Source organism: Rahnella sp. RFA10(1/100) (assembly GCF_004195115.1).
GTDB classification, from domain to species: domain Bacteria; phylum Pseudomonadota; class Gammaproteobacteria; order Enterobacterales; family Enterobacteriaceae; genus Rahnella; species Rahnella perminowiae.
This window is the reverse complement of the sequence record NZ_SEWR01000003.1, coordinates 1-57,671: the sequence shown is the minus strand read 5'-3', so window position 1 is coordinate 57,671 and position 57,671 is coordinate 1. Positions and strand designations below refer to the sequence as shown.

The 57,671-nt window shown below is 50.4% G+C and carries 49 protein-coding genes, 1 other RNA gene and 1 other annotated feature (1 of these 51 running past the window's edge); of the genes, 32 read left to right on the top strand and 18 right to left on the bottom strand.

From position 1 onward, the window contains the following. From bolA to ETV65_RS10605, 9 genes are all read left to right on the top strand, one after another. On the top strand, positions 1–187 hold the 3' portion of the coding sequence (gene bolA / locus ETV65_RS10650) for a transcriptional regulator BolA (protein WP_112151718.1). The gene continues 128 nt to the left of window position 1, outside the view; only the last 187 of its 315 coding nucleotides appear in the window; the start codon falls outside the window, past its left edge; its stop codon occupies positions 185–187. Positions 188–620: 433 nt separating this feature from the next. Next, the gene (gene tig / locus ETV65_RS10640) at positions 621–1,925 is read left to right on the top strand and encodes a trigger factor (RefSeq protein WP_129952838.1); all 1,305 of its coding nucleotides are present in this window, start codon (positions 621–623) and stop codon (positions 1,923–1,925) included. 414 nt (positions 1,926–2,339) lie between these two features. Then, on the top strand, positions 2,340–2,963 hold the full coding sequence (gene clpP, locus ETV65_RS10635) for an ATP-dependent Clp endopeptidase proteolytic subunit ClpP (RefSeq protein WP_013576640.1): 624 nt from the start codon (positions 2,340–2,342) through the stop codon (positions 2,961–2,963). A 208-nt stretch (positions 2,964–3,171) separates the two neighbouring features. Beyond that, positions 3,172–4,446: an ATP-dependent protease ATP-binding subunit ClpX gene (clpX, locus tag ETV65_RS10630; protein ID WP_095924953.1), complete on the top strand. Its 1,275-nt coding sequence runs from the start codon at positions 3,172–3,174 to the stop codon at positions 4,444–4,446. Positions 4,447–4,637: 191 nt separating this feature from the next. After that, a complete protein-coding gene (gene lon, locus ETV65_RS10625) occupies positions 4,638–6,992 on the top strand; it encodes an endopeptidase La (protein ID WP_129952837.1) in 2,355 nt (784 codons plus the stop codon). Positions 6,993–7,208: 216 nt separating this feature from the next. Beyond that, the gene (gene hupB, locus ETV65_RS10620) at positions 7,209–7,484 is read left to right on the top strand and encodes a nucleoid-associated protein HU-beta (protein WP_013576637.1); all 276 of its coding nucleotides are present in this window, start codon (positions 7,209–7,211) and stop codon (positions 7,482–7,484) included. A gap of 165 nt (positions 7,485–7,649) precedes the next feature. Beyond that, a complete protein-coding gene (gene ppiD / locus ETV65_RS10615; RefSeq protein ID WP_129952836.1) occupies positions 7,650–9,530 on the top strand; it encodes a peptidylprolyl isomerase in 1,881 nt (626 codons plus the stop codon). A gap of 139 nt (positions 9,531–9,669) precedes the next feature. Then, positions 9,670–10,053 carry a helix-hairpin-helix domain-containing protein gene (locus ETV65_RS10610; RefSeq protein WP_129952835.1) on the top strand — a complete coding sequence of 128 codons (384 nt, stop codon included), beginning with the start codon at positions 9,670–9,672 and terminating at the stop codon, positions 10,051–10,053. A gap of 118 nt (positions 10,054–10,171) precedes the next feature. Then, the gene (locus tag ETV65_RS10605) at positions 10,172–10,573 is read left to right on the top strand and encodes a YbgC/FadM family acyl-CoA thioesterase (RefSeq protein WP_129952834.1); all 402 of its coding nucleotides are present in this window, start codon (positions 10,172–10,174) and stop codon (positions 10,571–10,573) included. A 109-nt stretch (positions 10,574–10,682) separates the two neighbouring features. Here ETV65_RS10605 and queC read toward each other — a convergent pair whose 3' ends face one another. Next, positions 10,683–11,381 (bottom strand): 7-cyano-7-deazaguanine synthase QueC, encoded by a 699-nt coding sequence (gene queC, locus ETV65_RS10600; RefSeq protein ID WP_129952833.1) that lies wholly within the window; start codon positions 11,379–11,381, stop codon positions 10,683–10,685. Between the two features lie 109 nt (positions 11,382–11,490). Further along, positions 11,491–13,203, bottom strand: coding sequence for an SgrR family transcriptional regulator (locus tag ETV65_RS10595; protein WP_129952832.1), 1,713 nt, complete (start codon positions 13,201–13,203; stop codon positions 11,491–11,493). 193 nt (positions 13,204–13,396) lie between these two features. Between ETV65_RS10595 and cof the strand changes: the two genes are divergently transcribed. Further along, positions 13,397–14,215, top strand: coding sequence for an HMP-PP phosphatase (gene cof / locus ETV65_RS10590; protein WP_129952831.1), 819 nt, complete (start codon positions 13,397–13,399; stop codon positions 14,213–14,215). A 172-nt stretch (positions 14,216–14,387) separates the two neighbouring features. Here the strand turns inward: cof and ETV65_RS10585 are convergent, their stop codons facing one another. Then, entirely contained in the window at positions 14,388–15,431 is a 1,044-nt protein-coding gene (locus ETV65_RS10585; protein WP_129952830.1) for a PLP-dependent cysteine synthase family protein, read from the bottom strand. A gap of 120 nt (positions 15,432–15,551) precedes the next feature. On the opposite strand from ETV65_RS10585, the gene ETV65_RS10580 reads away from it, so the two are divergent. The 5 genes from ETV65_RS10580 (at position 15,552) to amtB (ending at position 21,764) form a co-directional block, all read left to right on the top strand. Continuing rightward, entirely contained in the window at positions 15,552–16,007 is a 456-nt protein-coding gene (locus ETV65_RS10580) for an Lrp/AsnC family transcriptional regulator (RefSeq protein ID WP_129952829.1), read from the top strand. A 136-nt stretch (positions 16,008–16,143) separates the two neighbouring features. Continuing rightward, a complete protein-coding gene (locus ETV65_RS10575) occupies positions 16,144–17,916 on the top strand; it encodes a SmdA family multidrug ABC transporter permease/ATP-binding protein (protein WP_129952828.1) in 1,773 nt (590 codons plus the stop codon). A 7-nt stretch (positions 17,917–17,923) separates the two neighbouring features. Further along, complete coding sequence (locus tag ETV65_RS10570) at positions 17,924–19,708, top strand: SmdB family multidrug efflux ABC transporter permease/ATP-binding protein (protein WP_129953311.1); 1,785 nt, start codon at positions 17,924–17,926, stop codon at positions 19,706–19,708. Between the two features lie 342 nt (positions 19,709–20,050). Continuing rightward, a complete protein-coding gene (gene glnK, locus ETV65_RS10565) occupies positions 20,051–20,389 on the top strand; it encodes a P-II family nitrogen regulator (protein ID WP_009639071.1) in 339 nt (112 codons plus the stop codon). An 85-nt stretch (positions 20,390–20,474) separates the two neighbouring features. Continuing rightward, on the top strand, positions 20,475–21,764 hold the full coding sequence (gene amtB / locus ETV65_RS10560) for an ammonium transporter AmtB (RefSeq protein ID WP_129952827.1): 1,290 nt from the start codon (positions 20,475–20,477) through the stop codon (positions 21,762–21,764). A 151-nt stretch (positions 21,765–21,915) separates the two neighbouring features. Here the strand turns inward: amtB and tesB are convergent, their stop codons facing one another. Further along, entirely contained in the window at positions 21,916–22,782 is an 867-nt protein-coding gene (gene tesB, locus ETV65_RS10555; RefSeq protein ID WP_129952826.1) for an acyl-CoA thioesterase II, read from the bottom strand. A 269-nt stretch (positions 22,783–23,051) separates the two neighbouring features. Between tesB and ETV65_RS10550 the strand changes: the two genes are divergently transcribed. Beyond that, positions 23,052–23,633, top strand: coding sequence for a YbaY family lipoprotein (locus ETV65_RS10550; RefSeq protein ID WP_129952825.1), 582 nt, complete (start codon positions 23,052–23,054; stop codon positions 23,631–23,633). A 70-nt stretch (positions 23,634–23,703) separates the two neighbouring features. Here the strand turns inward: ETV65_RS10550 and ETV65_RS10545 are convergent, their stop codons facing one another. Next, entirely contained in the window at positions 23,704–24,012 is a 309-nt protein-coding gene (locus ETV65_RS10545) for an MGMT family protein (RefSeq protein WP_129952824.1), read from the bottom strand. Between the two features lie 192 nt (positions 24,013–24,204). Here ETV65_RS10545 and ffs point away from each other — a divergent pair. Continuing rightward, positions 24,205–24,301, top strand: an RNA gene (gene ffs, locus ETV65_RS10540) — signal recognition particle sRNA small type. 127 nt (positions 24,302–24,428) lie between these two features. Here the strand turns inward: ffs and ETV65_RS10535 are convergent. Further along, positions 24,429–25,778, bottom strand: a complete 1,350-nt coding sequence (locus tag ETV65_RS10535; protein WP_129952823.1) for an NCS2 family permease — start codon at positions 25,776–25,778, stop codon at positions 24,429–24,431. Between the two features lie 74 nt (positions 25,779–25,852). Further along, on the bottom strand, positions 25,853–27,640 hold the full coding sequence (locus tag ETV65_RS10530; RefSeq protein WP_129952822.1) for an adenine deaminase C-terminal domain-containing protein: 1,788 nt from the start codon (positions 27,638–27,640) through the stop codon (positions 25,853–25,855). Positions 27,641–27,776: 136 nt separating this feature from the next. On the opposite strand from ETV65_RS10530, the gene ETV65_RS10525 reads away from it, so the two are divergent. Next, on the top strand, positions 27,777–28,736 hold the full coding sequence (locus ETV65_RS10525; RefSeq protein WP_240782839.1) for a LysR family transcriptional regulator: 960 nt from the start codon (positions 27,777–27,779) through the stop codon (positions 28,734–28,736). A 75-nt stretch (positions 28,737–28,811) separates the two neighbouring features. Here the strand turns inward: ETV65_RS10525 and ETV65_RS10520 are convergent, their stop codons facing one another. From ETV65_RS10520 to ETV65_RS10510, 3 genes are all read right to left on the bottom strand, one after another. After that, the gene (locus tag ETV65_RS10520) at positions 28,812–29,015 is read right to left on the bottom strand and encodes an HHA domain-containing protein (protein ID WP_013576617.1); all 204 of its coding nucleotides are present in this window, start codon (positions 29,013–29,015) and stop codon (positions 28,812–28,814) included. Between the two features lie 45 nt (positions 29,016–29,060). Beyond that, the gene (tomB, locus tag ETV65_RS10515) at positions 29,061–29,429 is read right to left on the bottom strand and encodes an Hha toxicity modulator TomB (protein ID WP_129952820.1); all 369 of its coding nucleotides are present in this window, start codon (positions 29,427–29,429) and stop codon (positions 29,061–29,063) included. A gap of 232 nt (positions 29,430–29,661) precedes the next feature. Further along, positions 29,662–30,015: a hypothetical protein gene (locus tag ETV65_RS10510; RefSeq protein ID WP_129952819.1), complete on the bottom strand. Its 354-nt coding sequence runs from the start codon at positions 30,013–30,015 to the stop codon at positions 29,662–29,664. A gap of 380 nt (positions 30,016–30,395) precedes the next feature. Here ETV65_RS10510 and ETV65_RS10505 point away from each other — a divergent pair, with 380 nt between their 5' ends. Genes ETV65_RS10505 through ETV65_RS10495 form a run of 3 tightly spaced genes read left to right on the top strand, consistent with a single transcriptional unit; the run spans position 30,396 to position 32,885 of the window. Beyond that, complete coding sequence (locus tag ETV65_RS10505) at positions 30,396–31,124, top strand: ABC transporter ATP-binding protein (protein ID WP_205951586.1); 729 nt, start codon at positions 30,396–30,398, stop codon at positions 31,122–31,124. After that, positions 31,121–31,978: a metal ABC transporter permease gene (locus ETV65_RS10500; RefSeq protein WP_129952817.1), complete on the top strand. Its 858-nt coding sequence runs from the start codon at positions 31,121–31,123 to the stop codon at positions 31,976–31,978. The genes ETV65_RS10505 and ETV65_RS10500 overlap by 4 nt, the downstream gene beginning before the upstream one ends. A 28-nt stretch (positions 31,979–32,006) precedes the next feature. After that, positions 32,007–32,885 carry a metal ABC transporter substrate-binding protein gene (locus tag ETV65_RS10495; protein ID WP_129952816.1) on the top strand — a complete coding sequence of 293 codons (879 nt, stop codon included), beginning with the start codon at positions 32,007–32,009 and terminating at the stop codon, positions 32,883–32,885. Positions 32,886–33,007: 122 nt separating this feature from the next. On the opposite strand, the gene ykgO is transcribed toward ETV65_RS10495, so the two are convergent. The 4 genes from ykgO to ETV65_RS10475 form a co-directional block, all read right to left on the bottom strand. After that, positions 33,008–33,148, bottom strand: coding sequence for a type B 50S ribosomal protein L36 (gene ykgO, locus ETV65_RS10490; protein WP_013576611.1), 141 nt, complete (start codon positions 33,146–33,148; stop codon positions 33,008–33,010). A 21-nt stretch (positions 33,149–33,169) separates the two neighbouring features. Further along, positions 33,170–33,424 (bottom strand): type B 50S ribosomal protein L31, encoded by a 255-nt coding sequence (locus tag ETV65_RS10485; RefSeq protein WP_120506405.1) that lies wholly within the window; start codon positions 33,422–33,424, stop codon positions 33,170–33,172. Between the two features lie 119 nt (positions 33,425–33,543). Then, entirely contained in the window at positions 33,544–36,696 is a 3,153-nt protein-coding gene (gene acrB / locus ETV65_RS10480; protein WP_129952815.1) for a multidrug efflux RND transporter permease subunit AcrB, read from the bottom strand. Positions 36,697–36,712: 16 nt separating this feature from the next. Then, positions 36,713–37,888, bottom strand: coding sequence for an efflux RND transporter periplasmic adaptor subunit (locus tag ETV65_RS10475; RefSeq protein WP_129952814.1), 1,176 nt, complete (start codon positions 37,886–37,888; stop codon positions 36,713–36,715). Positions 37,889–38,029: 141 nt separating this feature from the next. Here ETV65_RS10475 and acrR point away from each other — a divergent pair, with 141 nt between their 5' ends. Both acrR and mscK read left to right on the top strand, forming a co-directional pair. After that, on the top strand, positions 38,030–38,668 hold the full coding sequence (gene acrR / locus ETV65_RS10470; protein ID WP_129952813.1) for a multidrug efflux transporter transcriptional repressor AcrR: 639 nt from the start codon (positions 38,030–38,032) through the stop codon (positions 38,666–38,668). 252 nt (positions 38,669–38,920) lie between these two features. Beyond that, positions 38,921–42,235 (top strand): mechanosensitive channel MscK, encoded by a 3,315-nt coding sequence (gene mscK / locus ETV65_RS10465; RefSeq protein ID WP_240782838.1) that lies wholly within the window; start codon positions 38,921–38,923, stop codon positions 42,233–42,235. A gap of 60 nt (positions 42,236–42,295) precedes the next feature. Here mscK and rsmS read toward each other — a convergent pair whose 3' ends face one another. Further along, the gene (gene rsmS / locus ETV65_RS10460) at positions 42,296–42,469 is read right to left on the bottom strand and encodes a pleiotropic regulatory protein RsmS (RefSeq protein ID WP_129952811.1); all 174 of its coding nucleotides are present in this window, start codon (positions 42,467–42,469) and stop codon (positions 42,296–42,298) included. Between the two features lie 95 nt (positions 42,470–42,564). Beyond that, complete coding sequence (locus tag ETV65_RS10455) at positions 42,565–43,101, bottom strand: primosomal replication protein (RefSeq protein ID WP_129952810.1); 537 nt, start codon at positions 43,099–43,101, stop codon at positions 42,565–42,567. A gap of 114 nt (positions 43,102–43,215) precedes the next feature. Here ETV65_RS10455 and ETV65_RS10450 point away from each other — a divergent pair, with 114 nt between their 5' ends. Both ETV65_RS10450 and apt read left to right on the top strand, forming a co-directional pair. Then, positions 43,216–43,584: a DUF454 family protein gene (locus ETV65_RS10450; protein ID WP_129952809.1), complete on the top strand. Its 369-nt coding sequence runs from the start codon at positions 43,216–43,218 to the stop codon at positions 43,582–43,584. Positions 43,585–43,768: 184 nt separating this feature from the next. Further along, entirely contained in the window at positions 43,769–44,320 is a 552-nt protein-coding gene (gene apt, locus ETV65_RS10445) for an adenine phosphoribosyltransferase (protein ID WP_013576602.1), read from the top strand. Positions 44,321–44,383: 63 nt separating this feature from the next. On the opposite strand, the gene ETV65_RS10440 is transcribed toward apt, so the two are convergent. Continuing rightward, complete coding sequence (locus tag ETV65_RS10440) at positions 44,384–46,447, bottom strand: alpha-amylase (RefSeq protein ID WP_129952808.1); 2,064 nt, start codon at positions 46,445–46,447, stop codon at positions 44,384–44,386. A 320-nt stretch (positions 46,448–46,767) separates the two neighbouring features. On the opposite strand from ETV65_RS10440, the gene dnaX reads away from it, so the two are divergent. The 7 genes from dnaX (at position 46,768) to ETV65_RS10405 (ending at position 55,331) form a co-directional block, all read left to right on the top strand. After that, a complete protein-coding gene (gene dnaX / locus ETV65_RS10435; protein WP_129952807.1) occupies positions 46,768–48,717 on the top strand; it encodes a DNA polymerase III subunit gamma/tau in 1,950 nt (649 codons plus the stop codon). After that, positions 48,053–48,117: a sequence feature (DnaX frameshifting element), on the top strand. (Overlaps the previous gene by 65 nt.) 41 nt (positions 48,718–48,758) lie before the next feature. Next, on the top strand, positions 48,759–49,088 hold the full coding sequence (locus ETV65_RS10430) for a YbaB/EbfC family nucleoid-associated protein (protein ID WP_013576599.1): 330 nt from the start codon (positions 48,759–48,761) through the stop codon (positions 49,086–49,088). Further along, positions 49,088–49,693 (top strand): recombination mediator RecR, encoded by a 606-nt coding sequence (gene recR, locus ETV65_RS10425; protein WP_015698289.1) that lies wholly within the window; start codon positions 49,088–49,090, stop codon positions 49,691–49,693. Before ETV65_RS10430 ends, recR begins: the two co-directional genes overlap by 1 nt. Before the next feature lie 174 nt (positions 49,694–49,867). Then, entirely contained in the window at positions 49,868–51,736 is a 1,869-nt protein-coding gene (gene htpG / locus ETV65_RS10420; RefSeq protein WP_165383732.1) for a molecular chaperone HtpG, read from the top strand. Between the two features lie 278 nt (positions 51,737–52,014). Then, positions 52,015–52,659, top strand: a complete 645-nt coding sequence (gene adk / locus ETV65_RS10415) for an adenylate kinase (RefSeq protein ID WP_129952805.1) — start codon at positions 52,015–52,017, stop codon at positions 52,657–52,659. 351 nt (positions 52,660–53,010) lie between these two features. Beyond that, the gene (hemH, locus tag ETV65_RS10410) at positions 53,011–53,973 is read left to right on the top strand and encodes a ferrochelatase (RefSeq protein ID WP_129952804.1); all 963 of its coding nucleotides are present in this window, start codon (positions 53,011–53,013) and stop codon (positions 53,971–53,973) included. Between the two features lie 38 nt (positions 53,974–54,011). Further along, on the top strand, positions 54,012–55,331 hold the full coding sequence (locus ETV65_RS10405; protein WP_129952803.1) for an inosine/guanosine kinase: 1,320 nt from the start codon (positions 54,012–54,014) through the stop codon (positions 55,329–55,331). Positions 55,332–55,369: 38 nt separating this feature from the next. Here the strand turns inward: ETV65_RS10405 and ETV65_RS10400 are convergent. After that, on the bottom strand, positions 55,370–57,671 hold a 2,302-nt coding region (locus ETV65_RS10400; RefSeq protein ID WP_205951582.1), incomplete at its 5' end, for a metallophosphoesterase.

Sequence of the window (57,671 nt, the reverse complement as noted above, 5' to 3'; positions counted from 1 at the left end):
GTCCGATAAGTTTATCGGGGAGCGTTTCCTGGCGCGCCATCGAGCCATCTACGGGAAATTAACCGAGGAGCTGGCAGGCAGTGTACATGCGCTGGCTTTGCACACGTATACCTTGAAAGAATGGGAAGGCTTACAGGATACGGTACCGGCTTCACCGCCATGTCGTGGTGCGGGCACAATGGCCTGACAGTGGCGATCTGATTCACAAAAGGCATAAATATCGGCATTTGACACGGTAAAACTGGAACTTTCCTTGTCAGATGCGGTATTAGTAGGTGCGAATTTCAAGAAACGGCCTGCGGGCCGTTTTTGTTTTTCTTCTGACGGACTGACGGCAAGAGGTTTGTGCCTCTGAAATGACCGCATTTTTCGAAGGATCGAGTCCCGTGTGAGTTTCCCTCCCGCGCATCAGAGACCGTCCTCGACTCAATGCGTATGCGCCGCTATAATGTCGCGTCTAATTTTTCCGGAATGGTTTCGGACGCTCTCGAATACAGGGCTACGTTCTGATACAGAACTGTCCCGGTTCTTAGAAGTCGTTTTCAAGGTAAGTTTGCGCTCATCTTGAGAACGACTTCTGGAGTTGACCGAGCACTGTGATTTTTTTTTGAGGTAACAAGATGCAAGTTTCTGTTGAAACCACTCAAGGCCTTGGGCGCCGCGTAACGATTACTGTTCCTGCTGAAAGCATTGAAAAAGCAGTGAGCAGTGAACTGATCAACGTCTCTAAAAAAGTACGTATTGACGGCTTCCGTAAAGGCAAAGTACCCAGCCATATCATCGAACAGCGTTACGGCGCATCAGTACGTCAGGACGTACTGGGTGATCTGATGCAACGCAATTTCGTTGATGCGATCATCAAAGAAAAAATCAATCCAGCTGGCGCACCTAACTATATCCCGGGTGAGTACAAGCAGGGTGAAGACTTCAACTTCTCCGTAGAATTTGAAGTGTACCCGGAAGTTGAGCTGAAAGATCTGGAAAACATCGAAGTTGAAAAACCGGTTGTTGAAGTTAACGACGCTGATGTTGACACCATGCTGGAAACTCTGCGTAAGCAACAAGCGGACTGGAAAGAAACTGATGCTGCTGCCACTGCTGAAGACCGCGTAACTGTTGATTTCTCCGGTTCTATTGACGGTGAAGAATTCGAAGGCGGTAAAGCTTCTGATTTCGTACTGGCTATGGGCCAGGGCCGCATGATCCCAGGCTTCGAAGACGGTCTGGTTGGTCACAAAGCCGGTGAAGAATTCACTATTGACGTGAACTTCCCGGAAGATTACCACGCTGAAAACCTGAAAGGTAAAGCGGCTAAGTTTGCTATTACCCTGAAGAAAGTTGAACAACGTGAGCTGCCAGAGCTGACGCCAGAATTCATCAAACGTTTCGGCGTGGCTGATGGTTCTGTAGAAGGTCTGCGCGCTGAAGTGCGTAAAAACATGGAACGCGAGCTGAAAGGTGCTGTTCGTAACCGCATCAAAACTCAGGCAATTGACGGTCTGGTCAGCGCTAACGAAATCGACGTGCCATCTGCATTGATCGACGGTGAAGTGGATGTTCTGCGTCGTCAGGCTGCACAACGTTTTGGCGGCAACGAAAAACAAGCGCTGGAACTGCCACGCGAATTGTTCGAAGAGCAAGCTAAGCGTCGTGTCGTTGTCGGTTTGCTGCTGGGCGAAGTCATCAGCCAGCACGAACTGAAAGCTGATGAAGATCGCGTTAAAGCGCTGATCGAAGAAATGGCATCAGCGTACGAAGATCCACAAGAAGTGGTTGAGTTCTACAGCAAAAATAAAGAGCTGATGAACAACATGCGTAACGTCGCGCTGGAAGAACAAGCGGTCGAAACTCTGTTGTCTAAAGCGAAAGTGACCGAAAAGGCCACGACTTTTACTGAGCTGATGAACCAGACTCAACCTGCATAATTTTAATGCACATTGCTGAACCTGTTTACAGGTTTGCTTCCAAAGCCCGCAGTTTTTACTGCGGGCTTTTTATTTCCTGAAAATCAGGTATTTTTGTTTTTGACTGTTGTTTTTGCACTATATTTATCAATATAAGGCACAGCCGACGTAGAAACCGTTGACCGCCCCCCTCAGGATGGTTTTTTACGGAGCCTGGGGCGCGTCAAAAAAAGAAATGTCCCTGCAGGCTTGAAAAAGGGGGCAATTTCCCCCATTGATAAGAACTAACCCAGGTAAATTTGTACTTAAAATCTGACTGATAAACACCGTCAGGCGTGTAAATGGCGACTTGGCCGCTTGAGCATAGTCATGTGTGCCTATCTCAAGTAGAATTGATGTTAAATAGCGCCAAACAGAATCTATTAGGAGACGGTTATGTCATACAGTGGTGAAAGAGAGCAATTTGCACCAAACATGGCGTTGGTACCCATGGTGGTTGAGCAAACTTCACGGGGCGAGCGTTCATACGACATCTTCTCCCGTCTGCTTAAGGAACGTATTATCTTCCTGACCGGTCAGGTCGAAGACCATATGGCTAACCTGATTGTTGCCCAGATGCTATTCCTGGAAGCAGAAAGCCCGGAAAAAGACATTTATCTGTATATCAACTCACCGGGTGGCGTGATCACTGCCGGTATGTCGATTTATGACACCATGCAGTTTATCAAACCAGATGTCAGCACGATTTGTATGGGACAAGCATGTTCAATGGGTGCATTCCTGCTGACCGCCGGGGCTGAAGGCAAACGTTTTTGCCTGCCAAACTCACGGGTAATGATCCACCAGCCACTGGGTGGTTTCCAGGGTCAGGCAACAGATATCGAAATCCACGCTAAAGAAATCCTGAAAGTGAAATCTCGTATGAATGAACTGATGGCGAAACATACGGGAAAATCTCTTGAAGAAATAGAGCGTGACACTGAGCGTGATCGTTTCCTGTCCGCTGATGAGGCTGTACAGTACGGGTTAGTAGACTCCGTATTTACCCATCGCGCCTGACGGCTTATTTCTGCCGGGCTGATGGTCTATAGTTATACTCATACGGTCGTCTCAACGGCAGAGCTTGAGCCACTAAAGCTCTGCTGAAATGAGTCATAACAGGAATGAACAGACATCAGCCAAACAAACATGCGGCTGTTGTGTAATATAGTGGTGTCGTGGTGTTATTGTTACGCTGCGGGACTGATACCAGAGAAGAGGTTTACTGATGACAGATAAGCGCAAAGACGGTTCAGGAAAGCTGCTGTACTGCTCTTTTTGCGGCAAAAGCCAGCATGAAGTTCGTAAGCTGATTGCCGGGCCGTCAGTGTATATCTGCGATGAATGTGTCGATTTATGTAATGACATTATTCGCGAAGAGATCAAAGAAGTCGCGCCACACCGTGAACGCAGTGCACTACCGACGCCGCATGAAATCCGTCAGCACCTTGACGATTATGTTATCGGCCAGGAACCTGCGAAAAAAGTGCTGGCAGTGGCGGTCTATAATCACTACAAGCGCCTGCGTAATGGCGATACCAGCAACGGTATCGAATTAGGTAAGAGCAACATTCTGCTGATCGGGCCGACCGGTAGTGGTAAAACGCTGCTGGCTGAAACCCTGGCACGTTTCCTGGATGTGCCATTTACGATGGCCGATGCGACCACCCTGACCGAAGCCGGTTATGTGGGGGAAGACGTCGAAAATATCATTCAGAAACTGCTACAGAAATGCGATTACGATGTTCAGAAAGCGCAACGCGGTATTGTTTATATCGATGAAATCGACAAGATTTCCCGCAAATCGGACAACCCATCGATCACGCGTGACGTGTCCGGTGAAGGTGTTCAGCAGGCGCTGTTGAAACTGATTGAAGGCACGGTGGCTGCCGTTCCACCGCAAGGCGGACGCAAGCATCCACAGCAGGAATTCCTGCAGGTTGATACCTCGAAAATTCTGTTTATCTGTGGCGGTGCTTTTGCCGGCCTGGATAAAGTCATCGGACAGCGTATCAATACCAATACCGGTATCGGTTTCGGTGCCGAAGTGAAAGGCAAAGAGCAGAAAGCGACGGAAGGTCAGTTACTGGCTCAGGCAGAACCTGAAGATTTGATCAAATTTGGCCTGATCCCAGAGTTCATTGGCCGTCTGCCCGTGGTGGCGACCCTGAGTGAGCTGAATGAAGAAGCTCTGATTCAGATTCTGAAAGAGCCGAAAAATGCGCTGACTAAGCAATATCAGGCATTGTTCAATCTGGAAGGCGTTGAACTGGAATTCCGGGACGAAGCACTGACGGCGATCGCGAAAAAAGCCATGGTCCGTAAAACCGGGGCCCGCGGTCTGCGTTCCATTGTGGAAGCTGCATTGCTGGATACTATGTATGATCTGCCATCTCTCGAAGATGTCGAGAAAGTGGTTATTGATGAATCCGTGATTGCGGGTCAGTCAGAACCTCTGATGATTTATGGCAAACCAGAAGCGCAACAAGCATCTGGCGAATAATTAGCCAATCTATCCAGAGAGTTAGCCACGAAATGGGGGATTTTGTCCCCCATTTTTTTTTCGCACATTCTTATCGTTGAATGTCGGACATTCATCCCCATATACTCAGTTAACGACTTGCTGAAACCCGTCTGACTCGTGTTTCACGAGATTTCCTTAACCTGGCGGAAGCTAAACTAAGAGAGAGCTCTATGAACCCTGAGCGTTCTGAACGCATAGAAATCCCCGTATTGCCTCTGCGCGATGTGGTGGTTTATCCGCACATGGTGATCCCGTTGTTTGTTGGCAGGGAAAAATCGATACGATGCCTCGAAGCCGCAATGGATCACGACAAAAAAATCATGCTGGTGGCCCAGAAAGAAGCCTCAACAGATGAGCCGGGCGTTAACGATCTCTTCTCCGTGGGTACGGTTGCCTCAATATTACAAATGCTGAAGCTCCCGGACGGCACGGTCAAAGTGCTGGTGGAAGGGTTACAACGCGCGCGTATTACGACACTTTCTGACAGTGGCGAGCATTTTGCTGCCCAGGCGGAATACCTGGAATCTCCGGCTGTGGATGAACGCGAGCAGGAAGTTCTGGTGCGTACTGCGATTAATCAGTTTGAAGGTTACATCAAGCTGAACAAAAAGATCCCGCCGGAAGTGCTGACTTCGCTCAACAGCATTGAAGACGCTGCACGTCTGGCTGATACCATCGCTGCACATATGCCACTGAAACTCGCTGACAAACAATCTGTCTTGGAAATGTTTGATATCACCGAGCGTCTGGAATATCTGATGGCGATGATGGAATCGGAAATTGACCTGTTGCAGGTTGAGAAACGCATTCGCAATCGTGTCAAAAAACAGATGGAAAAAAGTCAGCGTGAGTACTATCTGAACGAGCAAATGAAAGCGATTCAGAAAGAACTCGGTGAAATGGATGACACACCTGACGAACACGAAGCGCTGAAACGCAAAATCGAAGCGGCCAAAATGCCGAAAGATGCGCGTGAAAAAACCGAAGCTGAGCTGCAAAAACTGAAAATGATGTCGCCGATGTCCGCCGAGGCCACGGTTGTCCGTGGTTATATCGACTGGATGCTTCAGGTGCCATGGAATGCCCGCAGCAAAGTTAAAAAGGACTTGCGCAAAGCACAGGAAGTTCTGGATACCGACCATTATGGTCTGGAGCGTGTCAAAGACCGCATTCTGGAATATCTCGCTGTGCAGAGTCGTGTCAGCAAAATTAAAGGGCCTATCCTCTGTCTGGTGGGGCCTCCGGGCGTGGGTAAAACCTCACTGGGTCAGTCAATCGCACGCGCGACTGGCCGTCAGTATGTGCGAATGGCGCTGGGTGGCGTACGTGATGAAGCGGAAATCCGCGGTCACCGTCGTACCTATATCGGTTCCATGCCGGGCAAACTGATCCAAAAAATGGCTAAAGTAGGGGTTAAAAACCCGCTGTTCCTGCTTGATGAGATCGACAAGATGTCATCGGATATGCGTGGCGATCCGGCCTCTGCCTTGCTGGAAGTCTTGGATCCGGAACAAAACGTGGCGTTCAACGATCACTATCTGGAAGTCGATTATGACCTGTCAGATGTGATGTTTGTGGCGACCTCTAACTCCATGAATATCCCGGCTCCGCTGCTGGACCGTATGGAAGTGATTCGTCTTTCCGGTTATACCGAAGACGAAAAATTGAACATCGCCAAACAGCATCTGTTACCGAAGCAGCTTGAACGCAATGCGCTTAAGCAGAACGAACTGACTGTGGATGACAGCGCAATCATCGGTATTATCCGTTTCTATACCCGTGAAGCGGGTGTACGTAGTCTGGAACGTGAGTTGTCGAAACTGTGCCGTAAAGCGGTTAAGCAATTGCTGATGGATAAAGACACCAAGCATATTGAAATCAACGGCGACAACCTGAAAGATTTCCTGGGTGTGCAGAAGGTCGATTATGGCCGTGCTGATACCGAAAACCGTGTAGGTCAGGTTACAGGTCTGGCGTGGACCGAAGTGGGTGGCGAACTGCTGACCATCGAAACGGCCTGCGTACCGGGCAAGGGTAAGCTGACTTATACCGGTTCTCTGGGGGAAGTCATGCAGGAATCTATTCAGGCCGCGCTGACGGTTGTCCGTTCACGTGCAGACAAACTGGGTATTAATCCTGACTTCTACGAAAAACGTGATATTCACGTTCACGTACCAGAAGGGGCAACGCCAAAAGACGGTCCGAGTGCGGGTATTGCTATGTGTACCGCGCTGGTGTCTTGTCTGACAGGCAACCCCGTTCGTGCAGATGTTGCGATGACCGGTGAAATCACGCTGCGTGGTCTGGTTCTGCCAATTGGTGGTCTGAAAGAAAAACTGCTGGCAGCCCATCGTGGCGGCATTAAAGTGGTTCTGATCCCGGACGACAATAAACGTGATCTGGAAGAAATTCCGGCAAACGTGCTGGCAGATCTTGAGATCCACCCGGTAAAACGCATTGATGATGTTCTGAACATTGCACTGCAAAATCCGGCCTACGGCGCATTGCCGGTGGCAGCAAAATAGTGACTTCAGCTTACACAGTTGAATAAAACTGAGGCTGGCAGGTGAAATCTCACTTGCCAGCTTTTTTTTGTGCCGTTAACTTAGTCAACGGTCATAGAGTTTCAGGCTGCTTTCAGTCGCTTGCATCGCTCTGACAAGATTGATATAACAGCAGCGCGGTCACGTCCGTAGGGAAAATGCGCCGTGATGAACGAATTTTAAGAGGGGATGATAAGAGTGAATAAGTCACAATTGATCGACAAAATTGCTGCAGGCGCTGATATTTCTAAAGCCGCAGCGGGACGTGTTTTAGATGCTGTTCTTGCATCTGTCACTGACACCCTGAAAGCTGGGGATGAAGTAGCTCTGGTTGGTTTTGGGACTTTCTCTGTGCGCGAACGTTCAGCACGTACTGGTCGTAACCCACAGACCGGTAAAGAAATCAGCATTGCAGCGGCTAAAGTGCCTGGCTTCCGTGCAGGTAAAGCGCTGAAAGATGCCGTTAACGGTTAATTACCCGCAGACTGACGTCGAAACTGTGTGAAGCGCATCACTGATGCTTTTTCATTCAGGTCTGGTTGTTAAACAATAACCTGACGTCATCGGGCTGGTAAGGTAAGATATAAGGCGCATCGAAAACGGTGCGCTTTTTTTATTACAGCGGAGTGTTGCCACACTATGATGGACAATTTACGCGCGGCCGCCAATCACGTCGTGCTCAAAATCATTCTGGCCCTGATTATTCTGTCCTTTATTTTGACAGGGGTGGGCAACTACCTGATCGGCGGTTCAGGCGACTATGCAGCGAAAGTGAATGGTCAGGAAATAGGACGTGCTCAGCTGGAACAGGCAGTTCAAAACCAGCGTAGCCGTTTGCAACAGCAGCTTGGAGATCAATTCTCTGCGCTTGCGGGCAGCGACGGTTATATGCAGCAATTACGCCAGGAATCCCTGAGCAATCTGATTGATGTCACTTTGCTGGATCAGTATTCCAAAAAATTAGGCATTACCGTCAGCGATCAGCAGATCAAAGACGCGATTATTGCCACCCCGCAATTCCAGACTGACGGGCGTTTCGACAACGCTAAATATCTGCAAAGCATCCAGGGTATGGGATACACCGCCGATAATTTTGCGCAGCTGATGAAACAACAACTCATCAGTCAGCAGCTGGAACAGGCCTATGGCCGGTCCGATTTCGTTCTGCCTGTGGAAAGCAAATCATTGGGTGAGCTGATTCTTCAGAGCCGTGATGTGCAGACTGCCACAGTGGATACCGATGCACTGGCAGCTAAACAGCAGGTCACTGATGCTGAATTGCAGGCATTCTACGATCAGAACAAGAACAACTTCCTCTCGCCTGAACAGGTGAAAGTCAGCTACATCGAAATGGATGCAGCGGCCATGCAGGGGAAAACAGATGTGTCGGATGCGGATATCAGCGCTTATTACGACCAGCATAAAAGCGAATTTGGTCAGCCTGAACGACGTCGCTACAGCGTTATTGTCCTGAAATCTCAGGCTGATGCTGATGCTGTGGCCGCCGAGCTGAAAAAAGGCACCGATTTCGCGGCGCTGGCTAAGTCTAAATCGACCGACACCCTGAGTGCCAAACAGGGGGGAGATCTGGGCTGGATGGAACCTGAAACCACGTTACCCGAATTTAAAAATGCCAATCTGACTACGAAAGGTCAGGTTTCCGGTGTGATTAAATCTGACAGCGGCTTCTTCATTCTGCGCCTTGATGATGTGACGCCTGAGCAGGTCAAACCGTTAGCTGACGTTCGCAACACGATTGCAGACAAGCTTAAACAAGAGAAATCACTGGATGCTTACTACGCGCTGCAACAGAAAGTCAGCGAAGCGGCAACCAATGACAACGAATCTCTGGCCTCAGCTGAAGAAGTTGCCGGTACGAAAGCGGTTCATACTGACTGGTTCACCCAAAATCAAATCCCGGCAGGTATTAATTTTAAACCTGTGGTACAGGCGATTTTCGACGGTGGCCTGATTGGTCAGGACGGTTCTCCGGGCAGTAACTCAGACATTATTACCGTTGATGGTGACCGGGCCTTTGTGGTTCGCGTGGATGCGCATAAAGCTGAAGGGGTCAAACCTTTCGCTGACGTGAAAGATCAGGTGACGACGCTGGTGAAGCGGCAGAAAGCACAGGATCAGGCGCGGATGGAAGGCGAGAAATTACTGACCGCGTTGAAAGATGGCAAAGGCGATGATGCCATGAAAGCTGCTGGCCTGACATTTGGCGCAGTCCAGAAAGTACAACGCAGCCAGCAACCTTCCGCATTCGAAGAAAACGTCTACGCGCTGCCTCATCCTCAGAAAGACAAGCCGGTTTATGGCCTGACTCAGGACGATAAAGGCAACAGCGTACTGGTCAAACTGAATGCGGTGACGCCAGGCACCCTTCCTGACGCCGATGCAGTACGTTTTAATCAGGAAATGCAACAGACCTCCTCGAATGTGACTTTTGATGCGCTACTGACCAACCTGCGCCAGGAAGCGAAAATTAAATACGGTTCTGCTGCACAAAACCAGTAAACGCCGCAAAGTTTTGCAACGCGTTGCAACAAACAAAAGGCCGCTTCCGCGGCCTTTTCCACATTTGAAAGTTGCCCATTGTCCGCTTTCTTTGCCTGATGCACTCTCTCCATGCTGTCAAACACATGGAGGATACAGCATGAAAAAATTAGGCATTACCTCACTTTCGTTAGCGCTGGCGCTGGGGCTTTCTACACTGCCTGTAATGTTGCAAGCCGCTCCCAATGCGACCAGTAGCGTGGCGACCACGGCACCGGCACCGGCGACGGCAGCCAGCAAAAACACTGGCCCGCAAGTGAAAAAGGAGCAAGTAGCCGTCACCGATGAAGGTACCGTAAGCATCAACACAGCGACGGCGGAAGAATTTGCCAGCGTGATGAACGGAGTCGGTATGAAAAAGGCGCAAGCCATTGTCAGTTATCGCGAAGAGCTGGGGAAATTTACGGATATTGAACAACTGCGTGAGGTGCCGGGGATCGGCGCCGCATTGTTTGAGCGTAACAGGGACCGTCTGAAATTGTGACGGATGTCGCGGCGGTGATCCCTTAACGGTTGCCGCCGTTTTCTTCTGCTAATCTCTAAAGACATCTGACCAGTTTGGTCGTATACCTCAGACGACTATCAGGAGTTTTTTAACGATTATGCATACGTTCATTAAAGTTCGCGGTTTTCACATTGATGTTTATCAACACGTAAATAATGCGCGTTATCTGGAGTTTCTTGAAACGGCGCGCTGGGAGTGGCTCGACAATCAGTCGGGTTTCCAGTGGATGAGCCAAAACAAGATTGCTTTCATTGTGGTGAATATCAACATCAACTACCGAAAACCGGCCGTACTGGGCGACGTTCTGCGTATAGACAGCAGCTTGCAGCAACTGAACGGACGCAGCGGTGTTCTCGAGCAGGTTGTTACCTGTGAAGGTGAAGTGGTTGCGGATGCGACGCTGACGTTCGTATGTATCGATTTGCGCACGCAAAAAGCGCTGCCGCTGGAAGGGGAATTGCTCGAACGGTTACGTGAACTGGAACTGGAAAACGATTAACCTTTTCGCTTTATACAAAATAACTGCCGTGTGGAAAGAACAAACAGACGGGCGGTTTGTAAGCCGCCCGTTACCGAAAGTCAGTCACTGCAACACCACAACCCTAATACTAGCGCAGCCCGGTTTTATTCTTCATGTTACTCATCACGCCCGCTTGATCCTGCATGTACTGTTGCAAGCCATTGGCGCGCAAATGGCATGCTGCACACTCACCGCAGCCATCACCGGCAATGCCGTTGTAGCAGGTTAACGTTTTATGGCGAACCAGATCCAGTTGCTGATAATAATCAGCCAGTGCCCAGGTTTCGGCTTTATTAAGCCACATTAACGGAGTCTCGAAGCGAACATCGCGTGCCAGACCCAGTGAGACGGCGGCATTCAGCGCCTTAACAAATTCATCGCGACAATCAGGATAACCGGAGAAGTCAGTTTCACACACACCGGTGATCACCGCTTCTGCCTGGATCTGATAGGCATAAATGGCTGCCAGTGTCAGAAATAGGATGTTCCGGCCGGGAACGAATGTACTCGGCAGGCCGCCGTTACTTTCATCATTAAAGTTTGGCACCGGAATATTATCGCGGGTCAGGCTGCTGACAGCCAGTTCGTTTAACAAACCGACATCCAGCAGTTTGTGGGCACGAGCACCCAGTTCCACAGACAGTTTTTGTGCGATCTCGATTTCTGCACGATGACGCTGACCATAATCGAAAGTAACGCAGTGGACTTCGTCATATTGCTGCAGAGCCTGAATCAGGCAGGTTGTTGAATCTTGTCCGCCGCTAAAAACCACCACTGCTCTTTTCATTAAGATTACCTGTTGTTAAAACCATTATCTAAAACCTACTGCGCACCGGGCAGTAAAATTGCCCTAATGTTACTTTCCTTTCCCTTCAGAGTGTAGTGAAACAGCTCCTTCAGGTACTTTCCGTTGGCAGTGGCGGCGGAACCCATGCCTGACAAAAATCGAACCAGCCCCATGCGGTGAGTTGCACTCCGCTGATGCGCGGTGGTGCGCTGACCTGATACTGATAGTTAAACAATGGCGTGACGATGGCTGATTGCATCCACTGAAAAAAATGATCGCGCAGTTCGTCCGAGCGATGATTTTCCAGCGGAATTTGCTGGATAGCGCTAAGGCGTTGTTGCTGGCGGCCATAATCTTCTTCACGCAGAATTCCTGGCCAGAGCGGATCTTGCTGTAACCAGTTTTCCAGTGATGCATCAGGGGATTCGCCAATCAGGCGATCACCGAGAAGCAGGTCAGCCGAGTCCAGCCGTGCATCATCTTCCCATAGTCGCCCGGCATGATACTTAATCTCCAGTGCACAACCTTCTTCCGCCAGCTTTTTCCGGAGCGCCTTCGCCACCAGCTCGAATTCAACCGGCGGGTGAAACAGTAATGTCAGTTTTGCAGGCAGCGGAACATCCGCATCATCGTGCAAAGGTATTGGCCAGCCAGGCAACATTTCCTTGCTGGCTTTCACCAGATCATGATCGATAGGTAAATTATCCAGCATGCCGCTGCGCTGAATAATACGGACGATTTTACGTGCCTGAGCCTCATTTAACACACCACGTTTAAGATTGGCAGCGATGTAGCAAAATCCCAGGCTGGTACTGCGTCTGACGGGTTTCACACGCGATAATTCATCCTGTTCCCCCAAAATGATCCGCACAGGATGCTGGCAACTGACGTTGCTCTTCTGCGCAAACAGTTGCGGCGTGATCCAAAATTCGATAGCTGCCAGATAAGGGTGCTGCAAGGCGTACAACGTATGTTGTTCCAGCCTGAGAAGTTCGGGCGAAAAGGTAGTCAGGCGAAAAGGGCCTGCACCGATATGCGGGTTATCAGGATGCGATAACAAGCAGTTCAGGTCGGCAAACCGGTGCGCCAGCCAGTAATCAGGTTTATCGAGTTCAAACTGCAGGCACAGTGCGTGCGGCTGTGACAATTTGCTCACGGATGCCAGATTATGTTTACCGCGCGGCGAATTTCTCAGTTGTTCAAAACGCGCCATCAATTGCGCCGTTTTAAGGGGTTCACCGTTATGCCAGAACAACTGGCTGCGCAGGAAAAACTGCCAGGTTTTGCCGTTATTACTGATTTGCCAGTGATGAGCAAGATCGGGCTGAGGGGTTGAATTTCCCGGAATAAAACGTGTCAGCCCTGCATGAATAGTATGGGCAAGATGCTGCTCAGCGCGACCGGTCAGTGTCAATGGATCCAGCGGCTGGAGAGGGCGATAGTAAGGAATGCGCAGTGTGGGCGCATCCTCCTGCCATTGTCCGCCCAAATGCGGTGCGAGCAATGCATTGAGATGGCTCGGATCCAACTGACTAAGTTGCAATGCGGCCGAATGTTCGCCATTTTTCAGCAGTGCCTGCAGATAGGCTCCCCGCAGATCTTCAGGTGTTCTCAGGCAACAGAGCGAGGCGCGTTTCCCGCGGCCGGCTTGCGATTGCCAGTCAATCCAGCCCGCATCCTGAAAATGTGCCAACAGTGTACGGGTATGCCGTTCACTGCAGCAGAATACCTCTGCCAGTTCTGCCACGGTAAACTGAACCGGATGTTGTCCGGTCTTCAGGTATAAACGCTGGAACTGATTTAGCCGGTTTTGCAGGCGCACGATAAACAGGAAGCCTTATTTTTTCAGATTAAATAATCTGCTCAGCCTATCGCACCTATGATGCCCTGGCTTGCAGTGAAGAGCCAAAGTGTGAACTAAAACCGGAACAGTATTCACAAACTGTTCACTATTAGTTCCGCAAATCGCAGTCCATACTTTGACGGTGAAAATCATTCCCTTTCTGAGAGAAAATATGTTCCGTTTAGCTGCATTTGATATGGATGGCACACTGCTTTTACCTGATCACACGCTGGGCGAAAAAACGCTGGCGACGCTACGACAGCTGGCCGAAAAGCCAATAAAACTGACGTTTGCGACTGGCCGTCATTATCTCGAAATGAAAGATATTCTGGCGAATATCGGGCTTGAAGGTTTTCTGATCACCGGAAACGGCACGCGCATTCATGACTTATCCGGGCACCGGCTGCATGCCAGTGACTTGTCCGAAGATTGTGCGCATGAGCTTTTACATACGCAATGGGACACGCCTGCCAGCTTGCATGTATTCCGTGATGACGGTTGGTTTACTGCTCTGGATGATCCGGATTTACTGATCCCGCATCAGTTCAGCGGCTTTCGCTACCAGTTACAGGATCTGCGTTTATTACCTGACTCCGGCAACAGCAAAGTTTGTTTCTGCGCACCGCACGAAACCCTGCTGGCGCTGGTACCGCAACTTGAAGCGCATTTCGGCCCGCGCCTTGACCTGTGTTTTTCAGCGGCAGACTGTCTGGATGTGCAGCCAGCCGGGAGCAATAAAGGCAGCGCTCTGGCGCTTCTTACTGCTGGTCTGGGTATCGATATGTCAGAATGCATGGCATTCGGCGATGCCATGAACGACAAGGAAATGCTGGAAAGTGTCGGGATGGGGCTGATCATGGGTAACGCCTTGCCTGTGCTGAAGGAACGAGCCTCTCATTTACAAATTATCGGACATTGCCGTAATCAGGCTGTGTCTCACTTTTTGCAACACTGGCTGCAGACTCCACACCTCACCTATTCCCCCGAATAATAAGGTATTGCAGCAAGCCGGGTTCACTTTAACTGTCCCGGCTTTTTTCCGTCATACTTCAAGCTGCAAAGGCGTTGGCTGCGTTTGCTCACCCGAATCATTTACTGATGTATGTTCATTGGGATTCACACATTTGCCGCCTGCCTGCAACGCGAATTATTTTTGATAAATATTAGTTAAGTCCTTCCAGTTGTGCCGCATAAACCGAAATATCACCGATATTATTCTCTACCCAGTGATTATCAAAATAGGTATTAAGATAACGTTCGCCGCTGTCGCAAAGCAGGGTAACGATCGAACCGGTTTCGCCTTTCTCTCGCATGTGTTTTGCCAGTTGCAATACTCCCCACATATTGGTGCCAGTCGAGCCGCCGACTTTTCTCCCCAGTACCTGCTCAAGCCAGCGGACGGCAGCAATGCTTGCGGCATCAGGCACTCGCATCATGCTGTCAATGACGTCAGGAATAAATGAGGGTTCGGCACGCGGGCGCCCAATACCTTCAATGCGACTGCTGCATTGTGCATTAACGCTGGCGTCACGTTGCTGAAAATAATCGTAAAAGACAGAGTTTTCCGGATCCACCACCACCAGTTCGGTATCGTGCCCCCGATAACGGATGTAGCGGCCAAGTGTTGCGGACGTTCCGCCGGTGCCGGCGCTCATTACCAGATAACGCGGCACCGGATGTGGTTCGCAGGACATCTGACGAAAAATACTGTCTGCAATATTATTGTTGCCGCGCCAGTCAGTGGCCCGCTCCGCGTAGGTAAACTGATCCATGTAATGGCCGTTCAGTTCTTTCGCGAGCTGCTCCGAGGCAGCATAAATCTGACCGGAGTTTTCGACAAAATGACAGCGGCCGCCATAAAACTCAATTTGTTGAATTTTGCGCGGGGCGGTACAGGCGGGCATCACGGCAATAAAGGGCAGGCCCAGAAGACGCGCGAAATAGGCTTCGGAGATGGCGGTACTGCCCGAAGATGCTTCAATAATCGGTGTATTCTCGCGGATCCAGCCATTACACAGGCCATATAAAAATAATGAGCGAGCCAGACGGTGCTTCAGGCTGCCGGAAGGGTGCGTGCTTTCATCCTTCAGATACAACGAAATTCCGGGAAAATCATTCAGTGCGAGACGGATTAAATGTGTGTCGGCTGAACGCTGATAATCGGCGTCGATTTCTCTGATGGCGTGATTGACCCAGGAATTACGCATGTTGCAGGCTCGTAAGTAAGTTTTGATAAGATAAAGAATAACGTAATCATTAGAGAAATAAGTTACTCTTTTTGCCATGAATACCCTTATTGAGAGAAAATATTTCTCCGGGAGAGCGAGATGATAGATAAAACTGACCGCGCACTTTTATCGTTGCTACAGAAGGATTGCACCCTTTCTCTCAACACACTGGCGGAGGCCGTCAATCTCACGACCACCCCTTGCTGGAAAAGAATAAAGCGTCTTGAAGATGAAGGGATTATTTGCGGGAAAGTGGCGTTGCTCGATGGTGAGAAACTGGGGCTGAGCCTGACGGCATTTGTGCTGATTAAGACGCAGCATCACAACAGCGAGTGGTATCAGCGATTTGTTCAGCAAGTCGAAGCGTTTCCGGAGGTGCTGGGTTTTTACCGGATGGCGGGCGAATACGATTACCTGCTGCAGGTTCAGGTCTCCGATATGAAAAGCTACGATAACTTTTACAAGCGACTTGTGAATGGCATTCCAGGACTGAACGATGTGACCTCAAGTTTTGCGATGGAGCGCATAAAATCGACCACTGCATTGCCGATTTAATGCAAAAGTTGCAGTAAAAAGTTTCATCAGAAACACTTGTTAACTCTGGTATCCTTGTCGGCCTGAAGAGGAAACGGGGAGTTCGGCTGCCGGTTTAACTCAATAAAATCATTATTATTTGTATGGAAAATGCTGCGTGAGATTGTTTGCACAACTGGGCTGGTACTTCCGGCGTGAATGGCGCCGGTATCTGGGAGCCGTCGCCTTACTGGTCATTATCGCCGTTCTGCAATTACTGCCGCCAAAACTGGTGGGGGTCATTATCGATGGTGTTACGTCAAAACAAATGTCTTACAGCATGCTTTTTGCGTGGCTTGGCCTGATGCTGGGTACGGCTGTTGTGGTCTACCTGCTGCGTTATGTCTGGCGTGTGCTGCTCTTTGGCGCGTCTTATCAGCTTGCAGTTGAACTGCGGCAGGACTTTTTTCGTCAGCTGAGTCGCCAGCATCCTGCTTTTTATCTGCGCCATCGCACGGGCGATTTAATTGCACGTGCTACGAATGACGTCGACCGTGTGGTGTTCGCTGCGGGGGAGGGCGTACTGACGCTGGTGGATTCTCTGGTCATGGGGTTGGCGGTACTTATCGTTATGGCAACCCAGATCAGCTGGGAACTGACATTACTCTCGCTGGTGCCGATGCCGGTGATGGCCATCATCATCAAGCGCTATGGCGACCAACTTCATTCCCGCTTCAAGACTGCACAAGCTGCGTTTTCCTCGCTTAACGATCAGGCGCAGGAAAGCCTGACCAGTATCCGCATGATCAAAGCTTTTGGCCTGGAGAATCATCAGTCATCGCAGTTTGCTGAAGTGGCTGCGGATACCGGTGCAAAAAATATGCGTGTCGCGCGCGTTGATGCCCGCTTTGATCCGACCATTTATGTTTCTATCGGCATGGCGAATCTGCTGGCCATCGGCGGCGGTAGCTGGATGGTCGTTAATGGTCACCTGACGCTGGGTGAACTCACCAGCTTTGTCATGTACCTTGGCCTGATGATCTGGCCGATGCTTGCGCTCGCCTGGATGTTTAACATCGTCGAACGTGGCAGTGCGGCCTACAGTCGTATTCGTAGCCTGTTGCAGGAAGCCCCCTCTGTTGTGGATGGCATCATCCCCCTACCGGCAGAGCGTGCGGTGCTGGAAGCCCGCATCACTGATTTCCATTATCCGGAAAATAGCCACGCTGCGTTAACGTCGGTCAATTTTTCCCTGCAACCTGGGCAAATGCTGGGGCTATGCGGTCCGACAGGTTCCGGTAAAAGCACGCTGTTGGCACTCCTTCAGCGCCAGTTCGATGTCACTGACGGGGATGTGCGTTATCACGGATTATCCCTTAAAGAAATTCAGCTTGATGACTGGCGTGCCCGTCTGGCTGTTGTCAGCCAAACGCCTTTCCTGTTTTCAGACACTGTCGCGCAGAATATCGCGCTCGGAAGACCTGATGCCACGCAGGAAGAGATTGAAGAAGCCGCGCGTCTCGCCAGCGTTCATGACGATATTCTGCGATTGCCTCAGGGATATGACACTGAAGTCGGCGAGCGTGGCGTCATGCTTTCCGGTGGTCAGAAGCAGCGTATTTCGATTGCACGTGCACTGCTCCTCAAAGCTGAAATTCTGATCCTTGATGATGCTTTATCCGCCGTTGATGGCCGGACAGAGCACCAGATCCTGCACAATCTTCGCCAGTGGGGCAGTGACCGTACGGTGATCATCAGTGCTCATCGTCTTTCAGCACTGACCGAAGCCAGTGAAATTTTGGTGTTCAGTCAGGGGAGTATTTCACAGCGTGGCAATCATGATCAGCTTGCTGCAGAACCCGGCTGGTACCGCGATATGTTCCGTTATCAGCAATTAGAAGCCGCGCTGGATGATGTGCCGCAGGAAAAGGAGCCGGAACACCGTGGCTGAACAAAAAATAATTAAAATTCAGAAGCTTTGGCCAACGCTAAAGCGCCTGTTAAAATACGGAAAACCCTACACTACACCGCTGTCTTATGCGGTGCTGATGCTATGGATTGCCGCTGCAGCGGAAGTGACCGGCCCTATCTTAATCAGCTTCTTTATTGATCATTACGTGGCTAAAGGTGAGATGCCGTGGGGGAAGGTTAGTTTGCTCGCGTTAAGCTTTCTTTTCCTGCAATTCCTGGCGGCAAGCCTGCATTATTTTCAGGCACTGTTGTTCAACCGTGCTGCGGTGGGTGTCGTTCAGCGCCTGCGCACCGAAGTTATGGATGCTGCACTACGGCAGCCGCTGAGTGCATTCGATACTCAACCTGTAGGTCAGCTGATTTCCCGCGTGACAAACGACACGGAAGTTATCCGTGATTTGTATGTGACTGTGGTATCGACAGTCTTGCGCAGTATTGCCCTGATTGGGGCAATGCTGGTGGCGATGTTCAGTCTCGACTGGCGTCTGGCATCGGTGGCGATTTGTATCTTCCCGGCCGTGTTTGTTGTTATGGGGTTGTACCAGATTTACAGTACGCCGGTGGTGCGCAAAGTACGTGCTTACCTGGCGGATATTAATGATGGTTTCAATGAAGTCATCAACGGTATGAATGTCATTCAGCAGTTCCGCCAGCAGAAAAGATTCGGGGAACGGCTTGCCCGCGCCAGTCAGTCGCACTATATGGCCCGTATGCAAACGCTGCGGTTGGAAGGATTCCTGTTGCGTCCTTTGCTCAGTTTATTCTCCTCGTTAATTTTATGTGGTCTGCTCATTCTCTTTGGATTCAGCGCAGAGGGCTCTGTAGGCGTTGGTGTTTTATACGCCTTCATTAATTATCTCGGACGGCTCAACGAGCCTCTGATTGAACTGACCTCACAGCAATCGATTATGCAGCAGGCAGTGGTTGCCGGTGAGCGTATCTTTGATTTGATGGACAGGACGCAGCAGCAGTATGGACCCGATGATAAATTGCTGACCAGCGGTGAGATTGATATCAAAGACGTCAGCTTTGCTTATCTGCCGGATAAATGGGTGCTGGAAAACATTTCTTTGCACGTCCCATCACGCGGATTTGTCGCGTTGGTCGGGCATACCGGCAGCGGTAAAAGCACGCTGGCAAATCTGCTGATGGGCTATTATCCGCTAAACAAAGGTGAGATCCGGGTTGACGGGCGTAACCTCGCCGATTTATCGCACACCAGCCTGCGTAAAGGTATTGCGATGGTGCAACAGGATCCGGTCGTTCTGGCAGAGTCCGTATTTGCCAATGTCACGTTAGGCCGTGATATTGATGAAGCACAGGTTTGGCATGCGCTGGACATTGTCCAGCTCTCACCGCTGGTGCGCGAAATGCCCGAAGGTATCAATACGCGTCTGGGAGAACAGGGCAATAATCTTTCTGTCGGGCAGAAGCAATTACTGGCGATGGCGCGCGTTTTGGTGCAGGCACCGGAAATTCTGATCCTTGACGAGGCAACGGCCAATATTGACTCCGGCACAGAGCAGGCAATTCAGCGCGCATTACGGGCTATCCGTCAGCAGACTACACTTGTGGTTATTGCACACCGGCTTTCAACGATCGTAGATGCCGATAATATTTTGGTATTGCACCGCGGACAAGCCGTTGAGCAGGGTAATCACTTGCAGCTGCTGGCAGAAAAAGGCCGGTATTATCAGATGTATCAGTTGCAACTTGCCGGGCAGCAATTGGCTTCTGCCGGACAGATTACACCTGCAACAGAAAACGCATAATCTTATGCCGGTGCCGTCTCTCCGCGGTACCGGCTATCTTTTTCCCCCGGTTTTCTTTTCCCGTTTTTAGCTTTCCCCGCACTGTATTCATGCAGGCAAAACCTTTTTATCAATCCGGATGCACTAAAAAGCAGCGATGAGCACTTAAATGGTGCGAGCGCTGCTGTGCTGAATAGGATTTGGCAACTGTGCGCAGGGTCACGATTATTCTGAAAATGCCGTATTACGTGGGAATTGCATGAATCTGTGACCAATTTCAACTCTGGCACATCCTTTGCTTTATTCAATCCGTATCGGGCGTGAGTCCTCTCACGGCAGGCCCTTAATTCGAGGAGTGGCACAATGAAGCTGGTTACTGTGGTGATCAAACCTTTTAAGCTGGAAGACGTGCGTGAAGCGCTGTCTGCTGTTGGAATTCAGGGGCTGACCGTAACGGAAGTTAAAGGTTTTGGCCGTCAGAAAGGTCATGCAGAACTTTACCGTGGCGCGGAATACAGCGTGAACTTCCTACCAAAAGTAAAAATCGACATTGCTATCGCTGACGATCAGCTTGATGAAGTGATCGACGTGATCAGCAAAGCGGCCTACACCGGCAAGATCGGTGATGGCAAAATTTTCGTTGCTGAGTTGCAACGTGTTATCCGTATTCGTACCGGTGAAACCGACGAAGCAGCACTGTGATTTCAGGTTCTTTTCTCTCACACCAATCGGTTTGAGATAAATCAGATTAGAAAAAACAGTTTTGAGAAACAGGGGTGGGTTAATAATGAAAAAACTTTTATCCATGATGGGGCTTGGTGCAGTGGCTTTGCTGCCTTCGCTGGCCATGGCGGCAGCACCAGCAGCGGCAAACGGCGCTGATAATGCCTTTATGATGATTTGTACTGCGCTGGTATTGTTCATGACCGTACCTGGCGTAGCGTTGTTCTACGGCGGCTTACTGCGTTCGAAAAACGTTTTGTCCATGCTGACTCAGGTTATTGTCACCTTTGCTCTGGTCTGCGTTCTGTGGATCCTCTACGGCTACAGCCTTGCTTTCAGCGAAGGTAATGCGTTCTTCGGGGGGTTCAGCAACGTCATGATGAAAGGCATTGGACTGGATTCTGTGACGGGCACCTTCTCGCAGATGATTCATGTTGCATTCCAGTGCTCATTTGCCTGTATCACGGTGGCGCTGATCGTGGGCGGTATCGCTGAGCGTGTACGTTTTTCAGCGGTTCTGATTTTCACGGTGATCTGGCTGACTTTCTCTTACATCCCGATGGCTCATATGGTGTGGGCAGGCGGTTTCCTGGCTGCTGATGGTGCGCTGGACTTTGCCGGTGGTACTGTTGTCCACATTAACGCCGCAATTGCAGGCCTGGTGGGAGCGTATCTGCTCGGTAAACGTGCCGGTTTTGGTAAGGAAGCTTTCAAACCACACAACCTGCCAATGGTCTTCACGGGTGCCTCAATCCTCTACGTGGGCTGGTTCGGCTTCAACGCGGGTTCAGCAAGTGCCGCAAGCTCTGTTGCCGCACTGGCTTTCCTGAACACGGTAATTGCTACCGCTGGCGCAATCCTGTCCTGGACGCTGGTTGAGTGGATGGTACGTGGTAAGCCTTCACTGCTGGGCGCAAGCTCTGGTGCTATCGCGGGTCTGGTCGCTATCACGCCGGCATGTGGTACGGTGGGCGTTGGCGGTGCTTTGATCATCGGTCTGGTCGGTGGTATCACTGGCCTGTGGGGTGTGGTTACCCTGAAAAAATGGCTGCGTGTTGATGACACCTGTGACGTATTCGGTGTTCACGGCGTGTGCGGTATCGTAGGTTGCCTGCTGACTGGCGTGTTCACTTCCAGTTCCCTGGGCGGCGTAGGTTATGCAGAAGGTGTGACCATGAGCCATCAGGTGTGGGTGCAGTTCTTCAGCGTATGCGTGACCTTGGTGTGGTCCGGTGTTGTGGCCTTCATCGGTTACAAAGTGGCTGACATGATTGTAGGTCTGCGTGTTCCTGAAGAGCAGGAACGTGAAGGTCTGGATGTTAACAGCCACGGTGAAAATGCTTACAACCAATAAGCCAGTAGTAATCTGATTTCAAAGAAAGTAGTGCGCTAACTCTCTCATTAAGCAGTACAGAACAATAAAATAATGATGATATGCAAAAGGGGCGATAGTGATATCGCCCCTTTTTAATGCGCCATTTTCACAGGACGTTTTTTAATAAAGATTATTCAGGCTTTCTCTGACGAATAACGCCTTCCTGGACCGTAGAGGCGACCAGAACGCCATCGCGGGTATAAAACTGCCCACGCACAAAACCGCGCGCACCGGAAGCAGAAGTACTTTCAACGGCATACAGCAACCAGTCATCCATGCGGAACGGACGGTGGAACCACATCGAATGGTCGATGGTCGCGACCTGCATTCCCGGTTCAAGGAAGCCAATGCCATGAGGTTGCAGCGCCGTAGGCAGGAAATTGAAGTCAGATGCATAGCCCAGCAAATACTGATGAATTCGCAAATCATCTGGCATCTCACCGTTGGCCCGGAACCACACGGCACGGTTAGGTTCTTCGACGCTTCCTTTCAGCGGGTTATGAAACTTCACCGGACGCATTTCAATAGGCTTATGGCCGATAAATTTTTCGCGGAATTTTTCCGGTATCAGATGCGCCAGGTTTTTAGCAATATCGGATTCTGATACCAGCGTTTCCGGTGGTGGTACATCCGGCATGGTGTTCTGATGCTCAAAGCCACTTTCCTGGCTCTGAAACGACGCTGTCATATAGAAAATCGGTTTTCCATGCTGTACGGCTTTTACACGGCGTGCACTGAAGCTGTTGCCATCGCGCAGGATTTCCACGTCATAGATGATGGGCTTACTACTGTCGCCTGGGCGCAAAAAATAGCTGTGGAAAGAATGGATACCCCGCTCCGCCGGGACAGTCTGCTTGGCGGCATACAATGCCTGTCCGACCACCTGACCGCCAAAGACCTGACGTAAACCTAAATCTTCACTTTGGCCACGGAACAACCCTTCTTCAATTTTTTCCAGATCGAGCAGATCCAGCAGATTTTTTAATGCCTGACTCATAGTGGCCTCATGAAAGTAACCAGAGAAATCGACCTCAGTTGTTAGGGGTAATGCAGGCAGGAATCTTCTGAAATACGCCTTCACCGACAGGTCTAACCTGTTAATCATAGTGGATCTTCCGTTTTGCCAGAAGATCTGTTTGGCCGTTAACAGGAAAACCTCAGATTCTTGTGCCATGATTAATAGGTAAGCTGGTTAAAGTCACTACATTCATCGTCGGCGCTTATTACGGCTTGTCGACAAGCGACTATAAAAAGGGAGTACGATCAATGAAACTTTGGCAGATAGTAGGTGGAACCGCGCTGTCTCTGACTCTTGCCGGATGTGCACAGCATCATGAGGCACCAGCGCAGCAACCTCCTGTGAATACGGCGGCCAGTCCGGTCACTCAACCTGCGATCACCGGCCCGAATGTATCGGGTAGTGTGTTCATCAATCAGCGTGTTGCTTTGCCACCGGATGCTGTCCTGACGGTGACATTGTCTGATGCTTCGGTGGCGGATGCGCCATCCCGGGTGATTTCGCAAAAAGTAGCAAGAACGCAAGGGAAACAGGCTCCGTTTACCTTCATCCTGCCATATAACCCGCAGGAAATTGCTCCTGACGCCCGTATTCTTCTGAGTGCAGCGGTAACCATCAATGGTCAGATGACCTTCATCACTGATTCCATTAAAGAAGTGATTAACCATGGTCAGGGTACACGTGCTGATCTGCAACTTGTCCCTGTTGTCGCCGTACCTGTCGCGACTAAACCGAGCACTTTGGGGCCAATGAGCAACCCGTCAAATCCGGGGCTGGGCACATCACCCGCACCGGTAAGTTCGGCACCCGCGCAACCCATGACTTATTGATTCATGACTTGTGATGGCTAAGCACCGCTCCGGCGGTGCTTATCTGTAAGATGGTTTAGTGAACGCAACATCACCATTTCCAGCCATATTTCTCTAAATCCACTTTGCCTTGCTTAAAGGTAATGCCTTCTGCCAGCAGTGCCTGACGTTGACGCTTAAAGTCTTCGCCCTGCAGGGATATTTCGCCGTGCCGGTTAATCACCCGATGCCAGGGAAGGGTGCTGCCTTCCGGCAGCTTCTTGAGTACGCCGCCGACCTGCCGCGCTGCACGCGGTGAACCGGCCAGTTGTGCGACGTTACCGTAAGTTGTAACTTGCCCGACCGGAATGGCGGCGATAATCTGAAATACGCGCTGGCGAAAGTTATCGGGTTCCGACATGACATCCTCCTCGGTGATTTGCGCCAGTATGACGCAAAAATTAAGGCATTGTTGGCTCTGATTTAGGCATATCGTTTAAGAAAACAACGGTTGTCGGCGGTTAACTTGCTTTTGCTTCGGGCATCGCAGATAATGCCCGTCGCTTCAATTCTCTTAGCAGAGAAATGAAGCCGACAACGTCAATGGGGGCCCTGTTGGTTCTCCCGCAACGCTAACTTGTCAACTTGGTCAGGTCCGGAAGGAAGCAGCCATGGCAGGTGTCGTGTGTGCCGGGATGTAGCTGGCAGGGCCTCCACCATTTCAGGTGTCTACCGATTCTTCTTATCTTCCTCATTTCTTCTTAAACATCTGTAAAGCCAGGCTGCGCCCGTAAAAAAGGGCACGTTTTCACGCACCCTCTGTTTGATTCGTTAGGGTCAGTGATGTACCAGCGTCGCAAAATAATAGACCAGCGGGATCGCCAGAATATAAAGGCTCACCGGTACCTCACGTGCCTTGCCGGCAACGACCTTAATGCTGACGTAAAACAGCAATCCGCCGGCGATACCTGTACCGAAGCTGTTGGAAATCAGCGTAATCATCACCATCATCAGTACTGGCAGCGCGTCGGTAAAATTCGCTAAGTCCACTTTTCGTAAATTACTGAACATGTTCAGGCCAATCAGAATCAGCGCCGGAGCGGTCGCCTCTTTCGGGATCATCAGCGCAATGGGGGTAAATAACAGCATCAGCAGAAACATCATGGCTGCAGCCAGCGCGGTCAGGCCAGTTTTTCCGCCTGCTTCAGCCGCTGCAGAGGACTCGATCAGTGCGGTGGCGGCAGGAATACCGACGATCGGGCCCAGCGCCGCCGCAATGGAATCCACCATGAAAGGCCGGTTGATATGTTTCATATTGCCGCGCTCATCGAGCAACCCGGCTTCACCGCCAACAGCCAGTGTGGTGCCCATTGTCGAGAAGAATTCTGAGGCGAAAAAGATAAACAGGAATGGCAGGAAGGCGATGTTGATGGCACCGGTAAGATCGACTTTGCCCAGCAGCGGAGCCACAGAATGTGGTACAGAGATCCATTGTTCAGGTAAATGTGTTACACCAAACGGTATGCCAGCCACCGTCGCCAGCAAAATGGCCCACAAAATAGCACCGGGTACTTTTCGGGCCTGTAAGCCCACGGCGACCAGCAGACCAAGAAGCGCGATTAAGGCACCCGGCGCGGTAAAATCTCCTAAAGCCAGTGCATGCGTTTTGGCATTTGCCATGACCAGTCCGGCATTGCGGAAGCCGAGCAGGGCGACAAAAATGCCAATAGAAGCGGTCAGTCCAAGTTTGATCGACTGCGGAACAGAACGGGTGACCACTTCACGCAAACCAAACACTGTCATCACGAAAAATAAAACCCCCGACCAGCATGCAATACCCAGTGCGACGGGCCAGGTAATGCCGTCGCCCGCCAGCGTAATACCCACCAGTACCGAGCCGCCAATGCCAGGCCCGACCATAAAAGGCAGGTTGGCGTAAAAGGCCATCAGCAGAGAACCCAGCACAAACACCAGGATCACACCGGTGGTGGCTGCACCTTTATCCATACCGCTGACCGCCAGTAAGCCTGGGATCACCACCAGTAAATACGCTGCCGCCAGGAAACCGGTGATACCTGCCAGACATTCCGTTTTAATTTTGGTCCCGCGCTGACGCAGATGGAAACGGCGTTGTAACCAGCTTTCGTCAGCTGAGACGGTAACATTTTTCACAGAACTTTCGGACATGCTTAAATACCCCTGAAAACAATCATTTATATTATTGTGTTTGCTGTCTTTTTGACGTGTAGTGGTTTTCTGCTTCAGATTTCTTCTGGCCAGATTTCCAGAACCGGATCGACGATTTCACGTAATCCGCCATCTGTAAGTCCTAAATCGGTCAGATGCGGGCCGGCATTACAGGCGAGACATGTCCCTTCGATGGCTTTGAAAACGCGATAAGGGGGTTCCCAGTCGGCGACCTGTGCGCTGAGGTCGCGCAGGTTTTTAAACTGCTTCGCTAATTCTGGAGCCGGTAAATCAGACAGCATGCCGCCAATCGGCATATCGATGCTTGCCAGTAATTTCCCATGCTGACTGAGGGCCATACCGCCTCCGCTGGCAATCAGTTGATTGGCTGCTACCACCATATCAGCAGGATCCCGGCCGATAACCACCAGATTATGGGAGTCATGCGAGTAAGAAGTTGCAATGGCGCCGCGCAAAGCTCCCCAGCCTTCGAGTAATGCCATTTTCGGTGTGGCCTCGTGGCGGCCATGCCGGTGCTGTACCCAAATCAGGCTGAAATCGTCGGGTATCTGCACGACACCGTTCCTCACATTCACGGTCACTTCACTCCATTGTGTAAAGCGCGCGCCTTTAATATTGCGCAGACGCGCTTTACCGTTGTTCAGACCCGGAATTTTCAGTTGGAAATCATCGGCGCTTAAGGCACTTAGCCGCATAGTATTGCGCGGAGGTGTCACGTCGCGGGCTGCCGAAGGGGTAGATAACAGTTTGCCTTGTCTGGCAACGCAGCTACCCGCAACGTACACCGCGCACGGATGCAGAGTATCCAGCGAATCAAACGCGATAATATCTGCCGTACGCCCTGCGGCAATAAGGCCTAAATCTGTACGTTGCATGCGGATCGCTGCATTGAGTGTTGCCATCCTCAGTACATCTTCCGCACGTAACCCGTGTGAAATCAGAAGCCTGATTAAGGCAATCAGCCCGCCTTTTTCCAGCAAGTGATCGGGTGGAACATCATCAGTACACAGTGTTATCTGCGATGAAAGGTGGGGAAGTGCCAGCAAAGCTGCGGCGATATCGGGCAGAAGATAAGGATGTGAGCCGCGAATTTGCAGCGTCAGGCCAGCACGCAGCTTTTCCAGCGCATCTTCAGCTGAAGTCAGTTCATGATCGGATGTCACACCCGCAGCCAGATACGCCTGTAATTGTTCGTCTTTAAGGCCGCGGGCGTGTCCTTCAATGAGTTTCCCACTGTTTAATCCCGCCTCAAGAATTTCCAGCATTCGCTCGCTGCCATTGAGCACGCCATACATATCCATCACTTCGGCCACACCGGCAATTTCCGGCCAGCTAAGCATTGTCTGCATTTCCTGGCCTCTGAAATCTGCGCCGGACATCTCTAAGCCCGGCGTTGACGGCACGCTGGAGGGCGCAGCACATATCACACGTAATGGCAGATTACGGCTGGACCGGACGGCGTACTGTACACCGGCAACACCCAGCACATTCGCCAGTTCATGCGGATCCCAAAACACTGTTGTTGTGCCCTGAGCAACGACGATTTCTGCATACTTTTCCGGTGGTAAATGAGAGCTTTCGATGTGAACATGCGTATCGATAAGGCCGGGGGAGAGATAATTTCCTGATAAATCATCGACATTTTCAGTCTGCGAGAATTTCCCCCGCGGATGGACGCTGGAAATCATATTTCCGGTGATACCGACATCGGCTTCGCGGATCTCTCCTGTGACCATGTCGATGACTTGGGCGTTAATCAGCAGGCGGTCAAAAGGGATCTTCCCCAGTGCAGCGTTTATTGCCCTCTGTCGCAGAGGGCGGGAGGCGATGCTGTCGGTCATATCAGTTTCCGGATTTAAACAAGATGAAGTTAATGTAGGGAGCGGCAGGGGCTTTGCACAGATGAATTATTTTATCCGTTTATAAGATGCGGTTATGCTGAGCAAACGTTTCCTATTTTTAGCGGAAGAGTTGCTCATTATGTCTGAACCCTGGCGCCGGTTGCCGGCCCTTTCCCTCAAGCAAATTCAATACTTTGTGACGCTGGCGCAACTGCGCAGTTTCACCGATACGGCAAATCGTCTGGCGATAAGTCAGCCCGCACTGAGCAGCGCGCTTCGTCAAATTGAATCCGTATTAGGCGGGAAATTACTTAACCGGACGGCACAAGGTGTGAGTCTGACAGAGCAGGGGGAAGCCGTTTTGCCTTATGCAGAACGCTTATTGAATACTGCACTTAGCGTTTTCGACGATATGCAGCAAATTATGCTTCAGGGCGGGGATGGCACATTACGCATAGGATTGGTGCCTTCGGTCAGCACGTTATTATTTCCGGTCGTTCCGCAATTACTGGCAGAATATTTCCCTGATATGCGTGTTGAATTCCATGACCTCACAAACGACGCACTATTGCTGGAACTGGAGAACGGCTCGGTGGATTTTGGTATCGGTGCAACCGACAGTACCGTGCCGGAATCCCTGGTAGTCTACCCATTGCTGGAAGATCCTTTTGTGGCCGTTATCAGACGAGATGATCCGCTTTCTCAAGGCCACAATATTCCCTGGCGGCAACTGCTGAAAAGAGATATTGCTTTGTTTTCAAAGGGGAATGTCAGCAGGCTGGTGACATCACTGAGTGAGAGCCATCGTCTGAATTTACGGGTCAGTTATCGCGTGGATTTTCAGGAGACATTATATGGGCTGGTTCGTTCGCGTCTGGCATTAGCAATATTACCAGAGTTATATACTGCAACACTCAACGATAATGAATTAACGGTGATTCACTTGCAGCAACCCACATTAAGCAGAACGGTGGCAATGATGCGTAAACCTGCACCATTACGTTCACCCAAAACAGAAGAATGTTTTCAGTTTCTATTACGGACATTTCATCGTCAGATCAACGAGAAAGCGGAACACCTTAACCCGCAGATATAGTTAAAGAATATTAACGTTATTTTGGTTAAATATTAAGCGGCCAGGCCGAAAGATATTACGGCCTGGCGTTATAGATCAGCGTACAAATTTCCAGACTGATACCGGAATTTTATCGTACAGTTTGTTCATCGTTAGCTCCGCTAAACGATGGTCAGCTGCCGAGTAAAACAATTCCAGTTCGTCGTCGGAAAGTTCATACTTATTTTTCTCAATAACACGTTCGAGTGTATCGATTGTGGTGCATTTTCTTAAACGCATCAAATAGTCGATTTTGTTCATCTTAGCCTTTTGATTTTTATCTGATGACTGCATATAAATTATTACTCAAGTCTTCATTAGGGTACAGATGTAGTCCCCTGAGAACATTCTGAATAAGCGCTTCTTGGTCTTTTGCCATTGACGCAAATCAGAATCGTTAATTCCATAATTGCTGAACAGGGTGTAGGTATCATCCAGATACTCTTCAACCAGATCACTTAAATGGTTATCAGCCGGATACTTAATTTTAAAACTCATCACAAAGGATGCAATGTGCTCAATCAGTTCATTGAGCTGTAGGTTAACGGCCGAAGTCGGATCATTAACCCAGCCATGATGGCTGTCACCCAGTGTTGCAATCCCTTCATCGTACAGCATTTCATTCAGGTAGCGTAACTGAGCGATATCGTGCCGCTTAGGCGAGTACTCATCCATATCATCCCCTCCGTAATGGTTTATTCGGTGTTGATAACACTCTGTGAGTAAACAACAAAACTTAATGGCTTACAGGAAAACGGCTCTCACTAAAAACGCTATGAACTGGCTTAAACATCAAAGACAATCACAATGAGCTGTCTTCGGGATGAGGTTTAAAGGATTTTATTATATAGCCGGTATTTTAAATATAATTCATTTTTAGAAAGCTGTGCAAACGTATTACTCAAACTTACAATTCTTCGGAAGCGGAGCCTTTGAAACAATCAATAATATCAAACTCCAGTCCGTCAGGTTTAACCTGGAATGCGACGCTTTGCTTCGTTAACTCATCAGCATTAATGTCCAGACAAGCATTGAAAATCGTCCATTTGAACTGGTAAGTCATTGAATAATAGTTTTTGCCAATTTCCATTATTGACACAATCTGCAAAGAATTTGTTTCATAGCGTGCATTTTCTGAAAAGTAAGTTAAATCTCCAATTAGAGGCTCTTGAATTTCAGATAAAGCAGGCTCAATAATCTGCTGTAACTCGTCAACCGTCAGAACGTTCCCCTTAATAAGGTAAGGGATTAGTATCTTCAAGGCGTTTACCTCTTAACTGTATTCCTTTTCATTATCGCATACTTTCCTCAGGATGTGTTTTGAGGGAAGAAAAAAAATTCTAAAGAAAAATTCCATAACCTGCTGATTATAAAGTGGATTGCAACTCGCTCATCATTTTTTACTTTTTTTTTACACTCGGGGGCCTCGTCCTTCGAAGATCTCCGGTTGCATCTGTACCCGTAAAAAACTGAAACAGTTGCTGTATTGATACCGAAGCTCTATTGTGATGTTATATTATAACTTTTCGGAGGGCGCATGACAAAAACACTGTTTACACTTTCTTCGCCGGTACGCTGCATTGTTGTACTGGCTGTGCTCGCTGTTTTATGGGCAGCTATCTACTGGGCAATTTCATTACCATGATTTTTGTTAACAATGTCGAAGTGGGGTATGACCGTCTGGCAGTAGCCATGCCGCTAAACGGACAGTTCTGTTCTGGCTCCCTGACGGCAGTTATCGGTGCCAACGGTGCAGGAAAATCCACCTTTCTCAAAACACTGGCCGGTTTGCAGCAGGCTGTTGCAGGGAATATTACTTTTACTGGCGGGAAACGTCCCCGGCTGGCGTATTTACCGCAGCAGGCTGAGTTGGATCGCGGTTTCCCTATCAGTGTATTTGACCTGGTTGCAATGGGATGTTGGCCGCAAAGCGGGCTATTCGGTGGCATAAACCGACAGTCAGCGACAGCCGTCGATAATGCACTGCATACGGTGGGCATGAAGGAAATGTCGCACCTGCCTGTAGGATTGCTTTCCGGCGGGCAATTACAACGTACGTTGTTTGCCCGCTTACTGGTTCAACAGGCACCTCTCATTATGCTCGATGAACCGTTCACGGGTATCGACACTCAAACCACTGATTTACTGCTAAAAGTTATCGCGCAATGGCATCGGGAAGGCAAAACTGTCATTGCGGTTTTGCATGATATTTCGATGGTTGCCCGGCACTTTCCACATGTGCTTTATCTCAGTGCGCAGCAGAATTTATGGGGAAGCACGCCGGATGTCCTCGGGCATTTCCCTCATCAGGCACATGCCTGCATTTCGACAGAACCTTTCTCCCTGACGACGGGAGTCGCGAATTCATGATGCTTTTTCATTTGCTTGCTGACCCTTTTATTGAATTCGGCTTTATGCGCCGGGCTTTAATTGCTTGTATCGCATTATCAATCAGCGCCACGCCATTGGGTGTTTTCCTGTTATTACGCCGGATGAGTCTGGTGGGAGATGCACTGTCGCATGCTGTCTTGCCTGGCGCGGCGATTGGCTATCTGCTCTCGGGAATGTCGCTGGTTGCTATGGGGATTGGCGGTTTTATCGCAGGTCTTGCTGTTGCGATGTTGTCCGGACTGGTGAGCCGCCGTACGCAATTAAAAGAAGACGCCAGTTTCGCTGGCTTCTATCTTGGCTCTCTGGCGCTTGGGGTCACGCTGGTTTCCCTGCGCGGCTCGAGCGTTGACCTTTTACATGTGCTGTTCGGCTCAATTCTTGCCATCGATTCCTCCGCCATGATCATGGTCGGCATTATCACCAGCCTCTCTTTAGTTGTACTGGCATGCATCTACCGCGCACTGGTCATTGAGTCATTTGATTCGCTGTTTTTGCGCGTCAGTGCCGGGAAATGGCTGGCAGCAATCCACGGCATTTTCCTGGCGCTGGTGGTACTCAATCTGGTGGCGGGTTTCCAGATCCTCGGCACTCTGATGTCTGTGGGGCTGATGATGTTACCTGCTGCCAGTGCCCGTTTCTGGGCCCGTGACCTTCCTCATACCTTACTGAGTGCGATGATCATTGGTGTGATTGCCAGCATCGTAGGCCTTATCTGGTCTTATTATGCCTCGCTGCCCGCCGGGCCCGCGATTGTCCTGAGTGCAACGGTTATCTTCTTTATTTCGGTTTTATTTGGAAAGCGGGGCGGGATGTTAACAGCTTCGCGAAATTAAGCAGCAGTACCACAATTAAGGGGACATGATGAAAGTATTACCTGTATCACTCGCAGTAGCTGCCCTGCTGTCGAGCCCGCTGGCAATGGCGAAAACCATCTATGCGGTAGCCAGTTTTTCAATTCTTGGGAATATCGTGCAGGAAGTCGGAGGTGATCATGTGAAAGTCACGACGTTAGTCGGGCCGGACGGTGATCCGCACAGCTTTGAACCTTCACCCAAAGACAGCAAAGCGATCAATGCGTCTGATGTCGTGTTTGTCAGCGGCCTGGGGCTGGAAGGGTGGATCGATCGCCTGGTGACGGCGTCGGGTTATAAGGGACATCTGGTGACAGCATCGAAAGGCGTAAATTCCCGTAAAATGGAAGAAGACGGTAAGCAGATCACCGATCCACACGCCTGGAACAGTATGGCAAATGGCGTGATTTATGCCACTAACGTGATGAATGCGCTGATCAAAGCGGATCCGGAAGATGCGGATTATTTCCGTCAGCGCGGCGCTGCCTATATTGAACAATTGCAAAAGCTGGATGCGTGGGCAAAAACTGAATTTGCCGGTATTCCGCAGTCAAAACGTAAAGTGCTGACCAGCCATGATGCCTTCGGATATTTTGGTCAGGAATATCATGTCAGCTTTATGGCGCCTGTTGGATTTTCTACTGAAGCTGAAGCCAGTGCCAGCGGAGTGGCTTCTCTGATTAAGCAGATTAAAGCGGAGAAAGTGAAAACTTACTTCATCGAAAATCAGACCGACCCGCGACTGGTTAAGCAGATCGCTGCAGCCAGCGGGGCTGTACCCGGCGGTGAGTTGTACCCTGAAGCATTGTCCGGTCCGCAGGGACCCGCGACAACGTACGTGAAGGCATTTAAGCATAATGTTGAAACGATTGTGGCCAGCATGAAATAAGATCTTTCCTCCTCACCGCAATACGGTGGGGAGGTTTACATCATGTCTTAGCATAAGAAAAGCCCCGCCGGGCAAGCGGCGGGGCTTTTTTATTGAGCAACCATGGGCATGAAGAGGCGTTGTTAACGTTTTTTCTTCTTACCCTGTACAGCTTTAAAACGTGGATTGCTTTTGCAAATCACATAAACCCTGCCTTTACGGCGAACAACGCGACAATCCGGATGACGATTTTTTGCTGAACGTAATGAACTCAGAACCTGCATAACGATTTCCCTGATGTAATTTTATTTTTTACCGAGGAAGCTACCGAAACGTTGGTTGAACCGCGCGGTGCTGCCTTCCTTGGAATACTCTTTCTGCTTACCGGTGTAGTAAGGGTGAGAGGCTGAAGACACTTCAATCGTGATATACGGGTAGGTTGCCCCTTCCAGTTCAATGGTGCGGTCCGTTGATATGGTAGAGCCGACTTTGAAGTATTCGTCAGCACTGGTGTCGTGAAAAACCACGGTGCGATATGCAGGATGTATAGTGGGTTTCATGATGCCTCTTTATGTAATGTTATACTATAACATAAATTATGCACTCATCAGGTTTAAGGTTCAAGTCTTAGGGGCGAAAAAAAGGCCGCATAAGCGGCCTTTTCAGAGTAGATATCCGGTTATAGCGTCGGATGCTCTACTTTGTGGGTATGTTCGGTATTCTCATTCTTCTTACCAAAGCGGCGGCGAACCACCACGAAGAAGACCGGAACAAAGAAGATCGCCAGCAGGGTGGCTGTGATCATCCCGCCCATAACGCCGGTACCTACAGCATTCTGAGAACCGGAACCTGCACCAGAGCTGATAACCAGCGGCATAACACCGAGGATGAACGCCAGGGAAGTCATCAGAATCGGACGCAAACGCATACGAACCGCTTCAAGTGTTGATTCGATAAGGCCCTTGCCTTCTTTATCCATCAGATCTTTGGCGAACTCAACAATCAATATGGCGTTCTTCGCGGACAGCCCGATGGTAGTCAGCAGGCCCACCTGGAAGTATACGTCGTTGCTCAAACCACGCATTGTCGCTGCCAGAAGTGCACCCACAACACCGAGCGGAACCACCAGCATGACCGAGAACGGTATTGACCAGCTTTCGTACAATGCTGCCAGACACAAGAATACGACGATCAGAGAGATAGCATACAAGGCCGGAGCCTGGTTACCTGACAGACGTTCCTGATAAGACAGACCGGTCCAGTCATAGCCGATACCGTTTGGCAATTTAGAAGCCAGAGACTCCATCATTGCCATGGCAGCACCCGAACTTTTGCCCGGCGCTGGCTGGCCCAGAATTTCCATTGATGGCAAACCGTTATAACGTTCCAGACGCGGTGAGCCGTATTCCCATTTCGCACTTGAGAAAGCGGAGAACGGTACCATCTGTCCAGCGCTGCCACGGACATACAGATTGTTAATGTCCGACGGCAACATACGGTATTTATTTTCAGCTTGCACATACACTTTCTTCACACGACCACGGTCGATGAAGTCGTTGACGTAGCTACCACCAATCGATGCACCCAATGTGGTGTTGATGTCGGAGATAGAAACGCCAAGTGCCGTTGCTTTTTCCTGATCAATTTCGATTTTGAACTGTGGCGTATCTTCCAGACCATTTGGACGAACCTGAGTCAGCAAGTCAGGGTGTTGAGCAACCATGCCCAACAACTGGTTACGTGCCTGCGTCAGTTTGTCATGCCCAAGGTTAGCCTGGTCAATCAGCTGGAAGTCGAAGCCTGTCGCCGTACCTAACTCAACAATAGCCGGTAAGTTGAACGGGAACACCAGTGCATCTTTAATGGTGCTGAATGCGCCCATTGCACGGCCTGCAATGGCAGGAACTTTGTTTTCAGCGCCGCTACGTTCTGACCAGTCTTTCAGACTGACAAACGCGATACCGGTGTTCTGTCCACGACCTGCAAAACCGAAGCCGTTAACCGTAAACACGGAATTCACGTTAGCTTTTTCTTTCGTCAGGTAGTAGTTGCTGACTTCATCGAGCACTTTCTGTGTACGTTCCTGGGTTGCACCTGCTGGCAACTGCGCCATGGTCAGGAATACACCCTGATCTTCTTCCGGCAGGAAGGAGGTTGGCAGGCGGATAAACAGGAATGCCATGCCGACAACGATCAGCAGATAAATCACCAGATAACGACCGGTGCTGCGCAGAATGTTACCCACGCTGTCGGTGTAGTGGTGCGTACTTTGCTCGAATTTTTTGTTGAACCAGCCGAAGAAACCTTTCTTCTCGTGATGCTCACCTTTAGCGACCGGTTTGAGCATGGTCGCACAAAGCGCAGGCGTCAGGATCATCGCCACCAGAACCGACAGCACCATGGCAGAAACGATGGTGATGGAGAACTGGCGATAAATAACACCGGTTGAACCGCCGAAGAAGGCCATCGGGATGAATACGGCAGACAGCACCATCGCGATCCCGACCAACGCTCCCTGGATCTGTTCCATGGATTTTTTGGTGGCTTCTTTTGGTGGCAAACCTTCTTCGACCATGACACGTTCGACGTTTTCGACCACGACGATGGCGTCATCGACGAGCAAGCCTATCGCGAGCACCATCCCGAACATCGTCAGGGTGTTTATCGAGTAACCGAACGCTGCCAGAATGGCAAAGGTACCCAGCAAGACCACCGGGACCGCGATCGTTGGGATCAGGGTTGCACGGAAGTTTTGCAGGAACAGGAACATCACCAGGAATACCAGGACGATGGCCTCGAACAGCGTTTTACCCACTTCTTTAATCGAGATTTTAACGAACGGCGTGGTGTCGTACGGATAAACAACTTGCAAGCCAGACGGGAAGAATGGCTCCAGTTTAGCCAGCGTAGCTTTCACAGACGCTGCAGTATCCAGGGCGTTAGCACCGGTCGCCAGTTTAATCCCCAGACCTGAAGCCGGCTGTCCGTTGAAGCGGGCAATAACGTCGTAGTTTTCACCACCGAGTTCAATTTTTGCCACATCTTTCAGGCGAACCTGAGAACCGTCCTGATTCACTTTCAGGATAATTTTGCCGAATTCATCCGGTGATTTCAGACGTGTCTGAGCCACGATAGAAGAGTTCAGCTGCTGTCCCGGAACCGGTGGCGTACCGCCTAACTGACCGGCAGCAATCTGGTTGTTCTGGACTTTAATGGCATTGATGACATCAACCGGCGTCAGCTGGAAGTTGTTCAGCTTGTTCGGATCCATCCAGATACGCATTGCGTACTGAGCACCGAACAGCTGAACGTCACCCACACCGGCGGTACGGCTGATAGGGTCCTTGACGTTGGAACCGACGTAGTCGGCAATATCATCCTGAGTCATTGAACCATTGTTAGAAATAAAGCCAGCAACCATCAGGAAGCTACTGCTCGATTTCTCAACGGAGATACCCTGTTGCTGAACTTCCTGCGGCAGCAACGGCGTTGCGAGCTGCAGTTTGTTCTGCACCTGTACCTGTGCGATATCCGCATCAGTACCGGAAGCAAAAGTCAGGGTAATCTGAACAGTACCGGACGAGTCACTCGTCGACGACATGTACATCATGTTGTCGATACCGTTCATGTTCTGTTCAATAACCTGAGTGACGGTATCCTGTACCGTCTGCGCATCCGCGCCCGGGTAAGTTGCGGTCAACTGGATAGCCGGTGGCGCAACGGTTGGATACTGTGCAATTGGCAATTTAAGAATTGCCAATCCCCCGGCCAACATGATGATGATCGCAATCACCCATGCAAAGATGGGACGATCTATAAAAAACTTAGCCATGAATTACCGGCTCCTATTAAGACTTCGTCGCTGTAGCGGGCGCTGCTGCGTTTTGATCGACTTCCTGTGCAGTAACCTGTACGCCTGGCTTAATTTTTTGCAGACCTGTCACGATAACTTTATCGCCACTTTTCAGGCCCTCTGTCACAACCCATTTGTCGCCAATCGCCTGTGTCGTCGTCACAGTTCGAAGTTCAACTTTATTGTCCGCACCGATAACCATCGCTGTTGCATCACCGCGTGGGTTACGGGTGATACCTTGCTGCGGTACCAGCAGGGCGTTGTTGTTAACACCTTCATCAAGACGCGCGCGTACAAACATACCCGGCAGCAGGGCATCATTTGGATTCGGGAAGATGGCGCGTAAAGTAATGGAACCGGTAGTTTCATCAACCGTCACATCAGAGAATTCTAATGTACCCGGCTGTGAATATTCTTTACCGTTATCCATCAGCAGCTTGACTTGCGCTTTACCGTCTGTCTGTTTCAGTGAACCGTCAGCCAGTTCCTGTTTCAGGCGCAGGAAATCATTACTGGACTGCGTCACGTCAACATAAATAGGATCGAGCTGTTGCACGGTCGCCAGCGCATTGGTCTGGCCGTTAGACACCAGCGCACCTTCTGTCACAGACGATTTACCGATGCGTCCGCTGATCGGGGAGGTGACTTTGGTGTAAGCCAGATTGATGCGTGCAGACTCAACGGCTGCTTTCGCACTGACTACCGCCGCATCAGCCTGTGCCGCCGTAGCGACAGCCGTATCGTAATCTTGCTTACTGATATAGCTGGTGCCGAGCAGAGGCTTGTAACGGGTAACGGTAAGACGGGAAATTTGTGCGTTTGCCTGAGCTTTTACCAGATCGCCTTTAGCGCTGTCATACGCGGCCTGATAAGTGGCAGGATCAATTTGATATAATGAAGTACCGGCTTTAATGTCGCTGCCTTCAACAAAGTTGCGTTTGAGAATGATACCGCTAACCTGTGGGCGTACTTCAGCAATGCGAAAAGCAGCAGTACGACCTGGAAGTTCGGTAGTCACATTAAGCGGTTCAGTTTTCAGGGTAACGACGCCAACCTGCGGAGCCTGTGGCGCACCTTGTTGAGCTTCTTTATCGTTACATCCTGTAAGTGCTAAGCTTCCGGATAGCATCAGAACTACCGCCAGAGGCGTTAACCCTCTGTTTTTGTTCATAAATAAACCTCAAGTGTCCGATTTCAAATTGTCCAATGGATCACAACATTCTAAATCCATTGCTGCGCTTTTAGTATGTGCGTGCTATGTTACATACATTCAAGAATGTATGTAAATCAAACTCCCCTGAAAGATAAACCTATGGCACGAAAAACCAAATCACAGGCGCTGGAAACCAGACAACACATTCTGGATGCTGCTGTGCGCGAATTTTCTGCCCGTGGGGTATCGTCGACATCACTGACTGATATTGCTAATGCAGCCGGTGTGACGCGGGGCGCAATTTATTGGCATTTCAGGAACAAAGTGGAACTGTTTAACGCGATCTGGGAAGCTTATGAATCCCGGATAAAAGTGCTCGAAGTAGAGTATCAGACAAAGTTTCCGAATAATCCACTGCGTATTTTGCGCGAAATCCTTATTTACATACTGGTCGCCACCGTCACGGATAGCCAGCGTAAGGCATTGATGGAGATTATATTCCATAAATGTGAATTTGTTGGGGAGATGACTTCAGTCCATGAAGCCCGTAAAGCGCTCTATATGGAAGGGTACGGTAAAATCGAACGTATTCTCCTGCGCTGTATAGACGAAAAGCAACTACCCGCTAATCTTGATACCCGCCAGGCTGCCATTATTTTACGTGCCTATCTGACCGGCTTAATGGAAAACTGGTTATTTATCCCTGAAAGCTTTGATTTAGAAGGTAATGCCGGGAAATTTGTGGATACCTATATTGATATGTTGCGACACTCGTCCTTTCTCGCCGTAGTAAAGTAACGCTCTGATACTTTCTCCTGTATTAATAAGCCTGCAAATTTTTTCTCCTGTTGATGATTAAATAACCACCCTGATGTTGTATTCAGATACGCTTTTCTCCTTCCTTTCATTGTTAACACTGTTATTGTCGTTACCATATTATTCATTTGGTAAATGAGTTGGCACAGACGTATGTGTATCCGGTTTTTGACCGCTTTTTCTGATGTAATTTCTCCCCGCAAAAAAAAGGGGATGACAGGGTTTTTTACGGGGATGATTTGCATTGCCCTGTTTCTTTTCTCCCTTCCCGGTCACGCGGCCAGTAATGATATTCCCAGCCGGAATGAAGTTCAGAACCAGCTTGATGCATTAAATCGCCAAAAAAACCTGACGCCGGTCGATAAACTTTCGCAACAGGATCTGATCCACACGCTGGAATATCTTGATGCGCTTGACCGGGTGAAGCAGGAAGTTAATCAGCTGCAAAAACAGGTCGCTGAAGCTCCGCAAAAATTGCGTAGCGCGATGGATGGCCTGGATCAAATCAAAAACAACCCGAAAGATGATGCGAATAAAGCGCAGCTTTCTGCGCTGTCGCTGCGTCAGTTGGAAAATCGTCTTAACGATACGCTCGATGATCTTCAGTCCTCTCAGGAAGATTTATCGACGTTTAATACCCAACTGATTTCCCTGCAAACCCAGCCGGAACGTGTACAAAACGCGATGTACACCTATTCACTGGCCATCCAGAAAATTCGTAATCAGCTCAACGGGATGTCGCCCGGTCAGCAGGATCTCCGGACTACTCAGCAAAATATGCTGGTGACGCAACAGGCGTTGCTGACTGCGCAGATTGATCTGCAACGCAAGAGCCTTGAAGCCAACACGACGTTGCAGGATCTCCTGCAAAAACAACGCGATTACACCAATGCACACATCAGTCAGTTGGAACATACCGCACAATTGTTGCAGGAAGTGGTCAACGGAAAACGGCTGATTTTGTCTGAACGTACGGCAAAAGAAGCCCAGAGTCCGGATGACACCTCTAACATCCAAAATGATCCGCTGGTCGCGCAGGAACTGGGGATTAACCGTCAGCTCAGTGAACGCCTGATTGCCGCAACGGAAGAGGGCAATCAGTTGGTGCAAAAAAACATCACGGTGAAAAACTGGCTCGACCGTTCGGCTCAGGCTGAGCATGACCTCAAAGAGCAAATCACTGTGCTGAAGGGCAGTTTATTACTGTCGCGCATTTTGTATCAGCAACAGCAAAATACCATTCCGCCTTCCGGCCTGATAACCGACATGAGCACACATATTGCCGATCTGCGTCTTGAACAATTCAAGATCAATCAGCAGCGTGATGCCTTATTCCAGGGCGACAGTTATATTCAGGGCGTTGTCAGCAGCAGTAAAGAAACCATTAATGGCGATATCAGCGATGCGCTGGATCAGATTGTCGACATGCGACGGGAGTTGCTTGATCAACTGAATAAACAACTCGGTAATCAGCTTTCGCTGGCCATCAGCTTACAGATTAACCAGCAACAATTACTGAGCATCAATCAGTCGCTGACCGAAACGCTGACCCAGCAAATTTTTTGGGTGAGCAGCAACAAACCGATGAACTGGGAGTTCATCAAGTCTCTGCCCGATGAAGTGAAAAATCAGCTGAGCGGCCTGCATGTCAGTATTCCGCCGGGCGAACTGATGCTGGGTGCACTGCATTCTCTGCCGGTGACCATCCCGCTGTTAACTGTCATTTTGTTGCTGTTATGGCGCCGGAAATATATCAATCAGCGGATTGAAATGCTGGGTAAAGATGTCGGACAGCTCAAGCGGGACAGCCAGTTGCATACACCGCAGGCGCTGGCATTGATGGCACTGAATGTGTTGCCGGGCGTCCTGCTTATACTCGGCATCGGCTACTGGCTTTCAGTGTGTGATATCGATCCGAGTGATTTCTTATGGACACTGGCGCAACGGCTGGCGGTTTTCCTGCTGGTGATGGGCTTTTGTTATCGCATTCTCAAACCTGGCAGCATAAATGAACGGCACTTTACTATGCCGGCAACCACCTGTGCTCACTATCGTCGTTCTGTCATTCGTCTGAGTCTGATGATGTTGCCCGTGATTTTCTGGTCGGTACGCGGTGAGAAAGCGCCGCTCGGGCTGGTGGATGACATCATCGGTCAGGTCGTGATTTTCCTGACAATGCTTGCTCTGGCCGTTCTGGTCTTCCCGATTGCGCGTGATGGCTGGCGTGAAAAAGATTCACACAGTATTCGTCTGGTGGTGGTGACGGCCATTGCGCTGGCACCGCTTTTCTTTGTCGGATTGATGGTCACCGGTTATTTTTACACCACGCTGCGTCTGGCTGGCCGCTGGATTGACAGCCTTTATCTGCTGATTTTCTGGAACATTACCTATCTCACGGCATTGCGTGGATTAAGCGTGGCCGCACGGCGCCTGGCTTATCGCCGAGCGCTGGCGCGACGCCAGACCATAGCGGCGAAAGATGGCGCGGAAGGCAGCGAGCCGGTCGAAGAGTCGCAGATCGGGTTAGATCAGATCAACCAACAGTCATTGCGCCTGACCACGATGGGTCTGTTCTTTATTTTCGCGACCATATTCTACTGGATCTGGTCGGATTTACTGACGGTCATTTCGTATCTGGACAGCATTACCTTATGGCATTACTCCAGCACGGTAGCGGGTGCGGTCATTCAGCAAACGGTGACGCTGGGTAATTTACTGCTCGGTTTTCTGGCGGTGATTGTGGCCTATGTGTTAACACGAAACTTACCGGGGCTGCTTGAAGTCGTCGTGCTATCACGGCTGCAATTGCGGCAGGGGACGTCCTATGCCATCACGACTATCCTGACCTATTCGATTACGGTGATTGGCGCAGTCACGGCACTCGGATCGCTCGGCGTCTCGTGGGATAAATTGCAATGGCTGGTGGCAGCGCTGTCGGTCGGGCTCGGCTTTGGTTTGCAGGAGATCTTCGCGAACTTTGTTTCAGGTCTGATCATACTTTTCGAACGTCCGGTACGTATTGGCGATACCGTCACCATCGGGACATTCTCGGGCACCGTCAGCCGCATCCGTATCCGTGCGACCACGATGATCGATTTTGACCGCAAAGAAGTGATCATCCCGAATAAAGCCTTTGTGACTGAGCGGCTGATTAACTGGTCGCTGAGCGATACCGTCACCCGGGTGTTAGTCAAAATTGGCGTGGCGTATGGTTCTGATCTCGACAAAGTGAAGGAAATTTTATTGCAGGCGGCACATGAAAACTCTCGTGTGATGAGTGACCCCGCGCCCTTGGTGTTCTTCCTCAATTTCGGAGCCAGTACGCTTGATCATGAGCTACGGGTGTATGTGCGTGAGCTGGGGGATCGCAGTTATACCGTGGATGAACTCAACCGCAGCATTGATAAGCTGTGCCGCGAGAACAACATTAATATCGCGTTCAATCAGCTGGAAGTGTATCTGCATAATCAGGACGGTAGCGAAGTTCAGGAAGTGAAAAGGGTGCTGAGACAGCCCGGCGATCAGCAGGACCATTTCTCACCGGTCTGAGGCGTAGCGTGCCAGTCAGGGGAAAGCGACGGGTTCCCCTGAAACAGGCAGCCGGCTGGCTTAAAGGTAGCTGATCGACAGCGTACTTTTACTGTTCTTTAACTTTTCCTGATAATCGCGATGTACAATTTCCAGCGCCGCAAGAGCGGTTTCAGGGGCAATCTCATTGCACTCAAGCAGGTAAATCAAATCGACAGCAAGCTGAAGTTCGGGGGGCGCATTTTCTACGGACATATAGGCCAACGTTATGATTAGCAGGTTTTGGACTTACTATTATAGATAAGAAAAGGCTTAGCCTGAATGCCGGATTAAAAAAATGTGATAAAGATTCAAAAACCTTTTTCCTGCCGCTCGATTTGTCTCTCAATTTTGGCCAGTGCCTGCCGACAACGCATTAAACGTCCTTCGAGTGCTGCCAGCTCCTTCTGCACCCGCTGCTGATCGCTGAATGTAGCCAGCTGGCCCAGCGTCGTCTCCCGGTCTTCAATCATCGCGATCAGACGCCGCTCGAACTGCTGAGTTTCCGCCAGTTTGGTATAATTATCATGGCTTTTGCGTTCGGGTGCCTGGTGTGTTTTACGCAAAGACTGGGTCGCCAGTTCGCGCTGCATGGCGGTAATTTGTGCCACCAGCCGTTCAGCAATAAATGCCACCTGTGCGGAACGTTTCTCGAGTACTTCCTGATTAAGTTGCTGCAAATTGGTTTTAATTTCTGCCAGGTAGTCGCGCAACCGGGTACCTTTGGTTGAGAAAAGTGCGACATCAAACCGCGCCTGCGAGGCGGAAACATGGCCGATCGGTTCAATTTCCCTGGCCAGTGTTTCGATCTGCTGATCGAGGACATGTAAAATTCGTTCTGTGCTCACGATAATCTCCCTTAAACTCTGGCGTAGCTTACCGGTATGGCAGCTTCTGCGCACTTGTTTACACTGAGAATCCGCAAACCGGCTACGCAGTCTGTTTGAAACCGAAGGAAATGCATGAAACGCGTACTACTGATTATCCTAGGCTGGTTGTGTGTGGTGCTGGCGACGCTCGGGGTGGTGCTACCGCTGTTGCCGACGACCCCCTTTTTACTGCTGGCCGTCTGGTGCTTTGCCCGCTCATCACCACGCTTTCATCAGTGGTTATTGTACCGCTCATGGTTTGGCAGCTATCTGCGCCACTGGCAGACACATCGCGCATTACCGAAAGGTGTAAAACCGAAAGCGATCGTACTGATTGTGGTGAGTCTCTCGGTTTCGATCTATTTTGTGCCGTTATTGTGGGTGCGTATTTTATTGGTTTGCATGATGTTTGCGTTACTGATCATGATGTGGCGATTACCAGTGGTTGACCTTGAGCAATAAAACAGGCGATCATGTCCGGCTGCGGGTTGCTTTTTAAAGCAGCTTTGCATAGATTTGGGCATCTCGTACGTCGGTGCGCTCCCAATTTCCTTCCTTGAACGACATGCTTTATCACGGCATGACGGGGGACATTTGACCGCCCGCGTTTAAGTATGAACAGCAGCTTTATCAGGCAATTAACATTATGACCGCTACCGCACAGCAGCTACAGTTTATTAAAGACAGTATTAAAACCATCCCTGACTATCCTAAGCCAGGCATACTGTTCCGTGACGTCACCAGCTTGCTGGAAGACCCAAAAGCTTACGCTGCAAGCATTCAGTTACTGGCTGATCGTTACCGTGATGCCGGCGTCACCAAAGTGGTAGGCACCGAAGCGCGGGGCTTCCTGTTTGGCGCACCGGTTGCGCTGGTTCTGGGCGTGGGCTTTGTTCCCGTGCGTAAGCCGGGCAAGTTACCGCGTGAAACCATCAGCGAAACCTACGATCTGGAATACGGTACTGACAGCCTTGAAATCCACGTTGATGCTATTCAGCCTGGCGAAAAAATTCTGGTGATCGACGATTTGCTGGCAACGGGTGGCACGATTGAAGCCACGGCGAAACTGATCCGCCGTCTGGGCGGGGAAGTGACCGATGCCGCATTCATCATCAATCTGCCGGAACTGGGCGGTGAAAAACGCCTGAATGATTCAAATATTAACTGTTACAGCCTGGTCTGTTTCGACGGCCACTGATTTTTACCCGTTGGTAATGAACTGGCCTCGCCGTTAACGCGAGGCCTTTTGCTTTCTGCGCCGTTATTTCCCGCTTTCTCCGGTCCAGACCACCATGACTTTATCCTCACCTTGCTGACGGCTGAAGGCATAATATTGCGCGGTTTGCTGTGATTTCTGCACGCCTGCGCCAACCGCGGGGTGTTGTTCCCTGAACGTTCCCAGTTTTTGCCAGTGCCTGAGTAAAGCCTGTTTCGGGCCAGTCAGTTCATGCCAGTTCATGTCGGACCGCGTTCCTTGTAAAGGATCTGAACCCGTCGGGCCAAACTGACGGCCACTTTCATCGCCGTAATAAATCTGTACCGCGCCCGGTGCCAGTAATAATAAATCTGCGGCACGCTGCTGTAATGCCAGAGACTCCCTGGCATCGGCAGTGAAAAACAGCCGGGTATCATGTGATGACAAATAACTGAGAACGTTAAAATCCTGCATTTTCTCCGCCATCTGCTGATAAGTTGTGTCGATATTGGCAAAACAACTCAGCGCCGCTGCTGCCTGATCCTGAAAATCAAAATTAATCATGGCATCAAATCCACTGGCGTAATAATCGCTTTTCATCACGCCATGACCCCACGCCTCGCCGGTCATCCAGAATGGCGCGTCATCAAGCACCTTTGCAGGATTGGCGGCTTTCCATTGTTTCAGGGCTTCGGCTGAACGCTCTTTAAGTAAGGCCAGTGTTGATTTTTCGACGTGTTTGGCGGTATCCACACGGAACCCGTCTATGCCGTAGTCCCGTACCCACTGACTGAGCCAGGTGACCAGATAATCACGCGGTGTTGCACCGGGAATTTCACGTGCGGCCGTATCGGGTTTGTTGCGATAGAAAACGGGCAGGCCGCTGACCTGACTGGATTCCGTTTTAATATCCGGCAGGAAGGCTAATGACATGGTCAGATCGTCATAACCGGGCGAGTCATAATCGCCAATGTCGGTACGGATCCATTTTTCACCCCACCAGGTACGCCAGCCGTCCTTGTCGCCGAAATTGATATAATCATTAAAGCTGTGCCAGTTCTGACCAGGGCCGGGCTTCCAGTCCGTCCAGTTTTTGCCGAGCATTTTTGCGATATCATCACCTTTCAGATACAACGAGCCAAAATGGAAGGTTTGCATATCCGCCAGCGTGGCGTAACCGGTGTGATTGACGACAACGTCAAATAAAATGCGGATCCCACGCCGGTGGGCTTCACTGACCAGCTTTTGCAAATCTTCCCCGGTACCCATATTGGCATCGAGTTTTGTCCAGTCGAGGGTGTAATAGCCATGATAGGCATAATGCGGAAAATCGCCTTTGGTGCCGCCGCCAACCCAACCGTGGATCTGTTCGAGCGGCGAACTGATCCACAGCGCGTTAACGCCCAGCCGTTGCAGATAATCGAGTTTGGTTGTGAGTCCGGCCAGATCGCCACCGTGGAAAGTACCGATTTCCTGCAGGCCGTCACTGTGGCGACCATAGCTGTGATCGTTTTCCGGATTGCCGTTTTCGAAACGATCGGTCAGTACAAAATACACCGTGGCATTTTTCCAGTTGAATGTGGCTGGCGTTTTACGCTCTGCTGATTCCAGTAACAGCAAACCCCCGCTGGCCGGGTCGGGCATCATGGTGATGTGGCCTTTTGTTACTGTGGCGCTCTGGCCGGAATAAAAATCGCGAACAGTTTCACCCTCAGCAAAAGTGCCGGAGACATCGACAATCAGCGGTTTCCCATCCTGACGCGGACAGGTTTTCGCCACGGCAGCGACAGATTCCTCCGCCGTATTCAGACTGAGCTGAAGCGTAGGCGTACCGCTGCGGGTATCAATTCGAACCTGATAATCTCCGGAGCGGAACTGTTTCCAGTAAACCGGCGGGTGGCTTTTGCAGGGTTGCAGCGACAGCACCTCGTTAAGCTTTATCGCGGTAGACGGTTGCCAGCACTGATTATCCTGATGTAATTCAAGCGTACGTTGCCCTTTTGGTAACGTGGTGTGGCTGGTGAATATACCGCTGACCGGTTCGGCGAAACCGGGAAAGCCTTGCAGCGTCCAGCTGGCCTGTGCGGCGGGGCAAACGAGCAATAATAAAGGCAGTGTCAGGGGTTTCATGGCTCTCCTTACAAAAGGCAGGAAGCATTATCAGAACAGAGGTGAATCCAGTTTAGTAAGTGCGCAAAATTTGCCCTCATCCTGTGAGACGAATTGTCAGGAGGAGAAGGAAGGGGGAGAAACTGCGACGCGGTATGCAAAAGTAAAGTAATAGGAATGATGGCGACCCTGCTGGTACACTATGCAGTGGCAGTCTGGCTTAGGCGTCATTATGCTGAGTCTTCAGTCTCCGTTTCGCAGACCCGCGCAGAAAGACGGGTTAAACGATGTTTTTTCGTGTATCGTCAAATTAATCATTATAAATCAACGATGAAGTGTTAATGAGCTATCAGGTTCTTGCCCGTAAGTGGCGCCCCCAAACTTTTGCCGACGTCGTCGGACAGGAACATGTGCTGACCGCACTGGCCAATGGCCTGTCGCTCGGGCGCATCCATCACGCCTACCTGTTTTCCGGTACCCGTGGCGTGGGCAAAACCACCATCGCCCGCCTGCTGGCGAAAGGGCTTAACTGCGAAACCGGGATCACCTCCACGCCTTGTGGCGTGTGCGATAACTGCCGTGAAATCGAGCAAGGCCGTTTTGTCGATCTGATTGAGATCGATGCCGCATCGCGTACTAAAGTCGAAGACACCCGCGATTTGCTGGATAACGTGCAATACGCACCGGCGCGTGGCCGCTTCAAAGTTTACCTGATTGACGAAGTGCACATGCTTTCGCGTCATAGCTTCAACGCGCTGTTGAAAACGCTGGAAGAGCCGCCTGCACACGTCAAATTCCTGCTGGCGACCACGGATCCGCAAAAGCTGCCGGTCACCATTTTATCGCGTTGTTTGCAGTTCCATCTGAAAGCGCTGGATGCTGAACAGATCCGCAAACAGCTCGAACATGTATTAACGCAGGAAACCATCACCACTGAGCCGCGTGCCTTACAACTGCTTTCCCGCGCTGCCGACGGCAGTATGCGTGATGCGTTAAGTCTCACCGATCAGGCAATCGCGATGGGGCAGGGTGCCGTCACCACTGAAACCGTGGCACAAATGCTTGGTACGCTGGACGACGAGCAGCCGCTGGCCATGCTCGAAGCGCTGGTCAGCGCCGACGGTAGTCAGATGATGGCGCAGGTCGAACAGGCCGCATCCCGTGGGGTCGACTGGGAAAATCTTTTGGTGGAGACGCTGGCGCTGCTGCACCGTATTGCAATGGTTCAGCTCCTGCCGTCCGTGCTGGATAATCATTACGCAGCTATTGAGCAACGCCTGCGTGAGCTCGCGCGTGTCATTCCGCCAGCTGATGTGCAGCTTTATTATCAGACTTTACTGATTGGCCGCAAAGAGCTGGCGTATGCGCCCGACAAACGCATGGGCGTCGAAATGACGCTGCTGCGCGCTCTGGCCTTCCATCCGAAAGTGATTATTGCTGAACCGGCTCCGCAACCCGTCGCAGCCCCGGTAAATGTGGCGACACCAGCGCCATCGCAACCGGCAGCGCCGCGTAACGCACCGCCGCAACCAAACTATAATGCGCCGCCGCCGCCGGGGAATGCAGAACCGGCGGCGATGCCGGATACCACTGCGCAACTTCTACAGGCGCGAACACAATTGCTCAGGCAGGGGAGTACCACCCCAAAAAAAGCTGAGCCGGCAGCGCCAGGAAAAGCGCGGCCGGCAACCTCAGCACTGGAGCGCCTCGCTTCGGTGACTGAACGTGCGCAGACATTGGCCGTGAAGAAAGAGCCCGCCGCGCCAATAAAAGAAGAAGCCTATCGCTGGAAAGCGATGACGGAACCGGAAGTCGCACCGGAACCGGTGGCGACGCCGAAAGCGTTGCGCACCGCGCTCGAACATGAAAAATCGCCGGAACTGGCTTCCCGTCTGGCAGAAGAAGCAACTGAACGTGATGAATGGGCGGCTGAAATCAGCCGGATGTCCATTCCGAAACTGGTGCAACAACTGGCGCTGAATGCCTACCGCGAGCAACCGGAACCGGGCAAAATCTGCCTGCATCTGCGTTCGTCGCAAAAGCACCTGAATTCGCCGTCTGCACAAAAGGTACTGACGGAGGCCTTATCGGCACTGCATCAGATGCCGGTTGAACTGACCGTGCTGGAAGATGATAATCTGGCGGTGAAGACGCCGCTGGAATGGCGACAGGCCATTTATGAAGAAAAACTGGCGCAGGCGCGTCAGTCTATTATTGCGGATAACAACATTCAGACTTTGCGCCGTTTCTTCGACGCGGAGCTGGATGAAGAAAGTATTCGCCCAATTTAAACGCCGCGATTGTGACGCGGCCATTGCTGAGAGAGAAGACTATGTTTGGAAAAGGCGGCATTGGTAACCTGATGAAACAGGCCCAGCAAATGCAGGAAAAAATGCAACAGGCTCAGGCGGAAATCGCTCAGCTGGAAGTGACCGGTGAATCAGGTGCGGGTCTGGTGAAAATCACCATCAACGGTGCGCATAACGTGCGTCGTGTTGAAATTGATCCAAGCCTGCTGGAAGACGATAAAGATATGCTGGAAGACCTGATCGCTGCGGCGTTCAACGATGCAGCACGCCGTATCGATGAAACTCAGAAAGAAAAAATGGCAGCCGTGTCTGGCGGTATGCAATTGCCACCAGGCTTTAAGATGCCGTTCTGATGCAAACCAGCCCTCTCCTTGAATCTTTAATGGAGGCGTTGCGTTGCCTGCCGGGCGTTGGCCCGAAGTCCGCGCAACGAATGGCATTCCAGTTGTTGCAACGTGATCGCAGCGGCGGAATGCGGCTGGCACAGTCTTTAACGCGTGCCATGTCTGAGATCGGCCATTGTGCCGATTGCCGTACCTTCACCGAGCAGGAAATCTGTACTATTTGTGCCAACCCACGGCGCAAAGAAAATGGTCAGATTTGTGTGGTGGAAAGTCCGGCTGATATTCATGCGATAGAACAAACCGGTCAGTTCTCTGGTCGCTATTTTGTGCTGATGGGCCACCTGTCACCCCTTGATGGCATCGGGCCTGACGACATCGGTTTAGGTCGCCTGGAAGAACGACTTGAAAGTGAAAATATTCAGGAAGTGATCCTCGCGACTAACCCGACGGTTGAAGGTGAGGCGACCGCCAACTATATCGCTGAAATGTGCGGCCAGTACGGTGTGCTGGCCAGCCGCATCGCGCATGGTGTGCCGGTTGGTGGTGAACTGGATATGGTGGACGGTACCACGCTGTCCCATTCCCTCGCCGGACGTCATCCCTTCCGGTTCTGACTGTCGACTGTCATGCGGGCGCGGTTCTCTGCGCCCCGTTTTGTTCCGTTATCCCTCTGCATTTCTTCTTAAAAATTTTTCCCTGCGCTTGAAAAGCCTGACGCGTAACCCCACTTATTCCTCAACGTCTGATTTGGTCAATAACAGTATCTGGATTGAGGTAATTTGATGAGTATGAAAGGACAAGAGACACGCGGATTCCAGTCTGAAGTAAAACAACTGCTTCATCTGATGATCCATTCCCTGTATTCAAACAAAGAAATTTTCCTGCGGGAGCTGATTTCTAACGCCTCCGATGCCGCTGATAAACTGCGTTTCCGCGCATTATCTGCGCCTGAACTTTATGAAGGTGATGGCGAGCTGCATGTCCGTCTGGCATTTGATAAAGAAAAACGCACCCTGACATTGAGTGATAACGGTATCGGTATGAGCCGTGATGAAGTGATTGATAACCTCGGGACTATCGCTAAATCCGGTACCAAAGCCTTCCTGCAATCTGTCGGTTCTGAACAGGCGAAAGACAGCCAACTGATTGGTCAGTTTGGTGTGGGATTCTACTCTGCCTTTATCGTGGCAGACAAAGTCACCGTGCGCACCCGTGCAGCCGGTGCCAGCGCTGAAGAAGGCGTATTCTGGGAATCTGCCGGTGAAGGTGAATACACCCTGGCGGATATCGAGAAAGCCGATCGCGGCACTGAAATCACTTTGCACCTGCGCGAAGATCAGGACGAATTCCTTGATGACTGGCGCGTACGCTCCATTATCAGCAAATATTCCGACCATATTGCGTTGCCGGTGGAAGTCGAAACCCGTAACGAAGAAGACGGCACCGTAACCTGGGAACAAATCAACAAGGCGCAGGCCCTGTGGACGCGCGGTAAAGCGGAAGTCACGGACGAAGAATATAAAGAATTCTACAAACATATTTCTCATGATTTCAGCGATCCGTTGAGCTGGAGCCACAACCGCGTTGAAGGTAAGCAGGAATACACCAGCCTGCTGTATATCCCTTCACAGGCACCGTGGGATATGTGGAACCGTGATCATAAACACGGCCTGAAACTGTATGTTCAGCGCGTGTTTATCATGGACGAAGCCGAGCAGTTCATGCCGAACTACCTGCGTTTCGTGCGTGGTCTGATAGATTCCAACGATCTGCCGCTGAACGTATCCCGTGAAATTCTGCAGGACAGCCGCATTACTCAGAATCTGCGCAGTGCGCTGACCAAACGTGTTCTGCAAATGCTGGAAAAACTGGCCAAAGATGACAATGAAAAATACCTGCAATTCTGGAAACAGTTTGGTCTGGTATTGAAAGAAGGTCCGGCAGAAGACGGTGCGAACAAAGAAACGATCGCCAAACTGCTACGTTTCGCCAGCACCCGCAACGACAGCAGTGAGCAGACGTTGTCGCTGGAAGACTATGTGACGGCGATGGTAGAAGGTCAGGACAAAATTTATTACATCACTGCCGACAGTTATGCGGCGGCGAAGAGCAGTCCGCACCTGGAATTGTTCCGCAAAAAAGGCATTGAAGTCCTGTTGTTGTCTGACCGCATCGACGAGTGGATGATGAGCTACCTCACTGAGTTTGAGGGTAAAGTCTTCCAGTCCGTCAGCAAGGCCGACGAGTCACTGGATAAACTGGCTGACGAAGAAAACGAACAGCAGAAAGAAGCCGAAAAAGCGCTGGAGCCGTTTGTTGAGCGTGTGAAAACCCTGCTGGGTGACCGTGTGAAAGAAGTGCGTCTGACGCACCGTCTGACTGATACACCGGCTATCGTCACCACGGGCGCTGACGAAATGACCACGCAAATGGCAAAACTGTTTGCGGCGGCCGGTCAGGACGCGCCGGAAGTCAAATATATCTTTGAGCTGAACCCGGAACATGCGCTGGTAAAACGTGCTTCGGACGTCGCTGATGAGACTCAGTTCAGTGAGTGGATTGAACTGCTGCTGGATCAGGCACTGTTCGCCGAACGCGGCACGCTGGAAGATCCAAACCTGTTCATCCGTCGTATGAATACGTTGCTTCAGGCGTAATTTGCACATTGAACCGTAAACCGGGAGGGTGTCGTTAACACGACACCCTTTTTTTGTCTGTAAAAGACCCCGATTTCATGTTGTCGTGTGGTTTTGCACTGCAGGCGGTACAACGCTTCTGCTGGCCGTAGCCAGCCCGAAACAGGGGGTAAAACGCCAGTCTGCACCGGCTTAACCCCCATTTCAGCAGGGCTTGTTCCTTGAGCAAAAGTGCTCAGAATGGTATGGTTGAGCGTTTTTCGAGATTCATAAAAATTACATGCAAGGGGATTTACGCAATGCGTATCATTCTGCTGGGCGCTCCGGGCGCAGGTAAGGGTACTCAGGCTCAATTCATCATGGAGAAATTTGGTATTCCGCAAATTTCTACCGGTGATATGTTGCGCGCCGCTGTGAAGGCCGGAAGTGAACTCGGCAAGAAAGCAAAAGAGATTATGGATGCGGGTAAACTGGTGACCGATGAATTGGTTATCGCACTGGTGAAAGAGCGTATTCAGCAGGAAGATTGCCGCAAGGGTTTCCTGTTAGACGGTTTCCCTCGTACCATTCCGCAGGCTGATGCCATGAAAGACGCGGGCATCAAAGTTGATTATGTGCTGGAATTCGATGTGCCGGACGAACTGATCGTCGATCGCATCGTAGGTCGTCGCGTACACCCTGGCTCTGGCCGTGTGTACCACATCCAGTACAATCCGCCGAAAGTGGAAGGTAAAGACGATGTCACCGGTGAAGAACTGATCACCCGTAAAGACGATCAGGAAGAAACCGTGCGTAAACGTCTGGTGGAATACCATGAACTGACGGAGCCGCTGGTGTCTTATTACAGCAAAGAAGCCGAAGCGGGCAACACCAGATACGTCAAAATTGACGGCACACAGCAGGTCTCTGCTGTGCGTGACGAACTGGCTGCCATCCTCAGCTGATCGTCTGCTCTGCACGCCATCACGGGGTGACTTCGGTCGCCCCGTTTGTATTTTAAGGCTCCTCACCTTCCTCATAACCCCAATATTCCAAGTGGCAGAACGGCGGCAAGCGGGCGGAGCCCCGATGAGCTTACTAAAGTAAGTGATTCGGGTGAGTGAACGTAGCCAATGTATCAGCCTTTGAAATAGAACGGGTATTAATAACAATTCGCATTGATAGCTTCTGCCGTTGTTCCGATCGTCATTGTTTTCGTTACAATGGCCTGCGCTTCTTTACTGCATCTCCAAATAAACGGTGGCGCCCATAACTTTTTGCACTGGCTTCAGTGCCTTCAATTTAGGAAATTCAGCATGACGCAGACCAAATTCGGTGTTCTTCTGGTCAACCTCGGGACTCCGGAGGCTCCGACTCCGCAGGCCGTTAAAAAATATCTGGCTGAATTTTTGAGTGATATTCGTGTGGTTGATACACCCCGTTGGCTGTGGTGGCCTGTCCTGAATTTGGTGATCCTGCCGCTGCGTTCTCCACGTGTGTCCAAACTGTACAAAGCCGTGTGGATGGAAGAAGGTTCACCGCTGATGGTATATAGCCGTCGTCAGCAGAAAGCTCTGGCAGAACGCCTGCCGGGTACGCCGGTCGAACTGGCCATGAGCTACGGTAAGCCGGGCATGAAAGAGCCTATTGAAAAACTACTGGCGCAGGGTGTGACCAAAATGGTGGTGTTGCCGTTGTATCCGCAATACTCCTGCTCCACCAGTGCTGCAGTTTTTGACGGTGTTGCGCGCGTGCTGAAATCGCAGCGTCGTCTGCCTTCAATGAGTTTTATCCGTGATTACGCCACGCATCCGGCGTACATTTCCGCACTGAAAGCCAGCATCGAACGTTCGTTCGCTCTGCATGGCGAACCGGACCGTCTGGTGTTGTCCTTCCACGGTATTCCAAAGCGTTTTGTGGCGGAAGGTGATGATTATGAACAGCGTTGCCGCGATACCGTGCAGGCGCTCACAGACGCGTTGCAACTGCCTGTGGGCAAAATAATGCTGACTTTCCAGTCCCGCTTTGGTCGTGAGCCCTGGCTCACGCCATACACCGATGAAACACTGAAAGGCCTTCCTGCTCAGGGAGTTAAACATATTCAGATCCTTTGTCCGGGCTTCGCGGCAGACTGTCTCGAGACACTGGAGGAAATTAAAGGCGAGAATCGTGAAATTTTTATTCATGCAGGCGGCGAGCGCTTCGAATATATTGACGCCTTGAACGACCAGCCGGAGCATATTGATTTGCTGCAACAACTGGTCACTCAGCACTTCTGAATGAAGCCTGAGCTTTTTGAACTCCCCGAGAATAATGAATGAAATTTCCTGGTAAACGTAAGTCCAAACACTATTTTCCGGTCAGCGCGCGCGACCCTTTATTACGTGATTCTATGTTGCAGGACATGCTGCCGGAGTCAGAAGCCGGTGCTTCGTACATCACCGGCATTGACCAGACGATGGTCGATATCGAAGCGCGTGTTGATGAAAATTTTGTTGCCCGCTACGGGCTGACACCGGGTGAATCCAATATTCTTGATGATGAGATGTCGGAAACGCTGTATCAGGAACTGATGAGCAACGCGCTTATCACGCATCAGTTTGCGGGCGGCACCGTCGGTAACACGTTGCATAACTATTCGGTGCTGGCGGATGACCGCTCCGTTTTGCTTGGCGTAATGTGCAACAATGTCAAAATAGGTGATTATGCCTATCGCTATCTGTGCAACACCTCCAGCCGTGTGGATCTTAACTTCCTGCAAGGCGTGGACGGTGCAATTGGCCGCTGCTTTACCCTCATCAGTGACACTGGCGAACGTACCTTTGCTATCAGCCCCGGTAAAATGAACGATCTGCGTGCACAAAGCATACCGGAAGATGTGATTGCCGGTGCATCAGCACTGTTACTGACATCGTATCTGCTGCGCAGTAAGCCAGGTGAACCCATGCCGGAAGCGACTATGCAGGCGATTGAATACGCGAAAAAGTATCATGTGCCGGTGGTACTGACGCTGGGCACCCAGTACGTTATCGCGGAAGATCCCCAGGCATGGCGCGATTTCCTGCGTGATCACGTCTCGATCCTGGCAATGAACGAAGATGAGGGATTTGCGCTAACGGGTCTGAGGGATCCGCTGATGGCTGCTGATAAAGCGCTGGACTGGGTTGATTTGGTGCTGTGTACCGCCGGGCCAAACGGCCTGTTTATGGCGAGTTATACGGAAGAAGAATTCAAACGCACCACCCAACATCCACTGCTGCCTGGCGCAATAGCTGAATTTAACCAGTATGAATTTAGCCGCGCCATGCGCCATGACTGTTGCCGTCAACCGTTGAAGATTTATTCCCACATTGCACCCTATATGGGCGGGCCTGAAAAGATCATGAATACCAACGGAGCAGGAGACGGCGCGCTGTCAGCATTGCTGCATGATATTGCCGCGAATGGGTTCCACCGGACTTCAGTGCCGAATTCCAGCAAACATGCCCGTGAATATCTGACCTATTCCTCTCTGGCCCAGGTGTGCAAATATGCAAACCGCGTGAGTTATCAGGTGCTGAACCAGCATTCTCCGCGTCTGACGCGTGGCCTGCCGGAACGTGAAGACAGTCTTGAAGAAAGTTACTGGGAACGTTAAATAAACTAGGCGGGGATTTTCATCCCCGCCGATACTTTTTATCCGCAATAACCCCAACGAAGGTTTTTAGGTAGTGTTCCCCAGCTCTTAATGCAGACATCTTTATAATTGTTCAGACTGACGTTATAAATCGACCGACCGGATTTTGATTTCCCAATAACCTGAACATTTTTAGCCCCACGTGGCACTTCGACAGTGACGGTGTTGCCCAATGCCAGACGATGATCAATGGTTGCATTTGATCCGTCTTCCCGGACGTATTTAACTTTATAAATACCAATGTAACCGCCACCGTTTTTCAGTGTAACCCTGAAAGCATTTTCCTTAATGGTCTTATCTACCACGGAAAGTTTAAGTGGGATAGTGGCTTCCAACTTTTTCGTTTTCAGGTCGTTATCTGAAACCTCATAAATGGACAATTCTCTTTTAAGGTTATTAACTTCAACCAATAAAAATGTTTCTTTGAATGTCGCACCACTGTTGGCGTAATAGTCACCTACAGACATTTCATGAGTATGGCCGTTGAAAATAGCGGTAATATCATAATCGCTATTTTTCGCCGTCATCTGTTGCAGACGTGAACTTGCTGCACCCATATTTTTAATATGCGAAAGTAATATAACAGCTTTGCCTTGTTTACGGGCATCAGCGAGTTGTTGTTCCAGCCAGTCGACAGAAGGGGTGACTTTTACTGTATATTTGCGGGCATCTTTCATACTGAAGCCGCTAAATTCCTTGGTATATTCGGCATAGTTGTTCAGTTGGATAAAGCGAATGCCTGACATATCAAAGCTATAAGAGAAACTCCCAATATAGTTCGTCGATAGTGAAGGGAATGAATAACCTGAAATTACGTTGTAATCGATCGCATTAATATTTTTACGCGATTTAAGATTGTTGGTCAGTTCGCGGATACTGCGTACGGCACAGTTATTGGTGAAACAATCATTGACATTGTTTTCGTAGTCATGATTGCCTAGTCCATACCAGTAATCATGGTTAAGCGTTCCCAGGGCCTTTTTCATTTCTGACCACTGCCAGTCATGACCAAAATCCGTAATATCACCGTTAATGATGGTGCCCTTAAAGGCATCACCATAGGTGCTTTTCAGACTGTTGAGCACTTGGTACTGATTGTAGATTGCCGGTTTTGCCTGCTCTTCCTGGTCAACACCGTTGGGAGTACGGGCATACTGCGGATCAGAGGTAATCGCGTAATACTCAATCGGGTGAACAATTTTCCACCAGGTATTATCTTTATTATTTTCCGGGTAATACCATTTGTTTTGCCCAGGCGCACCGTCTTGTTTAGCTTCAAAATAGTGACGACCATCCGACCAGTCCGCGTAGTAAATCTCACCTTTGGTCCCTGCTTCATTCCAGGTTTTAGGTGAACCGAGTGAACCAAAATGGGCAGTACTATTTCCCTGCTCATTTTTGATTTTTTCAGCCATTCGGGTTTTAAATGTCGTCAGCGACATTTCCACATCATCTACAGAGTCTGACAGTATTTCATACTTTTCAGTCTGTTTGCCGCCATGGGCGGTATAATTCACTTCACCGGAAGTAAAGGCATAATCCCCATTGCTGACATTATTTATCTGCGTAGGGGCGGACAATACAGGATATAAAGTATCTAACTTATCTGACATTACAGCATAGGTATCATTATCTGGCTCGATATTAGCCTCGCCAGACTCCACATCGACAGAAGGAACATTGTGTTCAGGATTTATGCAATTTAGTTGATCAGGGGCGGTTGTACCCTTATTGGCCTGTAGGGAATGTGTTTCGTTATTACGGGATATGCCGCCTATGTCCGTTGTTCCCGCCGGGGTTACTGCTCCTCCGGTTCCTGTATCATCGTTTCTGACGCTTACATCCGTTGAACGGGTGCAATTATAAGGGGTTATATCTGCGCTCGTTCCCGCCGGGACAGTTGCCCCCGATGGGATACCTGCACCGTCGCGCTGGACGGTTGCATCCATAGAGCTGGCGTTATTATGAGAGGTTATATCTATACTCGTTCCCGCCGGGACAGTTGCCCCCGATGGGATACCTGCACCGTCGCGCTGGACGGTTGCATCCATAGAGCTGGCGTTATTATGAGAGGTTATATCTATACTCGTTCCCGCCGGGACAGTTGCCCCCGATGGGATACCTGCACCGTCGCGCTGGACGGTTGCATCCATAGAGCTGGCGTTATTATGAGAGGTTATATCTATACTCGTTCCCGCCGGGACAGTTGCCCCCGATGGGATACCTGCACCGTCGCGCTGGACGGTTGCATCCATAGAGCTGGCGTTATTATGAGAGGTTATATCTATACTCGTTCCCGCC

Bases quoted from the DNA above. Each gene is read 5' to 3' on its own strand.
- ETV65_RS10440 (WP_129952808.1), bottom strand. From the start codon at position 46,447: ATGAAACCCCTGACACTGCCTTTATTATTGCTCGTTTGCCCCGCCGCA.
- tesB (WP_129952826.1), bottom strand. From the start codon at position 22,782: ATGAGTCAGGCATTAAAAAATCTGCTGGATCTGCTCGATCTGGAAAAA.
- ETV65_RS10450 (WP_129952809.1), top strand. From the start codon at position 43,216: ATGAAACGCGTACTACTGATTATCCTAGGCTGGTTGTGTGTGGTGCTG.
- rsmS (WP_129952811.1), bottom strand. From the start codon at position 42,469: ATGTCCGTAGAAAATGCGCCCCCCGAACTTCAGCTTGCTGTCGATTTG.
- acrB (WP_129952815.1), bottom strand. From the start codon at position 36,696: ATGGCTAAGTTTTTTATAGATCGTCCCATCTTTGCATGGGTGATTGCG.
- ETV65_RS10495 (WP_129952816.1), top strand. From the start codon at position 32,007: ATGAAAGTATTACCTGTATCACTCGCAGTAGCTGCCCTGCTGTCGAGC.
- clpP (WP_013576640.1), top strand. From the start codon at position 2,340: ATGTCATACAGTGGTGAAAGAGAGCAATTTGCACCAAACATGGCGTTG.
- htpG (WP_165383732.1), top strand. From the start codon at position 49,868: ATGAAAGGACAAGAGACACGCGGATTCCAGTCTGAAGTAAAACAACTG.
- ETV65_RS10535 (WP_129952823.1), bottom strand. From the start codon at position 25,778: ATGTCCGAAAGTTCTGTGAAAAATGTTACCGTCTCAGCTGACGAAAGC.
- acrR (WP_129952813.1), top strand. From the start codon at position 38,030: ATGGCACGAAAAACCAAATCACAGGCGCTGGAAACCAGACAACACATT.
- ETV65_RS10485 (WP_120506405.1), bottom strand. From the start codon at position 33,424: ATGAAACCCACTATACATCCTGCATATCGCACCGTGGTTTTTCACGAC.
- ETV65_RS10500 (WP_129952817.1), top strand. From the start codon at position 31,121: ATGATGCTTTTTCATTTGCTTGCTGACCCTTTTATTGAATTCGGCTTT.
- queC (WP_129952833.1), bottom strand. From the start codon at position 11,381: ATGAAAAGAGCAGTGGTGGTTTTTAGCGGCGGACAAGATTCAACAACC.
- mscK (WP_240782838.1), top strand. From the start codon at position 38,921: ATGATTTGCATTGCCCTGTTTCTTTTCTCCCTTCCCGGTCACGCGGCC.
- hemH (WP_129952804.1), top strand. From the start codon at position 53,011: ATGACGCAGACCAAATTCGGTGTTCTTCTGGTCAACCTCGGGACTCCG.
- ETV65_RS10430 (WP_013576599.1), top strand. From the start codon at position 48,759: ATGTTTGGAAAAGGCGGCATTGGTAACCTGATGAAACAGGCCCAGCAA.
- ETV65_RS10505 (WP_205951586.1), top strand. From the start codon at position 30,396: ATGATTTTTGTTAACAATGTCGAAGTGGGGTATGACCGTCTGGCAGTA.
- ETV65_RS10610 (WP_129952835.1), top strand. From the start codon at position 9,670: ATGAAAAAATTAGGCATTACCTCACTTTCGTTAGCGCTGGCGCTGGGG.
- ykgO (WP_013576611.1), bottom strand. From the start codon at position 33,148: ATGCAGGTTCTGAGTTCATTACGTTCAGCAAAAAATCGTCATCCGGAT.
- ETV65_RS10475 (WP_129952814.1), bottom strand. From the start codon at position 37,888: ATGAACAAAAACAGAGGGTTAACGCCTCTGGCGGTAGTTCTGATGCTA.
- glnK (WP_009639071.1), top strand. From the start codon at position 20,051: ATGAAGCTGGTTACTGTGGTGATCAAACCTTTTAAGCTGGAAGACGTG.
- recR (WP_015698289.1), top strand. From the start codon at position 49,088: ATGCAAACCAGCCCTCTCCTTGAATCTTTAATGGAGGCGTTGCGTTGC.
- dnaX (WP_129952807.1), top strand. From the start codon at position 46,768: ATGAGCTATCAGGTTCTTGCCCGTAAGTGGCGCCCCCAAACTTTTGCC.
- clpX (WP_095924953.1), top strand. From the start codon at position 3,172: ATGACAGATAAGCGCAAAGACGGTTCAGGAAAGCTGCTGTACTGCTCT.
- ETV65_RS10585 (WP_129952830.1), bottom strand. From the start codon at position 15,431: ATGCGTAATTCCTGGGTCAATCACGCCATCAGAGAAATCGACGCCGAT.
- tomB (WP_129952820.1), bottom strand. From the start codon at position 29,429: ATGGATGAGTACTCGCCTAAGCGGCACGATATCGCTCAGTTACGCTAC.
- ETV65_RS10520 (WP_013576617.1), bottom strand. From the start codon at position 29,015: ATGAACAAAATCGACTATTTGATGCGTTTAAGAAAATGCACCACAATC.
- amtB (WP_129952827.1), top strand. From the start codon at position 20,475: ATGAAAAAACTTTTATCCATGATGGGGCTTGGTGCAGTGGCTTTGCTG.
- tig (WP_129952838.1), top strand. From the start codon at position 621: ATGCAAGTTTCTGTTGAAACCACTCAAGGCCTTGGGCGCCGCGTAACG.
- ETV65_RS10545 (WP_129952824.1), bottom strand. From the start codon at position 24,012: ATGTCGGAACCCGATAACTTTCGCCAGCGCGTATTTCAGATTATCGCC.
- adk (WP_129952805.1), top strand. From the start codon at position 52,015: ATGCGTATCATTCTGCTGGGCGCTCCGGGCGCAGGTAAGGGTACTCAG.
- apt (WP_013576602.1), top strand. From the start codon at position 43,769: ATGACCGCTACCGCACAGCAGCTACAGTTTATTAAAGACAGTATTAAA.
- ETV65_RS10550 (WP_129952825.1), top strand. From the start codon at position 23,052: ATGAAACTTTGGCAGATAGTAGGTGGAACCGCGCTGTCTCTGACTCTT.
- ETV65_RS10405 (WP_129952803.1), top strand. From the start codon at position 54,012: ATGAAATTTCCTGGTAAACGTAAGTCCAAACACTATTTTCCGGTCAGC.
- ETV65_RS10605 (WP_129952834.1), top strand. From the start codon at position 10,172: ATGCATACGTTCATTAAAGTTCGCGGTTTTCACATTGATGTTTATCAA.
- ETV65_RS10580 (WP_129952829.1), top strand. From the start codon at position 15,552: ATGATAGATAAAACTGACCGCGCACTTTTATCGTTGCTACAGAAGGAT.
- ppiD (WP_129952836.1), top strand. From the start codon at position 7,650: ATGATGGACAATTTACGCGCGGCCGCCAATCACGTCGTGCTCAAAATC.
- lon (WP_129952837.1), top strand. From the start codon at position 4,638: ATGAACCCTGAGCGTTCTGAACGCATAGAAATCCCCGTATTGCCTCTG.
- cof (WP_129952831.1), top strand. From the start codon at position 13,397: ATGTTCCGTTTAGCTGCATTTGATATGGATGGCACACTGCTTTTACCT.
- ETV65_RS10530 (WP_129952822.1), bottom strand. From the start codon at position 27,640: ATGACCGACAGCATCGCCTCCCGCCCTCTGCGACAGAGGGCAATAAAC.